We start from the raw sequence: 52,822 nt of genomic DNA on the forward strand, positions 1-52,822 counted from the left end.
CTGGTCGGCGTTGCAGCACTGGCGTTGGTGCTGTTGCCGGCGTCGTTGCCGGGGCAGGCGATACTCCTGGCGCTCTGGGGCTTGGCCTTTGGCGGTGTGCCGGTGGCGTGGTCGAACTGGGTTGCCAGTGCGGTACCTGATCAGGCGGAAAGCGCCGGAGGCATGGTGGTGGCCTCTGTGCAGTCCGCCATCGCAACAGGCGCCGCCGCTGGCGGTGCAGTGTTCAGCTTGGGTGGTAGCGCCGGCGTGTTCGTCGCAGCGGCCGTGGTGATGCTGCTGGCCGCGCTGTTGATTGCGCTGCGGGTTCGCGTCCCTTCTGGCCATGGCGTTCGCCAGTCCGAGGGGGCGTTGCACCTTTGAGAAACTCTCACCCAGTCGCGCAACCTATGCTTTGGGCTCGTCCCAGTCGCTACGCGTCGCAGCAGTCAGCGCATCCCAGTCATCAGGAGGGTTGCCGCGGCCCAGCATCTTCTCGAATACGGCGTAGGGATCGGATTTGCTGCCTGCGGACCGTAGGGTATTTTCGTCGTTGACCCATGCATAGACGATAACCTTTGACCTTGAGTCGTAGCGAAAGAACAGCCGAAAGCGCCTGCCGATTTTTGCGCGGCGCCAATGTCGGTACGCGGTGCCCAGCGTGTTGCCTTGGCGGAAATCATCACGGCCGGGGTCGGCAGGCACAGCCTCCATGATCAGATGGCTCAATGCCCGAAACAGTTTGACGTTGGCGTTGCTCTCAAAACCTTGAGGATCGTTCTGCTCGGCTCGGGCGGCGGCTTCTTGCAATTTGCTTAGCTGTAAAGTCACACCTTCATGGAACAGCAGTGTCCAGCCATGTCGCACCATCAGATCGCGACCTCACCGTCGATATCTTCGTCCAGGTTTACAGAGTGATTTGCGTTGGCGAGCAGGGTTTGCGCCAAGTCTTCCGGCAGGGTGGTGAGGTTGCGTCCGCCTCGGATATCAGCCTCTAGTAAACCCAGGAACGCACCGATGGCAGGGTCTTCATGGATGGTGTTTACGCTGCTGACCACAATTTCGCCCCCGCGGACGTCGAATGCGATCTTGCCACCGGTATCAACCCCCAGTAGCTGGCGAACTGATTTAGGGAGGGTGACTTGGCCTTTTGAGGTCAGCGTGGCGATTTCGTGGATGGCAGGCATGAGCATTCTCCCGGATGTTTTGACTGAATGGTAAGGAATAATCCTTACGCGGTCAATCTTGGCTTGCTGCTGATCAAACATCGGCGGGGAGGGCGCCAGTAGCACCGCAGGATGAGTTACACCACTTCTTGGGACACGATCACAAAAACGCAGCATGGGAAATCCACGGCTTTCTGTTGCCGCTCGCTGCGCAGTTGGACAGCGCGCCAGCCCTCATAGCGCTTTTGAATGAAATGGCCTTGTGCCATTATGGCAACTTGTAGTCTCCTCTCAAGGGGGCGCTGGCCGCCGGACCCAGTACAAGGACTGTCCTATGAATCAAGCCGTGAGTGAACGGTCGCTCGCCCCGCAATTGCCATTGGACGTTGAGGGCATCGCTGTCGCCTCCACGAGCCTCGACAACGTGTTCAACGGCAAGCGCATCCCCTCCAGCGACGGCGGGGTCATCTTCGGCCGGCTGCATCTGCCGGAGTATCAGCGGCCCTACCGCTGGAGCGAGGATCAACTAGGGCGGCTGCTCGACGACTTGCGCAGCTTCTTTAGCAGCGATGCACCGGCCCATGATTTCTACCTGGGCAGCATCATCTTGCACCAGGAGGGGGGCGACGGGCGCCAGCGTGGTCTGCTCAACATCATCGACGGACAGCAGCGAATTACCAGTCTGGCCTTGTTGCATTACCTCCAGCACGGCGAGAAAGGCGCGCCCGAACTGAAGTTCAACGCGCCGGAGAGCCATCGACGCATCCAGCTGAATCTTCGCTGGCTGGAGCAGCAACGGCTGCCGCGGATCGACTTCACCCGTATCAACGTGACCCTGGTCGTCACTCGGCGTGAAGACGACGCCTACCGTTTCTTCGAAACCCAGAACACCTCGGGCGTGCGCTTGAGCGGCGCCGACATCGTCAAGGCCTATCATCTGCGCAGTATTGCCGCCGCGGTGCAAGACGATTTCGCCCGAACCTGGGAGGGGCTCGGCGAGCTCAAACCGTTGGTCGCGGCCCTCATGAAGTCCCGGCACTGGCAAACTTTGCGCTGGCGCAACGTCGCCAGCGATCGGGATCCGCTGCAGGAGCGCAAGCAGATCGTCACGGAGCTCGCTGAGTGCACGCTTTCCGACACCGGCGACATCGCTTATCGGTCTCTGCAACTGCACCGCGATGCCTCGGGCGGGGAAACACAGATCATCCAGCCGGGTTACGCCATGCGCCAGCCGCTGGGTACCGGGGTCAATACCATGCGTGTAGTTGCCTACTTCCAAGGCTTGCGCAAGACCTTGCTTGAGGTCGACAAGACGGCCAAAGAACCCACGTTCGCCTTCTACTACAAGCGCTTGGCCCATGACGCATGCGGAAGCGTGTTTCTCAGCCGTGCTTTTGATTGCGCGTTGCTGATGTACGCCAGCCAGTTCGGTACTTCCCGTCTGCTTGAAGCCAGCCTGTGGATGTTCCGGATGATCTTCTCCTATCGCCTGATCAAGGATGTCAGCGTCCGGGAAGATGGCGTGCAGGCGCACCTCAAGGACAATTTGTTGCTGGACTGGATCGCAAATGCCCACACCCACCAAGAGCTGTTGAATTACTTGCGTGCCTACACCTACACGGCCAGTGCTGAGCATCTGGACAAGAACAGCATCAAGAAGCGCTTCGTGGAGTCGGTAGGTTTGACGCTGAACCTACATCTGCCCTGGCCTGAAACGCAGCGGGTGGCCGGTGAATATGACGCAGAGTTGCGCAGTGCCATCGAACGCATCAGCCGCGATGACCTCGTCTGCCAAGGAGGCAAATGATGAACGCCCAAGTCCAGTCCCATGTCCAGTCCGCCGCCACGCTGTGCGTCCAAGGCATATCGTTGACCATTCCCTGCTACCAGCGCCCCTACGTCTGGCCCGGCGATGCGGTGGAGGAACTCCTTGAGCAAATCATCCAGGCCAGCGAACCGGACGCGGACGGCCAACCGGTGCAAGCCCATTACTTCATCGGGACTGTGCTGAGCAGCGTGGTGCCATCCAGCGCCAATCCTGCCGCGAGCACGACCTACGAACTCATCGATGGTCAGCAGCGAATGACGACCCTTATGATCCTGGCGCTTGCCTTCTGCGCGTTGAAAACCGGCTCGCCGCTACGCTCGCTGGTGGTGCTGGGCAATGTTCCCCGCCTCACCTTCAATATCCGCGACGAAGTCCAGGCCCGGTTGAGTACCTGGGCGGGCTTGGCCGAAGAAAAGCCGCTGGACAAGGAGGATGCTGCCAATCCTTATCTGGTTCATCTGAGCGCCGCGCGCAAGGTCGCCTGCGATCGCCTCAAACGGTTGCGCGCCACGGGAGGTGAGCAGGCCCTGGAGCGGGTGGGCGACTACCTGTTTAACCAGGTCACGTGGGTCAACAATGTCATGCCGGCGGGCATGGACCTGAACAAGCTGTTCGCTACGCTCAACACCAGCGGCGTTCAGCTTGAGCAGACGGATATCCTCAAGGCTCGCTTGATGTCGCGGATCAAGCATCACCGCACGACGTATGAAGGGATCTGGCAGGCCTGCGAGGACATGGGCAACTACTTCGAAAGGAACCTGCGTGATGTTTTCGCCGGTGTCAGCTGGAACATGGTGGGCATCAATGACCTGCTGAGCCATTCCTTCGATCTCTTCTCCCTGGATCGTCCTGCTGCCGGTCACGCCCTAGGCCGGTCTATCGATCAAATCTCGTCGATGAGAATCCAGGGCGAGCAGGTGGGCGAAACCGAGAACAAGGATGAGGCTCGCTATCAATCGATCGTCAGTTTTGGCCTGTTGCTGATGCATGCCTACCGAATCTACCGCCATGCCCAGGGGGCTAAAGACATCGGTTTCCGTGTGAACGACGGTAACCTCAACGCCTGCTTCTCGAGTTTTGTTGAAACAGCCAGCGCAGCACAAGCCAAGGCATTCATGGAATGCCTGTGGAGCGTGCGCTTCCAGTTCGACCGCTGGGTAGTCAAGTGGGTCCGTCTGGGCGAGGACGATGAGCGGACCTTGCGCCTGAGTTCGCTCAGTCCCCGCAAGCGCATCATTTCGGAATGGCGCACGCATCTCGAGACTTCCGACCTGAGCCAGTTGCAAAGCGTGCGCTACCTCACCGGCGAGCGCAGCGCTCAGTACTGGCTGACCCCCTTTTTGGGCAAGCTGATCGAAACGCCCGGCATGGGCGAGCAGCAGGTATTGAAGCTGTTGGAAAGCATCGACAACCAGCTTTCCCTCACGGAAATGACTCAGAAGGAGGCGAGTTATCAACTGCTCTCCAGCGGCACAGCCGAATCCTTGCCGATCAAGGACAAGATCGCCTATCTGAAGGAGCACCACGGCACGAGCTTCGAGCACTACTGGTTCCAGAAGCTGGAATATATTCTTTGGCGGGAGCGACGCTCGTTCGGTTGGTTGCACTCGGCACGGCTGCAGTCGTACCGGATCACATCGAAGAACTCGGTCGAACACGTGCACCCTCAGAACGAAGAGTTTGGCAGCACACTCAGTGACCACCTGCTGCACGGCTTTGGCAATCTGGTACTGCTCAGCCCGGGAGAGAACTCGTCGTATAGCAACCTGGCGGTGATCAAGAAGCAGGCGGCCTTCCGCGCCAAGCCGAAGTACGACTCCTTGAAACTGGCGCACATGTTCCATGTGCTGGGCAATGGGGACGACTGGGGTCGCACCCAGATCGATAACCATGTTGACGAGATGCTGGCGCTTATCGAGGCGCATTACCGCCGCTGAGCCCGAAGTAGCCGATGCCGGTCACGAGGAAAGTTTTTAGAGGTTGCAAACGGATGGGCCGCAACGGATTTCTTGCGCAGATGGATTTACCGGGTTTTATTGCCCGGTTGCAAGCCGAGCTGCCAAGGCTTGATTTACATCCGTAGTGCTTGCCGAGCAGGCTCGTCGAGGGCGGATGGCACCGGCGGGTGGCGGGTATTGCGCACGTGCATGCGTCCTACCGTTGGGGTAACGCCTGGCATGACCGGGTTTGTCTTTGAATAGTTTTTCGGCGGTTTCAGGCACCTTCAAAGACTCTCAGGGTCGCCGAAGAACATCTGAATCCTGGACCGCAACCACCGCTCCGCCGGATCATTATCCTGCGCCCCACGCCACGCCATGTGCAGCTCGAAGCTACGCACTTCAATCGGCAGATCCTCGGCCCGGACCCCGCCACCCGCCGTCAGCACCTCGGCCGTGTAATCCGGCACCGTTGCGACGATATCCGTCCCCGTCAGCAAGCTGCTCAGCCCGTTGAACTGCGGCACCGCGAGCACCACGTGGCGCTTGCGGCCGATCTCGTCGAGGGCTTCATCGATAAACCCGGACAGGTCCCCGGCAAACGACACCAGCGCATGCGGCCGGGCGCAGAAATCATCCAGGGTGATGCTCCCCGGCATGCTGTCGGCGCGCAGCAGCTTGGGTTTGCTGCGCCGCAGTACCTTGCGCTTGGCGTTGGCCGGCAGGTCGCTGGTGTAGCTGACGCCCACCGAGATCTCGCCCGAGGCGAGCAGGGTGGGCATCAGCAGGTAATTGACCCGGCGCACCACCAGGACGATGCCCGGGGCCTCGGCGCGGATGCGCTTGAGCAACTGCGGCAGCAGGGCGAATTCGGCGTCGTCCGACAGGCCGATGCGAAACACCGAGGTGCTGGTGGCCGGGTCGAACTCGGCGGCGCGGCTGACCGCGGTGGAAATCGAGTCGAGCGCCGGCGAGAGCAGGGCGAAGATTTCGTTGGCCCGGGCCGAGGGCTCCATGCTGCGCCCGGTACGCACGAACAGGGGGTCATCGAACAGGTTGCGCAGGCGCGACAGCGCGGCGCTGATGGCCGGCTGGCCGAGGAACAGCTTCTCGGCGGCGCGGGTTACGCTGCGCTCGTGCATCAGGGTTTCGAACACGATCAGCAGGTTGAGGTCTACGCGACGCAGGTCGTTACGGTTCATCGATGCGCTTAGCCTATTCGCCAAAGGTGGGGCAGGGGTGAATCTTAAGGCCAAAGGCTGTTACCCTGCACCGATTTCCGGGTGCCAATGCGCGAATTTGCGCGGGGCCCAATCAATGGCAGACATGTCGACTATTAATAGCCACTGATGGTCTAACGGCCAAAGCCCGGATAAAGTTCGTGGTAATACAAGGTTCACACTGGCGAGGTTTGCGATGTCCCGCATGATCCGATTCCATACCTTCGGCGCCGCCGATGTGCTGCGCTGCGAGGAGCAGGGCGAGCGCTCGCCCGCCGCTGGCGAGCTGCAGATTCGCGTCGAGGCGATCGGCGTCAGCTGGTACGACGTGCTCTGGCGGCAGAACCTGGCGCCGTCCAAGGCGCGCCTGCCGTCGGGCATCGGCCATGAGATGGCCGGCACCGTGACGGCCGTCGGCGAAGGCGTCGAGGACATTGCCGTGGGTGACCGGGTGGCCAGCTTCCCGGCGACCAGCGCCAACGAGCATCCGGTGTACGGCGATGTCATCGTCCTGCCGCGCACGGCGATTACCCGCTACCCCGAGCTGCTCACGCCGATCGAGGCCAGCGTGCATTACACGCCGCTGCTGATCGCCTATTTCGCCTATGTCGACCTGGCGCGTGCCAAGGCCGGCCAGACCGCGCTGGTGACCGACGCCAGCCACTGCGCAGGGCCTGCCTTCGTGCAACTGGGCAAGGCGTTGGGGCTCAAGGTGTTCGCCGCCACCAAGGACGCCGAGCAGCGTGAGTACCTGCTCAGCCTGGGCGCCGACAAGGTGATCGTCACCGAAGAGCAGGACCTGCTCATGCAGATCGGCAAGTACACCGATGGGCGTGGCGTCGACATGGTCCTCGATGGCCTGGGCGGGCCGCAGATGTCGCTGCTCGGCGATGTCCTGGCGCCGCGCGGTAGCCTGGTGCTGTACGGCTTGCAGGGCGGCAACCAGACGCCGTTTCCGGCGTGTGCGGCGTTCCAGAAGAATATTCAGTTCTTCGTTCACTGTATCGGCAACTTCATCGGCAAGCCGGAGTTGGGTATCAGCCAGGACCAGGTCGCACTGCAGCGCGCGCTGCGCGATATCAACCAGTTTACGGCCGACAAGCTGCTGACCCCGCAGATCATCAAGGTGTATCCGTTCGATCAGGTGGTGGCCGCGCATCGCTACATGGACGAGTGCCCGTGCGGTGGCCGTGTGGTGCTGGACATGGGCTTGACCTAAGTTTTTTGCCTGTGCACTGAAGTATATGCTGTAACGACTTGGGGCCGCGCTGCGGCCCCAAGTCGTTCTGTGAGCGTAATGACTACCCTCCGCCAGAATTGCGTCAGAAACTTCCTACGCAGTTTAAATAACTTTCCTACAAGTTATGCTCTTCACGAAATATCCTTGTTCAAATTACGATTACCCCTCTTTCATTGTGGTGCTTGCCACTTGGCTATTTTCCGGATAAATCTTGGCTGAACGGTTTAGTTGGGAACTTGCAGAAAGCTCGGGAACAGTACTCAGGAACAGGGAGTGCCTTATGACTAATACCCATGAACAAGCGATGCACCATATCTACCGGCAAGTGCTCGAACGATTGCTCGAGCACATGACCCAAGGGCAGCGGGCCGCGCTGCAACTGTTGATCCAGCGGTTGGTGGTGTCGGCGGGTGGCATTGAGTATGTCGGCCAGTTCCAGTTGGTGGTGGTGCACGGCACTGATCGCGACAGCGCGTTGTTAATGGCCTGCCTGCGCGCCGCGCAATTAAGTATCGCCCAGCGTGCGCCGGCTACGTTTCGCTTGCGCGTGTTGGTCACCTCGCTACCGGCGAGCAGCGCCGACAGCCTGAAGTTTCATGAGCGCTGCTTCAGTACCTTGTTCCTGCAGGATGATCCGCGGGTCGAGCTGCTGATGATCGAAGGCCACGAAGTGGTGCCGTTCAACAGTAGGCCCGTGGTGTCGGTCCGAGCGTGGGCGCGCCCCCGCGAGTCGCTGTTGCTGTTCGGGCATCTCAACGGCGGCCGGCCGGACGCCTTGTTCGGCAGTCGCCTGCACCTGCAACTGGCTCAGGCGTTTGCCCACACGCTGGAGTGCCATGACGGCGCGCTGGCCCTGCTGACGCTGATCCCCGAGCGCCAACGCCGGCGCTACCTGGCTTGGTGCCGACGGTGCCTGCGGCTGGCGGGCGAGCCAGGGCTCAATGCCAGTGCGGTGGACATCGCCCGGTTGGCCGAGGCCATCGCCAGGCTGCAAGGCGTGGCAGGGGCACCGTTCGAGACGAGCAGCGGTGCAACGCGCCAAGCCAGTGGGCAAAGCGCTTTTAGGGTGATTGGGGTGGATGACCTGATCCGCCATGAAGGCCCGAGCGAACAGCTCGAGCGGATGCTGAACACCCGCTTCGCCGACGCGGTCAGCGAAGCCCCCCTGGCGGCGTATTTCGAGATCGATGCCTTGGCCCAGCTGCGGTACGTGCGAGCGCGCATGCTGCTGCGCCGCCGGCAGGGTAAAAGCCAGCCGCTGGGGCTCAACCGGCACGGTGCCGGGCCGCTGGCACTGATCAGCGATCACGGCCGGGCCCGCGTATTGCCCATCCTGCACCTGCATCAACAGCAGCTGATCTGCCTGTTGTACGCGCCCTTCGCCGATTACGGGCGACGGCTGCTGGGGTTCGTCGAGTGCTTTCATCCGCGGATGCTGGTGGCACTGCCCTATCTGCACCGGGCGTTGCGCGGTGACGCCTGCCCTGAAGGGGTGAAACAGTGGCTGCGCGAGGTCAGCGGGTTGAGCCTGGCGCAGTTGAAGGCGGTCTATGCCCGGAGGGTAGGGCAGCCGGCCATGCGCCTGCTGGCGAACCTGGCCAAGCGCGACCTGGCGCTGCGCTTGCTGGAGAAACCGGTGCAGCGCAGTGAAAAATCCCCTTAGGCAGCTCGTCCAGGGTTGCGTCAACACACAAGGACGCAGCCCCTGACCACTGATCTGGAGCACTTGCCAGACATCCCTGTCTGTATGTATAACCAGTGCTTGTCCCCTCTGCCTGACCCGTGCCGTGATTGCCCATTCCGTCGATGATCCGTTCTATTACCTGCACAACTTCCGCCAGGTGCTGAGCTGGGTAGCACAGCGCTACAGCGACCTGCTCGACGCGCCCGAGCAGGCCTTCGTCGATACGTTCGAGCGCCTGGAGCTGCCTGCGCAGGCCCTGTTGGTGCGCATGGTCATGCGCAAGGGCGAGCTGTTTCGCAGTGACAAGCTGGTGTACGCCGAGATCGGCGAGCCGCACGCCGCCTTGCAACCGTTGCTGGCGCTGGGCTGGATCTGTGATCGCGCGCCGCTGTCGCTGGAGCAGCTGTTCGGTCTGCTGCGCAAAGAAGAGTTGGCCCTGTGCTTCGCCGCCCAACTGAGCCGGCCGCGCGCGGCCAAGGCCGACCTGCTGGCCCAGTTGCAACCCCTGCAACTGGCGCCCCGGCCACTGGCCGAGTGGTTCGCTGACTGCCCGCTGCAGATCGTCCACTGGCGGCTGCAAACCGTGTGCGACCGCCTGCGGCTGTTGTTCTTCGGCAACCTGTACCAAGACTGGTCGGAGTTCGTGCTGGCCGACCTCGGCGTGCTGCGGTTCGAAACCGTGCCATTCAGCGATGATTCCCGCGCCCTGCGCCGGCGGGCCGAGGTCGACCTGGCCATGGCCTTGCACCAGTGTGCCGAGCGCCTCGAGCAAGGCGTGGCGCCGAGCCTGCTGCTGGCGGTGCTCGACGGCCTGCACAGTGACAACCCCTGGCTGGCGCGGCGCCGCTCACGGCTGCTGTTCAGCATCGGCCAGCACTGCGAACGGCTGGGCGAGTGGGACCTGGCGTTGACGGTGTATGAACAGAGCAGCCACCCCGAGGCGCGCATCCGCCAGGTCCGCGTGTTCGAGCGCAGCGAGCAGTGGGCACCTGCCCAGGCGCTGGCCGAGCAGATGGCCCGGGCGCCGGGCAACCCGCTCGAGGTGCAGGCGCTGGAGCGCATGCTGCCGCGCCTGGCGCGCAAGCTCGGCGGGCCACCAACGCCGCGTCGGCGGGCTGCGGTGGTCACCCCGATCGAGCTGGAGCTGCCGACGCAGCTGGCGGCGCTCGGCGTCGAGGAGGCGGTGCGGGTGCACCTGGAGCAGGACGGTGGGCAAGTGCACTACGTCGAGAACACGCTGTTCAACAGCCTGTTCGGCCTGTTGTGCTGGGACGCGATCTTCGCGCCCGTGCCAGGGGCGTTTTTCCACCCGTTCCAGGCGGCCCCGCAGGACCTGCACGACGCCGACTTCCGTCAGCGCCGCAGTGCGCTGTTCGACGCCTGCCTGGGGCGGCTCGACGACGGTACCCATGCCGCGGCCATTCGCGCCTGCTTCGAAGCCAAGCACGGCTTGCAGTCGCCGTTCGTGTTCTGGTCGATGCTTAGCACCGAGCTGCTCGACCTGGCGCTGGCCTGCCTGCCGCCGGCGCACCTCAAGCAGTGCTTCCTGCGCCTTATGCAGGACATCCGCAACAACCGTGCGGGCATGCCCGACCTGATCCAGTTCTGGCCGGAGCAGGGCACCTACCGCATGGTCGAGGTCAAGGGGCCTGGCGACCGGCTGCAGGACAACCAGGTACGCTGGCTCGAGTTCTGCCGCGAGCACGGCCTGCCGGTCGCGGTCTGCCATGTGCGCTGGCGTGAGCAGGCGGCATGAGTTACAGCGTGGCGGTGCGCGCCCTGTGTGAGTTCAGCGCCAAGGTCGGTGACCTGGACCTGCGCTTCACGCCTTCGCCCACCGCCCAGGAGGGCATCGCCGGCCATCGGCGGGTCACGGCCCGCCGCGATGCCGACTATGAGGCCGAGGTGGCGCTGCAGGGGCAGTATCAGAGCCTGCAGGTGCGCGGCCGTGCCGATGGCTACGACCCGGCGCGCAATCGCCTGGAAGAGATCAAGACCCACCGCGGCGACCTGGCCCGCCAGCCAGCCAACCACCGCCAGCTGCACTGGGCCCAGGCCAAGGTCTACGCCTGGCTGCTGTGCCAGGCGCGGCAACTGCCGACCATCGAGGTGGCGCTGGTGTACCTGGATGTCGACAGTGATCGGCAGACGCTGATCAGCGAGCAACACAGCGCCGACGACCTGCAACGCTTCTTCGAAACCCAGTGCCAGTGCTTTCTGGCCTGGGCGCAGGCCCAGGAGCAGCGGTTGGCCGAGCGTGACCGTGGCCTGCAGGCCATGGGCTTTCCTTACGGGCAGTTTCGCCAAGGCCAGCGGCAACTGGCGGAGACCCTGTACAAGGCGGTCAGCACCGGCCGCTGCCTGATGGCACAGGCCAGCACCGGCATCGGCAAGACACTCGGCACGCTGTTCCCGTTGCTCAAGGCGATGGTCCCGCAGCAGCTCGACAAATTGTATTTTCTCACCGCCAAGACCCCCGGCCGCGCACTGGCCCTCGATGCGCTCGCGCAGCTCACTGCGGCCGCTGCCCAACCGGCCTTGCGCAGCCTTGAGCTGATCGCCCGCGACAAGGCCTGCGAGTACCCCGGCAGTGCCTGCCATGGCGAGTCCTGTGTCTTGGCCAAGGGTTTCTACGACCGCCTGCCCGCCGCGCGCGAGGCGGCGGCAGCACTGCCGATGCTCAACCGCGAGGCGCTGCGCGAGGTGGCGCTGGCGCACCAGGTCTGCCCCTATTACCTGGGCCAGGAAATGGCCCGCTGGGTCGACGTGGTGGTGGCCGACTACAACTACTATTTCGACGCCCATGCCTTGCTGTTCGGCCTTGCCCAGGCCAACCAGTGGCGCGTCGCCGTGCTGGTGGACGAGGCGCATAACCTGGTCGATCGGGGGCGCGGCATGTACAGCGCCAGCCTCGACCAGGGCCAGCTGATGGCGCTGCGCCAGAGCAAGCCAGAGGGCCTGGGCAGCGCGCTCGAGCGGCTCAACCGGCAATGGAACGCGCTGTACAAGGACCAGCGTGCGCCATACCAGGCCGGCGAGCGTTTGCCAGACGCCTTCGCCCAGGCCCTGCAGCAGTGCATCGGGCTGATCCAGGAGCGCCTCAACCAGACGCCGGCCGGGATCGACCCGCAGGTCTTGCAGTTCTTCTATCAAGCCCTGCAGTTCAGCCGGGTGGCGGAGCTGTTCGACGAGCACTACCTGTTCGATGTCAGCGTGCGCGACGGCCCGCGCAAACGTCGCCTGGCCACCCTGTGCCTGCGCAATGTGGTGCCGGCACGCCTGCTCGGGCCACGCATGCGTGCGGCGCGCAGCGTCACCTTGTTTTCCGCCACCTTGAGCCCGCGGCAGTATTACGCCGACCTGCTGGGGATGCCCGCCGACACCGCCTGGCTGGACGTCGCGGCGCCGTTTCGGGCCGAGCAGCTGGACGTGCGCATCATCAGCCAGATCTCCACCCGGTATCAGCAGCGCCAGGCATCGCTGGCACCGATCGTCGAGCTGATCGCCGAGCAATACCAGCGTCAGCCGGGCAACTACCTGGCGTTTTTCAGCAGCTTCGAATACCTGCGACAGGTCGCCGGGCTGTTGGCCGAGCGCTATCCCGCGTTGCCGCGCTGGGAGCAGGCGGCGGGCATGGACGAAGCGGCGCGCCAGGGCTTTCTCCAGCGCTTCGTGCCCGACGGCCAGGGCATCGGCTTTGCCGTGCTGGGTGGCGCCTTCGGTGAAGGCGTCGATCTGCCGGGCACGCGCTTGATCGGGGCGTTCGTCGCGACCTTGGGCCTGCCCCAGGTCAACCCGGTCAATGAGCAGTTCAAGCAGCGCCTCGGCCGGCAGTTCGGCGCCGGCTTCGACTATGCCTACCTGTACCCCGGCGTGCGCAAGGTGATCCAGGCGGCAGGGCGGGTGATCCGCGGTGACCAGGACCGCGGCGTGCTGCTGCTGATCGACGAACGCTTCGCCGAACCGCGGGTGCAACAGATGTTCCCCAACTGGTGGCAGACGGCCTGCGAATAATCCCTGGGCGCCCCATCGCACGGCATTGCAACTCCCAGTACACTGCGCGTTCCAACACCTACATTCGTTGAACTCGAGGTTCTTGCATGACGCTCAGTCCTTTGGCAGGCAAGCCGGCTCCGGCCAGCGTGCTGGTCGATATCCCCCGCCTGCTGACCGCCTACTACACCGGCCGCCCCGATGCGTCCGTCGCAGCCCAGCGCGTGGCCTTTGGCACGTCGGGGCACCGGGGTACGTCCCTGGAGCTGAGTTTCAACCAAGACCATGTCCTGGCCATCACCCAGGCCATCTGCCTGTACCGCCAGGCCCAGGGCTACGATGGCCCGCTGTTCATCGGTGCCGACACCCACGCGCTGTCCGCGCCGGCGGCGGCCAGTGCGCTCGAGGTGCTGGCGGCCAACGGCGTGCAGGTGATGGTGTCCAAGGACGACGAGTACACCCCGACCCCGGCGGTGTCGCACGCGATTCTCTGCCATAACCGTGGCCGCCAGAACGGCCTGGCCGACGGCATCGTGATTACCCCGTCGCACAACCCGCCACAGAGCGGCGGCTTCAAGTACAACCCGCCCAACGGTGGCCCGGCCGACAGCGACGTGACCAAGTGGGTCGAGGCCAAGGCCAACGAACTGCTGGCCGCCGGCCTCGCTGGCGTCAAGCGTATGGATTACGCCGAGGCGCTCAAGGCGCCGACCACCCAGCGCCATGACTACATCGCGCACTATGTCGCCGACTTGGAAAACGTCATCGACTTCGACGTGATCCGCGCGGCCAACCTGCGCCTGGGCGTCGATCCGCTGGGCGGGGCAGGGGTGCGCTACTGGCAGGCGATCGCCGACCACTACCGCTTGAACCTGGAAGTGGTCAACAGCGAGGTCGACCCGACCTTCCGCTTCATGACCGTCGACTGGGATGGCCAGATCCGCATGGACCCGTCCTCGCCGTACGCCATGCAGGGCCTGATCGGCCTGCGCGATCGCTTCGATGTGGCCTTCGCCTGCGACCCGGACCATGACCGCCATGGCATTGTCACGGCAGATGGCCTGTTGGCGCCGAACAACTACCTGGCAGTGACCATCGACTACCTGTTCCGTAACCGCCCGCAATGGCGCAGCGACGCCGCGGTGGGCAAGACCGTGGTCAGCAGCGGCCTGATCGACCGGGTGACCGCGCGCCTGGGGCGTGAGCTGTTCGAGGTGCCGGTCGGCTTCAAGTACTTCGCCCAAGGGCTGTACGACGGCTCGCTGGGCTTTGGCGGCGAGGAGAGTGCCGGGGCGTCGTTCCTGCGGCGTGACGGCTCGGTCTGGGCGACCGACAAGGACGGGCTGATCCCGGCGTTGCTGGCGGCCGAGATGACCGCGCGTACCGGGCGTAATCCGAGCCAGGCCTATAACGACCTGACCGATGCCCTGGGCAAGCCGTTCGCCACCCGTGTCGAGGCCAAGGCGGATGTGCGCCAGAAGGCCTTGCTGAGCAAGCTGGCGCCAGAGCAGGTGAAGTCCACCGAGTTGGCCGGCGAGCCGATCGTGCAGGTGTTGAGCCATGCGCCGGGCAATGGCCAGGCGATTGGCGGGCTCAAGGTGATGACCGCCAACGGCTGGTTCGCCGCGCGGCCTTCCGGGACCGAAGACATCTACAAGATCTACGCCGAGAGCTTTATCGACGAGGCGCATTTGCAGCGCCTGGTGCAAGAGGCTCAGGCCTTGGTCGATGCGGCGATTGCCTGAAGCTGACAACACCTAGTTAGACATTTGGCGCTTGCGCCAATGCAACCGCGGGGCAAGCCCGCTCCCACGTCGGCTTTCGTGGGAGCGGGCTTGCCCCGCGATGGCTTTAGCCCAGTCAAAGACATTCCCTCCCCAAAAAACCACTATTTACATAGCCTGCTAATCAAGGCTTTGACATTCACTGCCTAGGCAGTAATATTTATACACATCTACCCGAGCCGCCCCGATGTCCCATTTCACTCCGGATAATTTCCAGACCTGCGCCATCGGCATGCTGCTGGGTCGCGCCGCGATCCTCAAGGACCGCATCCTCGACTGGCACCTGGAAAGCGAAGGCGTCACCGCCGCGCAGTTCAAGGTGCTGATCATCGTCACCCAGTACCAGGTCGACACCCCCGCTGAGCTGTGTCGCTACCTGGGCCTGGACAGCGGTTCGATGACCCGCATGCTCGACCGCCTCGAGCTCAAGGGTCTGATCCTGCGCACGCGCTGCCCAGAAGACCGGCGCCAGGTGCGCCTGGCGCTGACCGCCGACGGCCAGCGCCTGGCCGACCGCTTGCCGGAGATCGGCGCGGCGGCGATGAACGAACTGGTCGGCGTGCTCCAGGCCGAGGAGCTGAAAACCCTCGAAAGCCTGCTGGCCAAGGTGCTCCTGAACGCTGGCGACCCCCTGACGATCCGCCGCTTCGGCGATCGTTGATCCCTGTTACGACATTTTTCAAGGTACTGCCATGGCTACTCCCGCGGACACATCCCAACCCACGCCGGCGCCCGAGGCCTCGGCCAAGCGCAAGACCTGGCTGCTCGCCCTGCTGGTCCTGGTGATCCTCGGCGGTGCCGGCATCTGGGCCTGGCACAGCCTGGTCGGGCGCTGGCACGAGAGCACCGATGACGCCTACGTCAACGGCAACGTGGTGGAAATCACCCCGCTGGTGACCGGCACCGTCATCAGCATTGGCGCCGACGATGGCGACCTGGTGCATGCCGGCCAGGTGCTGCTGCAGTTCGACCCCGCCGACAGCGAAGTCGCGGTGCAGGCCGCCGAGGCCAAGCTGGCGCGCACCGTGCGTGAAACACGCGGTCTGTACAGCAATGTCGACGCGCTCAAGGCGCAACTGCAAAGCCGCGCGGCCGAACTCAAGAAGGCCCGTGACAACTACAACCGGCGCAAGGTGCTGGCCGACAGCGGGGCGATCGCCGCCGAAGAAATCTCCCACGCCCACGATGACCTGACCTCGGCCCAGAGCGCCCTGGACAACGCCCGTCAGCAGCTCAACACCAGCACCGCGCTGGTCGACGACACCGTTGTGGCGTCGCACCCTGAGGTCATGGCGGCCGCCGCCGACCTGCGCCAGGCCTACCTCGACCATGCCCGCACCACCCTGGTGGCACCGGTCACCGGTTACGTCGCCAAGCGCACCGTGCAGCTCGGTCAGCGCCTGCAGCCCGGCACCGCGACCATGGCGGTGATCCCGCTGGAGCAGGTGTGGATCGACGCCAACTTCAAGGAAACCCAGCTGCGCGACATGCGCATCGGCCAGCCGGTGGAAATCAGTGCCGACCTGTATGGCAGCGAGGTGAAGTACACCGGCACCATCGACAGCCTCGGCGCGGGCACCGGCAGCGCGTTTGCCTTGCTGCCGGCACAGAACGCCACCGGCAACTGGATCAAGATCGTCCAGCGGGTACCGGTACGCATCCACCTGAGCCCCGAGCAGCTCAAAAACCATCCATTGCGCATCGGCCTGTCGACCGTGGTCGAGGTCGACCTACATGACCAGAGCGGCCCGACCCTGGCCCAGCAACCGCCGCAGCAGGCCAGCTACACCACCCAGGTGTATGACCGGCAGCTGGTCGAGGCCGACCAGATGATCGCGCGGCTGATCCACGCCAACAGTGCCTCGGGCAAGACGGCGCTGCGATGAGCAACACCGCCGCCGCGCAGTTCACCCCGCCGAGCCTGCTGCTGACCACCATCGGCCTGTCGCTGGCGACGTTCATGCAGGTGCTCGACACCACCATTGCCAACGTCGCCTTGCCGACCATTTCCGGCAACCTGGGGGTCAGCTACGAGCAGGGCACCTGGGTCATCACCTCGTTTGCCGTGAGCAACGCCATCGCCTTGCCGCTGACCGGCTGGCTGAGCCGGCGCTTCGGCGAGGTCAAGCTGTTCATCTGGGCCACGCTGCTGTTCGTGATGGCGTCGTTTCTCTGCGGTATCGCCCAGTCGATGCCGGAGCTGGTGGGTTTTCGGGTCCTCCAGGGCGTGGTCGCCGGGCCCTTGTACCCGATGACCCAGACGTTGCTGATCGCGGTCTACCCGCCGGCCAAACGGGGGATGGCGCTGGCCTTGCTGGCGATGGTCACGGTGGTCGCACCGATTGCCGGGCCAATCCTGGGCGGCTGGATCACCGACAGTTACAGCTGGCCGTGGATCTTCTTCATCAACGTGCCGATCGGCCTGTTCGCCGCCGCCGTGGTCCGCCAGCAGATGCGCACGCGGCCGGTGGTGACCAGCCGCCAGCCGATGGACTATATCGGCCTGATCACCTTGATCATCGGCGTCGGCGCCTTGCAGGTAGTGCTCGACAAGGGCAACGACCTGGACTGGTTCGAGTCGTCGTTCATCATTGTCGGCAGCCTGATTTCAGTGGTGTTCCTGGCCATTTTCGTGATCTGGGAGCTGACCGATCGCCACCCGGTGGTCAACCTGCGGCTGTTCGCCCACCGCAATTTTCGCATCGGCACCATCGTGCTGGTGGGCGGGTATGCGGGCTTCTTCGGCATCAACCTGATCCTGCCCCAGTGGCTGCAGACGCAGATGGGCTACACCGCCACCTGGGCTGGCCTGGCCGTGGCGCCGATCGGCCTGTTGCCGGTGATCATGTCGCCGTTCGTGGGCAAGTACGCGCACCGCTTCGACCTGCGCGTGCTGGCGGGCCTGGCGTTCCTGGCGATTGGTGCCAGCTGCTACATGCGCGCCGGCTTCACCAGTGAGGTGGACTTCCAGCACATCGCCCTGGTGCAGCTGTTCATGGGCATCGGTGTGGCGCTGTTCTTCATGCCGACCCTGAGCATCCTGCTCTCCGACCTGCCGCCGCAGCAGATCGCCGATGGCTCGGGCCTGGCGACCTTCCTGCGGACCTTGGGCGGCAGCTTTGCCGCGTCGCTGACCACCTGGATCTGGATCCGCCGCGCCGACCAGCACCATGCCTACCTCAGCGAGCACATCAGCCAGTACGACCCGGCCACCCGGCACACCCTGGAGCAGCTCGGCGGGGCCGGCCCACAGAGCTACGCGCAGCTGGAGCAGATCCTCAACGGCCAGGCGTACATGATGTCGACGGTGGACTATTTCACCCTGATGACCTGGGTGTTTGCCGGGCTGATCCTGCTGGTGTGGTTCGCCAAGCCGCCGTTTACCGCCAAGGCCGGGCCTGCTTCGGCCGGGCATTGAAGTATAGGGTCACCGACGGTGGGCGTGGCGGCGGCAGTCATGCACTGTGCCGTTTGCCCCGACCATCGTCGGTGATGGCTGCCAGCCTTGAACGCCCCAACTCGGCGATTACTGGGATAGTTGCCGGGGGTGGGGCATTTCGATTGTTGGGCTTATCCGTTCGGTGTGGTGCGGCCACTGGCCCCTTCCGCCCTTACGGCGGGTCACTTTTTTTCTTGGAAAAAAGTAACCAAAAACCGCTTGCTCCTGCATCCGGCCCTTCGCTGCGCTACGGGTTCCCTCACTCCGGCCTTGCTCCCGTGAGGACCGCGCCGGACGGGCCTTCCTGGCCCGCGGCGCTTGCCGGCCATCCATGGCCGTCACCTCACTCCGCAAGACCTCCGTTCGGCCTCCTGAAGTCGCGGTAGATCAAGATCACAAGCCAGATCAAGGGCCAGATCAAGTGCCAGGGCAACGGCTGGCGAATCGCTGCGCTCTCGCTTGTTTATAAGGGCGGTACAGCGCGTCAGCGCCAGAATTTGTATTGGCAGTGCCGGCCTCTTCGCGGGTAAACCCGCTCCCACAGGTTATCTGCTGACTGTAAGGCCACTGCGGTCCCTGTGGGAGCGGGTTTACCCGCGAAGAGGCCAAGCTATCCGCCACCATTGCCACTGTCGAAGATAACGCCAGCCCAGGCGCCACCCCTAACTTGGCGACCTCAGAAGGCCGGAGTGAGGGAACCCGCGGTTTTGGTGGGCCTGTTCCGTGACAACGGACGCCAAGAAGCGTCACCAAATCAAATGGATAAGCCCCAAACATGATATTCGTGCGAGCAAACACATCAACAAACTGGCGTTCTTGCGCACGATTTCAATACTTTCGCCGGAAACCCTCAGAAGAACACTATGCGTGTGCCGATGCTGGGATCTTGTCAATCCTCGGAGCCAGGCGTTAGCCTTGTGCCATCAGTTTCCAAGGGGGAATGGATGGACAAGGTCATCATCATCACCGGTGCCAGCCGTGGCATCGGTGCAGCCACCGCGCGGCTTGCGGCGCAACAGGGCTACCGGATCTGCATCAACTACCATGCCGACGACCAGGCTGCCGAGCGCATCCTCGCCGAAGTGCGCGCGCTGGGGGCCGAGGCGATTGCCGTGCGCGCCGACGCCAGCGTCGAGGACGAGGTGGTGCAGCTGTTTCAGCGGGTCGATGCCGAGCTCGGGCCGGTCACCGCGCTGGTCAACAATGCCGGCACCATCGGCCAGCAGAGCCGGGTGGACGCGATGTCCGAGTTCCGCCTGCTCAAGGTGATGAAAAACAACGTGGTCGGGCCGATGCTCTGCGCCAAGCATGCCCTGCTGCGCATGTCGCGCCGCCATGGCGGGCAGGGCGGGGCGATCGTCAATGTCTCGTCGGTGGCCGCGCGCCTGGGGTCCCCCAACGAATACGTCGACTATGCGGCCTCCAAGGGCGCCCTGGACACCTTCACCGTGGGCCTGGCCAAGGAAGTGGCGGGCGAGGGCGTACGCGTCAATGGCGTGCGCCCGGGCTACATCCATACCGGTTTCCATGCCTTGAGCGGCGACCCGGACCGGGTCAGCAAGCTTGAACCCGGCTTGCCGATGGGCCGCGGCGGGCAGCCCGAAGAAGTCGCCGAAGCGATCCTCTGGCTGCTGTCGGACAAGGCCTCCTACTCCACCGGTACCTTCATCGACCTCAGCGGCGGGCGCTGAGGCCCCGCCCGTTCAGCCAGCGAGCATCTGGCCGACCCGCTCGGCCAGGGCTTCGAGGGTGAACGGCTTGGTCAGCACGCTCATGCCGGGTTCGAGTCGGCCATCGCTGAGCACGGCGGTTTCGTCGTAGCCGGTGACGAACAGCACTTTCAAGCCGGGGTGGCGTTCGCGCAGGGCGTCCGCCACCTGGCGGCCATTGAGCCCGCCGGGCAAGCCGACATCGCTGACCAGCAGGTCGGGGCGGGGGCTGTCGCGCAGGCCCTCCAGTGCCACCGGGCCGTCCTCGAACATCTGCACCTGGTGGCCCAGCTCCTCCAGCACCTCGCCGATCACCAGGCGCATGGCGGCTTCATCTTCGACCACCACTACCCGACAGCCTGCCGGCGTAAGCGGCGCGCTACTGGCGGGCGGCAGCCGCTCGGGCGCGGTCTGGTGGGCGGCCGGCCGATAACGCGGCAAGAACATACGCACCAGGGTGCCCTGATCCGGCTGTGATTCGATGGCCAACTGGCCGCCGGACTGGCGCACGAACCCGTACACCATCGACAGCCCCAAGCCGGTGCCGCGCCCCAGTGGCTTGGTGGTGAAGAACGGGTCGATAGCGCGCGCAACGATCTCCGCCGACATGCCTTTGCCGGTGTCCTGCACACTCAGGCAGAGGTAGTCACCGACGGGCAGGTCGAGCCGCTGGGCCAGGCCCGCATCGAGCTCGACATTGTCGCAGCGGATGCTGATCTCACCGCCCAGGGGCATCGCGTCGCGGGCATTGATGCACAGGTTGAGCAAGGCGCTTTCCAGTTGCGGAGGGTCGATGCGCACCGGCCACAGGTCAGGCGCACAGCGGCTGTCCAGGCGGATGTGCGGGCCCACGCTGCGGCCGATCAGCTCGTGCATGCCGGCCACCAGCCCGGCTGCCGAGGTCGGCTGCGGGAGCAGGGTCTGCCGGCGCGAAAACGCCAGCAGCCGGTGCACCAGCGCTGCGGCGCGTTGGGCGGCGGCATGGGCACTGCGCAGCAGTTCGGGCAACGCCGCGTGGCGCTGTTCGGCGAGCCGCGCCTCGGCCAGTTCGAGGGCGCCGAGGATGCCGCCCAGCAGGTTGTTGAAGTCATGCGCCACGCCGCCGGTCAACTGGCCCACGGCTTCCATCTTCTGTGCCTGGCGCAGGGCTTCCTCGGCCTTGCTGCGTTCGGCCAGGGCCTGCTCGACGCGCTGCTCCAACTGCTCGTTGAGCGCCTGCAGGGCGTTTTCCGCGCGTTTGCGGTCAGTCACGTCGCGGAAGATCACCGCCACCAGGTGCTGATCGGCAGGCTCGATGCGCTGTGCGCTCAGCCCCAGGCAGCGATCGGTCGCGTACAGCGGGTGCTCGAAGTACATCGGCGTGCCACTGCGGGCGACATCACCGAAGTGTTTCAGCCACACCTCGGCCTCGTCGGGGATGACCTGGCGCAGCGTGCGCCCGACCACGTCGGGCAGGCCGGCGTGGCGCAGATAGGCCGGGTTGGCCATCAGGTGCAGGTAGTCGCTCATCGGTCCGCCGGGGCCGTCGATGAACTGGATGATGCAGAACCCTTCTTCCATGCTTTCGAACAGGTAGCGGTAGCGGTCCAGCTCGAGCATGCGCCCGGTGGCCTGCGCCAGTTCCGCGGTGAGCCGCGCATTGTCGCCTTGCAGGGCTGCCAGTTGCTGGCGTAACTGCAGCAGTTCGGCGGGTGGGTGATTCGACATCCGTGTCTCCATTCAGGGTGGCACTGCCGGAGCGCGCCTTGATCAATCCGCTAGCATCAGGTCGACGCGTTCGACCAGGGTGGCGAGTTCAAAGGGCTTCAGCAGCAGCTGGGCCGCTTCAGGGAAGCAGCCCTCCATCAGTGTATTGGGGTCGTAGCCGGTGATGTAGAGGACCGACGCGTGCGGGGTCGTCTGCAGGCAGGCCTTGGCCACCTGGTAGCCGTCGAGGCCGCCCGGCAGGCCGATATCGCTGATCAGCAGGTCTGGGCGCAGCCCCGCGTGCAGGGCGGCGACCGCGGCAGTGCCGGTGTCGAAGGCGTGGACCCGGTGCCCGAGCTCTTCGAGGACCTCGCAGATCACCATGCACATGGTCGGCTGGTCTTCGACCAGCATGATGATCCGTTGCGTCTGGCGCGGCGCCTGCAACCGCTCAGCGCTGCTCGGCGGCAGCGGCGAGTCGAGCGCTTGCAGGTGCCGCGGCAGGTACAGGCGCACACGGGTGCCGAGCTCAGCTTCGCTGACGATGTGCAGTTGGCCGCCGGACTGGCGCACGAACCCATACACCATCGACAGCCCCAGCCCCGAGCCCTGACCCAGCGGTTTGGTGGTGAAGAACGGGTCGATGGCCCGCTGCGAGACCTCGGCCGACATGCCTTGGCCATTGTCGCCGACCGCCAGGCACATATAGTCGCCCGGCGAAAGGTCGAGCGCGCCGGCCTGGGCGTCATCGAGCACGATGTTGGCCCCGTCGATGCGGATCGTGCCGCCCCTGGGCATGGCATCCCGGGCATTGATGCACAGGTTGAGCAGGGCGCTTTCCAGCTGCGGCGGGTCGATGAAGGTCGGCCAGATGCCAGGCGAAAAATGGCTGTGCAACGCGATGGTCGGGCCGATACTGCGGCGGATCAGGTCTTCCATGCCGTTGATCAGCGCGCCGACCTGGGTCGGTTGCGGTTGCAAGGTCTGCTTGCGTGAGAACGCCAGCAGTCGATGGACCAGCGCCGAGGCGCGTTGCGCGGAACCGTTGGCGGTGTCCAGCAGGCGCCCGAGGTCTGCGTGGCGGCCCTGTTCCAGGCGTTGCTGCATCAGCTCATGGGCGCCGAGAATGCCGCCGAGCAAATTGTTGAAGTCGTGAGCGATACCGCCGCTGAGCTGGCCGACGGCTTCCATCTTCTGCGCCTGGCGCAACGCCTGTTCGGCCTCCAGCAGGCGCTGCTGGTGTTCAACCCGCTCGCTGATGTCGTAGGCGAACAGGTAGGCACCCTGAACGGTCCCCGCCGGGTCTAGCAGGGCATGGAAGCGCAACTCGAAGTGGCGCCGCTGTGGCGCGTCGCCGAATGCCTCGATGATGGTGAAGTGCTCTCCCGCCAGCGCCCGCTGCCACAGGGGCATGATCATGTCTCGGTCGAGGGGGTTGCGGGCCATCAACGCCGGCATGTAGTCGCCGACCTGAGGCAGCTGCCCGTACAGCTGGCAGAACTCATGCCTGGCCTGGCGGTTGATCGCCAACCAGCGCAAGTCGCTGTTGATCACATGCACGTTGGCGATGCTGTGGTCGACCAGTTCGGCAAACAGCCGGCGCTCGGCCAGGGCAGTGCTGGAGCGGTGCTCGAGCTGTTGATTGAGCGTCAGCAGCGCAAGATCGGCACGGCGGCGTTCGGTGACATCCTTGAACAGCACCGCGACCTGGCGTTTGTCGGCGGGCTCGATGCGAAAGCAGGTGACCGCCAGCACCCTGCCGGTGCTGAGCAGCTCCTGCTCGAACTGCAACGGCTCGCCGCTGCGCAGGACCGTGCTGTAACGCTCGATCCAGAAATCCGCCTCGTCGGGGACCAGCTCGCGGGCGGTATAACCGGTGGGGTCGGCAATACCCGCGTGCTGCAGGCAGGCGGCATTGGCCAGCACGTGCAGGTAGTCGCTCAGCGGGCCTGATGGGCCGTCGAAGAATTCGATGATGCAGCAGCCGACGTCCATGCTGTTGAAGACGAAACGGTACAGGCCGTCTTCAGGCAGCGCAGTGCGCAGCAATTGCACCTCGAGCTCGCGATTGCGCTGTTGCAGGGCAACCAGTTGCTGGCGCAGGGCGTGCATTTCGTCAGTGGGCATGCGTGCATCCAGCGAGGGCTCGAGGCGCAGACTCTAGCGTGCCCGGCGGCTGGCGGCTAGAACGATCGTACGATCCGCCCGAGGGTTTCCATGGCCTGCTCTGCGGCCTCGCTCCACGGGCTGCCGTAGTTCAGCCGAATACAGTTGCCGAACCGCCGGGTCGGCGAAAAGATCGGCCCCGGGGCGATGCTGATGCCTTGCGCCAGGGCCATGTGGAACAGCTTCAGCGCGTCCATCTGCTCGGGCAGCTCCAACCACAGGAAGTAACCGCCAGACGGCTGGCTGACCCGGGTTTGCGCCGGGAAGTAGCGGGCAATCGCCGCCAGCATGCTCGCCTGCTGACCCTCCAGTGCGTAGCGCAGCCTGCGCAGGTGGCGGTCGTAGCCGCCATGCTGGAGGTAATCGGCGATGGCCGCCTGCGCCGGCATCGACGCGCACAGCGAGGTCATCAGCTTGAGCCGTTCAACCTTTTGCGCGAAGCGCCCGGCCGCCACCCAGCCGATCCGGTAGCCCGGCGCGAGGCTTTTGGCGAACGAGCCGCAGTGCATCACCAGGCCCTCGGTGTCATAGGCCTTGGCCGGCTTGGGCGCCTGCTGGGCGTAGTACAGCTCGGCGTAGACATCGTCTTCGATCAAGGGCACCTGGTGGCCGCGCAGCAGCTCGACCAGCGCCTGCTTCTTGGCGTCGGGCATGCTCGCGCCGACCGGGTTCTGGAAGTTGGTCATGCACCACACGGCCTTGACCGGGTGCTTGTCCAGGGTTTGCGCCAACACCTCCAGGTCCATGCCTTCACGGGGGTGCACGGGAATTTCCACGGCCTTCAGCTTGAGGCGCTCGAGCACCTGCAGGCAGGCATAGAACGCCGGCGCTTCGATGGCCACCAGGTCGCCCGGCTCGGTCACCGCCTGCAGGCACAGGTTCAGTGCCTCGAGGGCGCCGTTGGTGATCAGCAGCTCTTCCATCGGCAGCATCAGCCCACCGACCATGTAGCGCAGGGCGATCTGCCGGCGCAGCTGCGGGTTGCCCGGTGACAGGTCGCTGACCACCATGCGCGGGTCCATCGCGCGGCTGGCGCTGGCCAGCGAGCGGGCCAGGCGCTGCAGGGGGAACAGCGTGGGGCTGGGGAAGGCCGAGCCGAACGGCACGGTGTTCGGGTCCTTGATCGAATCGAGAATGGAAAACACCAGCCCACTGACATCCACGTTGGTCGACTCGCTGACCGGCGCCAGCGCCTGCGGCTCGCAGAACTGCCGCGGTGCGTTGGCATTGACGAAGTACCCCGAGCGCGGCCGGGCGCGGATCAGGCCGCGCCGTTCCAGCAGGTAGTAGGCCTGGAACACCGTGGACGGGCTGACCCCGTGAGTCTGGCTGGCGTAGCGTACCGAGGGCACGCGCTGGCCTGGGCCGAGCACCCCGGAGCGGATCAGTTCGGCAATGTCATCGGCAAAGCGTTCGTAGCGTTTCATGGGCGCTCGGCAGGCAAGGTCAAGGGTCAGTGTAAGGGATCAGCGATTCAACGGCGCGACGAAACGGCTGCGCGCGCTGCTGGCAATGGCGGGGTCGTCGCTGTCGCGCACTTCGAAGGTGATCTCCTGGCTGCTGCTGGCCGGGCGCTCCGCGAGCAGGGCGACCGACACCGGCAGTTCGTTCATCTCGCCGGCCGGGATGGAGAGTTCGCGCCTGCCGTGCAGTTCGAAGCCCTCGGCATCCACCAGGCGCAGCTGGTAGCGCTGGGGCTGCTGGGTCTTGTTGATGACCTTGAGCAGGTAGATGTTCTCGATCTGCCCCTGGGCGTTCTCGCGGAACAGCCCGCGGTCCTTGATCACGTCCAGCGACACCATCGGCCGCGCTTGCAGGGCAAGCACCAGTGCACCGACCATCACCACCAGCGCCGTGGCGTAGCCGAGCAGGCGGGGGCGCAGCCAGTGGGTACTGCCGCCTTGCAGGCTGTGCTCGGACTTGTAGCCGACCAGGCCACGCGGGTAACCCATCTTGTCCATCACCCCGTCACAGGCATCGATGCAGGCGGCGCAGCCGATGCAGGCCATTTGCAGGCCGTCGCGGATATCGATGCCGGTCGGGCAGACCTGCACGCACAGGGTACAGTCGATGCAGTCGCCCAGCTTTTGCGCGCGCGGGTCGCTGCCTTTCTTGCGCGGCCCGCGCTGTTCGCCACGCCGGGGGTCGTAGGCCACGGCCAGGGTATCGGTGTCGAACATCACGGCCTGGAAGCGTGCGTACGGGCACATGTGCAGGCACACCGCCTCGCGCAGGAAGCCGGCATTGAGGTAGGTGGCGCCGGCGAAGAACACCACCCAGAACAGGGCGACCCCACCCAGCTGCAACGTCAGCAGTTCAGCCGCCAGCGGCCGGATCGGCGTGAAATAGCCGACGAAGGTCAGCCCGGTCAGCAGCGCAATGGCAAGCCACAGGGTGTGCTTGAGCGTACGCCGGGCCACCTTGTTCAGGCTCCATGGCCCGGCTGCGAGCTTGATCCGTTGGTTGCGGTCGCCTTCGCTGATCTTTTCGCACCACATGTACAACCAGGTCCAGGTGCTTTGCGGGCAGCTGTAGCCGCACCAGACCCGGCCGGCGAACACGGTGACGGCGAACAGGCCAAAGGCGCAGATGATCAGCAGTGCCGACAGCAGGATGAAGTCCTGCGGCCAGAAGGTGGTGGCGAACACGTGGAACTTGCTCTCGGACAAGTCCCAGAGCACGGCTTGGCGGCCGTTCCAGTTCAGCCAGGCGGTGCCGAAGAACAGCACGAACAACACGCCCACGAAGCCGATCCGCAGGTTGCGGTACAGGCCTTTGAAACTGCGGGTGTGCACCACGCCATCCCCCAGGCCTTTGTGGCTGGAGGCAGCGGGCGGGGCAATTTCGATCACTTGATACGGGATTCTATCGCTCATGTCGTGTGGCTCATCAGGCTCGATCAGACCCGGGGACTATGGCCCTGGATCTGTTTGTAGCACAGACTCAGCTACAGCGATAAAAACCGTATCAGATTTACCTCGACGGTGCGTCAGGCCTCTAGATTACTGAGCCTGGCTCACTGGTCTTCAGATGCCTGCGGCTATCCACCGCACCGATGACCGTCAGCGCATCGGCTTCGGCTTCGGTGATCGGAATGCGCTCGCCCGAGAGCACCGCCACGGACATGCGCAGTTGCTCGTCGGTGAAGATCTCGACTTCCGGGCCGGTGCCCTGGATGCGTACCTGGTCGCCGATCAGGGTGCAGTGGCGGGTGCTCTCGTCAATTTCAATGGGCATGGTGGGAGGCTCCTTGGGGCTCATTGACTGTGACCGCGCGCCGGGGAAGGTTGCTGCATTGGCGGTTCTGCCTTTATCGCGGCGCAGCACGGCACTCGCGCAGCCGATACGCGGTCAACCCTTTACTAGCCCAAGAGGAGCGGCCCGATGGACACCTGGTGGAATACCGTCTGGCGCACTGTGCAAGCCGAGTTTGCCGATGTCACCAATGAACAAGAAGTCACCCGGATCCTGGTGCGCCTGTTGATGGCCGCGGTGTTGGGTGCCGTGCTGGGCTTCGAGCGGGAACACAAGGGCAAGTCGGCGGGCGTGCGCACGCACATGCTGGTCTCGCTCGGCGCGGCGTTGTTCGTTCTCGCACCGAGCATGGCCGGTGCCGATGAGCAGGCGCTGAGCCGGGTCATCCAGGGCATCGTCGCCGGGATCGGGTTTCTCGGTGCGGGCACCATCCTCAAGGGGAACGGCAAGGACCCTAGCCACGTCAAGGGGCTGACCACTGCGGCTGGGCTGTGGATGACCGCGGCCATCGGCACGGCAGCCGGCATGGGACGCGAGGCGACGGCGCTGATCAGCACGGTGATGGCGCTGCTGGTGCTGGCCACGATGCCGATGCTGGTGGACAAGGTCGAAGGGGAGAATGAACAGAAGACGCGGGAGGAGGGGAGCGAGAAGCACTGAGGGGAGCCGAAGCTCCCCTCAAATCGTTGCTGCCTGCTCTTTTTTTATTATTGGAGACTGGCCTTTTGTTGTTTTTGTAGGCTTGCCTCAGGTGTCGCGAGCAACCCCCATCCGGGGTCAAGAGCAACCGTATTTTTTTGAGCGCTTACCTGCATTCATCATTGCTGATCCGACGCTGACTGTGGCTACCTGAAGGTAGTTTTGTTGTTCTGTGTCAGGCCGCGGGGGTAGTCCCCCAGGAAGGCATGTCTACTCCAAAAAAATCTGCTTGCTACGCCTCTGCCGTGTTGTTCTTGTTATGTCAGAGCCGCTATCTGTTGTTCTTATTGGGTATCACGTTTTTGTTCTTGTTATGCCAGAGATAAAGCAGATGCCGTGCCAACTTTTTAAAAGCCTTATAAATCAAGGCTTTGACGTTTTTGCAGGGAAATCCCAGACCGGAGAATCTGTCGAAATGTTTCCGTGTTACCCGATTTATCGCTGGTAACTGTGGGGGCGGTAACACCAGCCCCACACATTGATGACATTAGTGTGACTCATTGTGCGCTGCGTGCCCGGGCGACCCGCGAGCCATTGGCCCGGCCCAGCACCTGGCTGATGCGCTGGCCGGCGGCGATCAGCCGGTCGAGGTCGATGCCGGTCTCGATACCCAGGCCCTGCAGCAGGTAGAGCACGTCCTCGGTGGCGATATTGCCGGTCGCGCCCTTGGCGTACGGGCAGCCACCCAGGCCGGCCACCGAACTGTCGAACACCTGGATACCCTCGAGCAGGCTGGCGTAGACGTTGGCCAGGGCCTGGCCGTAGGTGTCATGGAAGTGCCCCGCCAACTGTGCGCGCGGCACCTGCTGCGCGACCACTTCGAACAGCCGGCGGGTGTCACCCGCGGTACCTGTGCCGATCGTGTCACCCAGTGACACCTCGTAGCAGCCCATGTCGTGCAGCGCCTTGGCCACGGGAGCCACCTGCTCGGCGCGGACTGCGCCCTCATACGGGCAGCCGAGCACGCAGGAGACGTAACCGCGTACCTGCACGCCCTGGCTGCGCGCGGCCTCCATGATCGGCTCGAAGCGCTTGAGGCTGTCGCTGACCGAGCAATTGATGTTGCGCTGGGAGAAGGCCTCGGTCGCCGCGGCGAACACCGCAACTTCCTTGACCCCGGCCGCCAGGGCGTCCTCGAAGCCGCGCAGGTTGGGCGCCAGGGCCGCATAGGTAACACCCGGGCGCTGGCCAATGGCGCTGAACACCTCGGCCGAGCCCGCCATCTGCGGGACCCATTTGGGTGAGACGAAGCTGCCCACTTCGATGTACGAAAGGCCGGCCTCGGTGAGGTCGTCGACCAGCCGCACCTTGTCGGCGACACTGATCGGCTGGGCTTCATTCTGCAGGCCGTCGCGCGGGCCGACTTCGACCAGGCGGACGTGGTGGGGTAGGGACATGGCGCGGTTCCTGTGGCGGATCAAGGGGTGGCGTTGGGCGAATCCTGGGTGGCGGCCAGGGCGTGCTCGCAGCGCTCCTGGGCGGTGTCCAGCTCCAGGTGCATCTGCTGGATGTCGAGCATCTGCTGTTCGAGCTGGGCGCGGCGCTCGGCGATCTTCGCGAGCATGCTGTTGAGCTGCTTGAAATTGCCCCCGCTGGGGTCGTACAGGCCGATCAGCTCGCGGCACTCGGCCAGCGAGAAGCCAATCCGCTTGCCGCGCAGGATGAGCTTGAGGGTCACCTTGTCGCGCGCCGTATAGATGCGCTCCAGGCCACGCCGCTCGGGGCTGAGCAAACCCTGCTCCTCATAGAAGCGGATGGCGCGGGTGGTGATGTCCAACTCGCGGGACAGGTCGGAGATGCTGTAGGTCTGGCTGCTCATGCTCGGGCTCGGGCTCGGGGACAGGAATAGCGCTAACCTAAAGCCGGCTTGACGTATACGTCAAGCAGTCTCTTGGTGCCGACGCTACTCCTCAGGGCTGCGCCGAGGAGCGCCGGTAGCCATTGGCGGTCTGCCCGGTCAGGCGCTTGAAGAACCTGGCGAAATACGTCGGGTCGCTGAAGCCCAGGCTGTCCGACAACTGGCTGATGCTCATGCGCGTGTAGATCAGGTTGCGCCGCGCCTCGAGCAGCAGGCGCTGGTGTACCACCTGTAACGCCGTCTGCCCGGCGAGTTCGCGGCACAGTTGATTGAGCTGCAGGCTGGAAATACCGAGGCGGCTGGCAAAGGTGTCGACTGACAGGTGCTCGCGGTAATGCGCCTCGACCAGCCGCAGGTACTGGCCGAGCAGTTGCCGGTCACGCTCGTCGCGGTTGCGTGGGGGCTGGCCCAGCTGCTGGCGGCTGATCCACACCATCAGGGCGGTGACCAGGGCCTGGAGCATGGCTGAGCGCGCCGGGGCGTGGCCCTGGTATTCCTGCTGCAGGGTATCGATCAGGCCGTGCAAGCGCTGGCGGTCCTTGCCCAGCGGGTAGCACGCGGCCGAGGCCAGCACCGCCAGTGGCGCACCGAGGCGCTGTTCGAGGTCGGCCACCAGGGCCGGGCCAAAGGTCAGCACATGGCCCTGGATGTCGGCGCTGAAGCGAAAGCCGTGCACCGTCAACGGCGGGACCACCTGCAGCGCGGCTTGGCCAATCTCCGTGCGCGTCCCCTCGATTTCCACCAGCGCCTGGCCGCGCTGCACATACAGCAACTGGAACAGGTCGGCATGCCGGTGCGGCTTGATTTCCCAATGGTGCAGGCGGCTGCGCGCAGGGATCGACTCGCAGTGCAGCAGATCGGTGCCGGGCCACGCCTGGTTTTCGCCGTAGAGCTGGAACAGCGGCACGCCGGAAAGCGTGGATTTCATCGGTGCGTCCCTGTTCGGTAATCGAACGAAATTTGCAAAAGTGCAGTTTATCTATTGGATATCACACTTTCTGCGCGGTTTTTGCCAGTAAAAATGCAAGGGCAAACCCTAATAGCAGATGCACGAGCGCTGCCAGTAGCGGCTCGGCATCGACATAAAGAGATAACAACAATGAACACTCAGGTTGCCATCATCGGCGCAGGTCCGTCTGGCCTGCTGCTCGGTCAGTTGCTGCACAACGCGGGTATCCAGACGCTGATCGTCGAGCGCCAGACCCCGGAATACGTACTCGGGCGCATCCGTGCCGGGGTCCTCGAGCAGGGCACCGTCGACCTGCTGCGCGAGGCCGGTGTCGGCGCGCGCATGGACCGCGAAGGCTTGGTCCACGAGGGCGTCGAGCTGGTGCTCGGCGGCCGCCGCCAGCGCCTCGACCTCAAGGCACTGACCGGTGGCAAAACGGTCATGGTCTACGGCCAGACCGAAGTCACCCGCGACCTCATGCAGGCGCGTGAGGCCGCCGGTGCGCCGATCATCTACTCGGCCAGCAACGTTCAGCCGCACGAACTCAAGGGCGAGCGCCCGTACCTCACGTTCGAGAAAGACGGCCAGCTGCACCGGGTCGACTGCGACTACATTGCCGGTTGCGATGGTTTTCACGGGGTCTCGCGCCAGAGCATTCCAGAGGGTGTGCTCAAGGAGTACGAGCGGGTCTATCCCTTCGGCTGGCTCGGCCTGCTGTCCGACACGCCGCCGGTCAACCATGAGCTGATCTACGCCAACCACGCGCGTGGCTTTGCCCTGTGCAGCCAGCGCTCCGAGACCCGCAGCCGCTACTACGTGCAAGTGCCGCTGGAAGATCGGGTCGAAGCCTGGAGTGACGAGCGTTTCTGGACGGAGCTGAAGGCGCGTCTGCCTGAAGCGGTGGCGCGCGACCTGGTCACCGGCCCGTCCCTGGAAAAAAGCATTGCGCCGCTGCGCAGCCTGGTCGTCGAACCGATGCAGTACGGCCACCTGTTCCTGGTCGGCGATGCCGCCCATATCGTCCCACCGACCGGCGCCAAAGGCCTCAACCTGGCAGCCTCGGACGTCAATTACCTGTACCGCATCCTGCTCAAGGTCTACCGCGAGGGGCGCACCGACCTGCTCGAGCAGTATTCGCCGCTGGCCTTGCGCAGGGTCTGGAAGGGCGAGCGCTTCAGCTGGTTCATGACCCAGCTGCTGCACGACTTCGGTGACCAGATGGACGACTGGGACCGCAAGATGCAAGAGGCCGATCGGGAGTACTTCCTGACCTCGCCAGCGGGCCTGTTGAACATTGCCGAAAACTACGTGGGCCTGCCGTACGAGGCCGTCGAGTAGTTTCGCCCTGGCTGCCACGCCGAGGTCGTGCTAGAAGGGACATTGGTTATTTAGAAGTTGAATATAACGATGTCCATCAGCGTTAAATCGAATAGGGCCCTGTTCGACCTTGATCTGTTGCGGGCCATCGTCGTGGTGGCCGATTGCGGCAGCTTCACCACGGCGGCGGCCCGCCTGCATTCGACCCAGTCGACCATCAGCCAGAAGGTCCGCCGGCTGGAAGACATGGTCGGCCACCGCCTGCTGGTGCGCGGCAACCGCGATGTGCTGCCGACCGACGCCGGGCAGACCCTGCTCGGCTATGCCCGGCACATGCTGGCCCTCAACGACCAGATGCTCGAAGCCCTCGCGGGTGCCATGGTCGGCACCACGGTGAGGCTCGGCGTGCCCGAGGATTTCGTCGGTGGGCGCACCACCAATGCCTTGTCGGACTTCAGTCGGCGGCACCCGCAGGTAAAGCTCGAAGTGACCAGCGGCCTGTGCCGTGACCTCAGCCAGGCCTACGACAATGGCGAGCTCGACCTGGTGTTGCTCAAGCAGCGGCGGAACAGCCGCGAAGGGGTCGCCTGCTGGCCTGAGCGCTTGCAGTGGATCGACAGCGCGCGGCTGCCGGCGTTCGAGCTCGACCCGATCCCGCTGGTGACCTTTCCGCCACGCGGCTTGTACCGCGACGACATGATCAGCGCCATCGAGGGCATGGGCCGGCGCTGGCGCATCAGCTTTACCAGCTCCAGCCTCAGCGGCATCCAGGCCGCCGTGGCCGATGGCATGGGCATCAGCCTGCTGCCGCCGCGCGCGGCCACCGGCGAGCACCGCGTGCTGGGCATTCAGCAAGGCCTGCCCGAGGTGGACAGCTACGAGATCGTGATCGTCCACCGGCCTACGGCGGATGTGATGGTCAAGTCGCTGGCCGAGGTGCTGACCGAGTTGCTGGTGGTGCACGCGATCTAAGACTCTTTTGAGAAATAACACCTAACTTATTGATTTATCGAAACTGCAAATCCTGTAGGAGCGGGTTTACCCGCGAACGAGGGCAAAGCCCTCGCCGTACAAGGGAGGTAGTGCTGCCGGCCTCTTCGCGGGTAAACCCGCTCCCACAAGGCTAGGCGGCGGTGCCAAGAACCTGTTTCAGACACCCCGGCGCAGGCCTCAGTGAATACTGGACGCCAACTCGAAGATCGGCATGTACATGAGGATCACGATCAAGCCGATCAACAGCCCGATAAACGTCATCAGCAACGGCTCGAACAAGCGCACAAACCACTCCACCCAGCGGCCGATCTCCTGGTCATGGAAGTCCGCGCAGCGCTCCAGCATCTCGCCCAGGTTGCCCGACTGCTCGCCAGCGCGGATCAAGCGCAGCGACACCGGCGTCACCAGTGCTCCAGCCTCCAGCGCATCGGACAACGGCAGCCCTTCACCCACCCGCCGGCTCGCCTGCTCCAGGCCTTGCGCTGCGGTGCTGCCGAGCAGCCCGCGGGCCATGCCCATGGCCGTGAGGATCGGAATGCCGCCTTGCAGCAAGATCCCCAGCGACCGGTAGAAGCGCGCCAGTTCATACATCAGCAGCCGCTGGTGCAGCGCGGGCCAGCGCCGGGTCTGGCGCCCGGCCCAGCGGTGCACGGCGGGGTGCTTGCGCAACAGCACCAGCGCGGTCACCGCGCCGACACTGCCCAGCCCCAGGGCCAACTGCTGCGCATGCAGGAACAGGCCGATCTGCATCAGCACCTGGGACAACCACGGCAGCTCCGTGCCCATGCCCTCGAACACCAGGCTGAACCGCGGCACCACATAGCCCAGCAGAAACAGCACCACGCCGCCGCCGACCAGCAACAGCAGCAGCGGGTACACCGACGCCCCCACCAGCTTCTGCCTGACCAGGTCGAGCCGCTGGCGGTAGCCGATGTAGCGGGCGAGGGCATCGCCGAGCGCGCCGGTGCGCTCGCTGGACTGCACCAGTGCCACGTACAGGGTCGGGAACACCCGCGGTTGCAGGGCCAGCGCCTGGGACAGCGAGCGGCCCTCATAAAGTTGCCTCACCAAATGCTCGAGGACCTTGCGCGAGGGGCCGCTGGGCGCTTTCTCGGCCAGGCTTTCGAGGGCATCGATCAGCGGCAGGCCGGCATTGAGCAGGGTGCCCAGCTCCTGGCTGAACAGCACCAGGTCGAACGTCGGCGCGCGGCGCCAGGGCAGGCCCGACAGGCGGCCGGCATGGGCGCGGATGCTGACCACGCGCAAGCCCTGCGCCTCGACCTGGCGGCGCGCCTGGTCGGTGTCCTGGGCATCCACCTGGAGTTGCACGATGCCTTGGCGGCCAAGCACCTTGAGGCTATAGCGCATCGCCGTTCTCCTCACTGCCAGCTGTTGATTTCAGCGTTTTCACCATCGCCACCGGGCTGGCCGTCCTTGCCCATCGACAGCAGGTCGTACTCGCCGCCGTTCTCGCCCGGTTGCCGGTAGATATAGGCCCGCCCCCAAGGGTCCTGGGGCACGGCTTTCTGCAGGTAGGGGCCGGTCCAGCGCTGCTCGCCGCTCGGCGCGCTGACCAGCGCCTGCAGGCCCTGCTCGCTGTTGGGGTAATGGCCGACCTCGAGTCGGTACAGGTCCAGGGCCTTGCCCAGGCCTTCGATCTGCGCCCGGGCGACCTTCGCCTCGGAGCGGCCGAGCTGGCTGAAGTACTTCGGCGCGACGATGCCGGCCAACAGGCCGAGCACCACCAGCACCACCAACAGTTCGAGCAGGGTAAAGCCACGTTGGCTGAAGGATCTGCGCTGCATGATAAAGCCCTCCGGTGCATGTGAGCAGGTCTGCAGCACTGCCATGCAACTGCCGTGCACGTCTGCCTCGGGGCCTTGCGCCATGCGGCATGGCAAGCGGCACAGTGCTTGCGTCATGAGGTAAAACCCGGGGTTTCCGGGGCATTTCCCCCATATCGGGGGGCGCGACGGGGAGGCAGCCGACATGCGTGGAATGATCCTGGGACTGATCGGATTGGTGGCGACCGCCGCCCAGGCCGATGTGTACATCTCCATCGATGCCAAGGGCGGCTACGTGCTCTCCAACGTGCACCGACCGGGTCGGCAGTACGAGCGGGTGATCAGCGAGGTGTCGGTGGCCGTGGGTCCGGTCAACGCGCAGTTGATCACCGGCCGCCCCTACGCCGACGAAGTGGCCCTGGCCGCCCGCCTGCATGGCGTGCCCCCGGCCTTGCTGCATGCGCTGATCAAGGCCGAGTCCGGCTACAACCCCAAGGCGCGTTCGCCCAAGGGCGCCATCGGCCTGATGCAACTGATGCCGGGCACAGCCAAGGAAATGGGGGTCAAGGATGCCCTCGACCCGTCCGCCAACGTGCAGGGTGGGGCGCGCTACCTCAAGCGCATGCTCAAGCTTTTCGACAACGACATCACCCTGGCGGTGGCCGCCTACAACGCCGGCCCCGATGCCGTGCGCAGTCGCGGGGGTGTGGTGCCGCCGTTCGCCGAAACCCGCCGCTATGTGCCGACCGTACTGCGCGATTACCGCAAGTTGCAGGGGCTGGCGGACGATTCGCCGCTGTGAGCTGAGGCTGGAAGCGAATTCTGGGGACTGTCACGCAGGTTTCCCCAACTCTGGGCTATAACCTCTAGAGGTGCCCAGTGGAGTCCGCCATGGACGTCGCCCCCCGTTCCGACACACCTGCAGTACCCAGCGTCGGTGATGCGGGCGCCGCGCGCCGGCCCTTCAACCTGTTGCGCTGGTACGCCTGGGTCAGCCTGGCGATCATCGTCTCGGTGGCCGTTGGCCTGGGGCTGATCTCCAGCCGCTTCATCATCGACGAGAGCGTCGAGCGCGATGCGCTGCTGACTGCCCAGTTCATCCAGTCGATCGCCGATGCCGAAGTGCGCCACGTGGCGATCCCCAACGTGCGCAGCATGGGCGAGCTGCTCGACCCACGCACCGACCAGGCCATGCCCGACGTCGACCCGGACGCCCGGCGCAAGGCGCGCGGCGAGTTTCTTGATCACATCGCCCATTTGCCAGACGTGCTGCTGGCCAATATCTATGCCCCGGACCGCACGGTGATCTGGTCGAGCAACCCCGCGCTGACCGGCAAGATGATCGAGTCGGACGACGACCTGGAGCGGGCCTTCGAGTACAAGATGCGCGTCTCGGCCAGTTACCACGACATCGACGATGCGCGCACCGAGCAGAAGTTCGTCACCCCGCCGCAGCAGCTGTTCATCGAAAACTACATCCCGTTGTTCGACGCCGATGCCGAGCGGGTCACCGCCATGGTCGAAATCTACAAGGAGCCGCACGACCTGATCGTGCGCATCGAACATGGCCTGATGCTGATCTGGATGGCCATCGCGGTCGGCGCCGGGCTGGTCTATGGCGGCCTGTACTGGATCATGCGGCGGGCCTCGAAGGTGATGGCGGTGCAGCAGAAGCGCCTGATCAGCAACGAGACCTACGTGGCCCTCGGCGAAATGTCCTCGGCGGTGGCGCACAGCCTGCGCAACCCGCTGGCCAGCATCCGTTCCAGCGCCGAGCTGGCCCAGGTGTTCGATGAGGGCCCGGCGCAGAAGAACATCAACGAAATCATCAGCCAGGTCGACCGCATGTCGCACTGGGTGCGCCAGCTGCTGCAATCGCTGCGCCCGCTGAACGATGACGCGGTGCCGGTGGACCTGCCACAGGCCCTGCAGGAGAGCTTGCAGGCGTTCGCCGCGCCGTTGCAGCGCGCCGGCGTGAGCCTGGAGCTCAAACCGCTGCCAGCGGTGAGGGTGCTGGGGCAGCCGGCGCTGCTCGGGCAGATCTTTCACAGCCTGATCGCCAACGCGCTGGAGTCGATGGAGCAGGGCGGGGAACTGCGCGTGGAGGTGGTACGCAAGGACCGTCGCAACCTGGTCTTGCGAGTGTCCGACACGGGCAAAGGCATGACCGAGCAACAGCAGCGCATGGCCTTCCAGCCTTTTTTCACCACCAAGCAAGGGGGCTTGGGCGTTGGCCTGGTGTTGGTCAAACGGATCATGGAGCGCTTTGGCGGCTCTGTGCGGTTGAGCAGTTACAAGGGCAGGGGCACACGCGTTTCGCTTAGTTTCCGGGTAGTCAGGGAGTGAGTAACAGCTTTAGGTACTTTACCTAAGCCCTTGTTATTAAATGATTTGGCTATTTTTGGGGAGTGTTACCCGCATGTGGGGACTAAACACAGAAACTACTTCATGTATGAATCTTAACCATATGAAAAATAAACGCTTATTGGCTTACGGTGGTGTTGGCTGAGTTCTTGCTGCGTACAGTCAACGATGACGGCCACAGCCACCGTTCACCAAGCCTGATATCACTTTGCTACTGGTGGTAACAGCTCGGACCTCCAGGCGGGAACCACGCCATGCAGACGCTGGAAAGCAATGCGCCAGACAAGCCTTCTGCGCCCACCAGCGAACTGGCGGTGCCGTTGCGCGAGTTCAACCTGCTGCGCTGGTTTTCGCTGATCAGCCTGCTGATCATCACCTCGGTGGCCGGCAGCCTGGGCTATGTGTCCACGCGCTTCGTGGTCCGTGACAGCGTCGAGCGCGACGCCATGCTCACCGCCCAGTTCATCCAGGCCATGGCCCAGGCCGAAGTGCGCCATTCGCAGTTGCCTCCGGGCACGACCCTCGGCGAGCTGCTCGACCCGCGCCTGGACGACCAGCACCTGCAGGTCTCTGCGGCGCTGGCCAAGTCGACCCGGGAAGAATTCCTCGACCACGTCGAGCATTTGCCCGACACCTTGCTGGCCAATGTCTATGCCCGTGACCGGACCATCGTCTGGTCAACCAACCCCAGCCTGATCGGCAAGCGCATCGCCGCCGACGGCGACCTGGACCGCGCCTTCCACTCGCGCAAGCCGGTGTCGGCCAGCTACCACAAGGCCGATGAGAACCGCGAGGAGCAGCAATTCCAGCGCGAGGCCAAGTACCTGTTCATCGAAAACTACATCCCGCTGTTCGACAGCCAGGGCGAACAGGTGCTGTCGATGGTCGAGATCTACAAGGAGCCGATCGACCTGATCCGCCGTATTCAGCGCGGCTACGTGCTGATCTGGGCTTCGACCCTGGTCGGCGGGGCGCTGATCTACTTCGGCCTGTTCTGGATCGTGCGCCGCGCCGCCGGGCTGTTGCAGCACCAGCAGGAGCGCCTGGTGGCCAGCGAGACCTACGTCGCCCTGGGCGAAATGTCCTCGGCGGTGGCCCACAGCCTGCGCAACCCGCTGGCGAACATCCGCTCCAGTGCCGAACTCGCCCAGGAGATCGCCAACGACCCGGCGCGCAAGAACATCGCCGACATCATCAGCCAGGTCGATCGCATGTCGCGCTGGGTGCGCGAGTTGCTGGTGTCGCTGCGCCCGACCAGCGACGAGGCCGAGTCGGTCGAGCTGGTGGCGGTGATCGAAGACACCCGGCTGGCCTTTGCCCAGCAGATCGAGCGCAATGGCGTGCAGTTCAGCTACGAGGGGCCGAGCCAGCTGTGGGTCGCCAGCCAGGCGCTGCAACTGACGCAGATCCTCAACAGCCTGTTTGCCAATGCCGTGGAGGCCATGCCCAAGGGCGGCCGGCTCTGCGCACAGGTCAGCGAACTGGAAGGGCTGCAGGTACGCCTGCTGCTCAGCGACACCGGTAAAGGCATGAGCCAGCAACAGGAGCGGATGGTCTTCAAGCCGTTCTTCACCACCAAGCAGGGCGGGCTGGGCGTGGGCCTGGTCCTGGTCAAGCGCATCATGGAACGATTTGGCGGCTCGGTCAGCCTGAGCAGCCGCGAAGAGGAAGGAACCCAGGTCAGCCTGATCTTCAATATTGCAGTGGGAGAGCACCATGGAGCACAGCATCCTGGTAGTCGAGGATGACGAGATCCTCGCCGACAATATCCGCACCTACCTTAACCTGAAGGGTTTCGAGGTGACGGTCTGCCACAGCGCCGAACAGGCCCTGGAGCAGATCGGCCGGGCCCAGCCGGACGCGGTGCTGACCGACAACTCGCTGCCGGGCATGAGCGGTCATGACCTGCTGCGCCGGTTGGTGGCGCAGGCCCCGGAACTCAAGGTGATCATGATGACCGGCTACGGCAACGTCGAAGACGCCGTGCTGGCCATGAAGGAGGGCGCGTTTCACTACCTGACCAAACCAGTGGTGCTGGCCGAGCTCAAGTTGATGCTGGAAAAGGCCCTGGCCACCGAGCGCATGGAACGCACGCTGTCGTTCTACCAGGAGCGCGAGGCGCAAAAGTCCGGGCTGCAGGCGTTGATCGGCGAATCGGCGGCGATGCACAACCTCAAGCACACCTTGCGTCAGTTGCTCGACGCCGAACGGCGAATGGCCAGCGATGACCTGCCGCCGGTGCTGGTGGAGGGCGAGACCGGCACCGGCAAGGAGCTGGTGGCGCGCGCCCTGCATTTCGACGGCTTGCGCAGCAAGGGGCCGTTCATCGAATTCAACTGCGCGTCGATCCCGGCCAACCTGCTCGAGGCGGAGCTGTTCGGGCATGAGAAGGGCGCCTTCACCGATGCCAAGGAGCGCCGCGTTGGCCTGGTCGAGGCAGCGGACGGCGGTACCTTGTTCCTCGACGAAATCGGCGAGATGGACCTGGTGCTCCAGGCCAAGCTGCTCAAGCTGCTGGAAGACCGCAGCATCCGCCGGATTGGCGCGGTGAAGGAGCGCAAGGTCGACTTGCGGGTGATCAGCGCGACCAACTGCAACCTCGAGCAGATGGTGCAACAGGGCAAGTTTCGCCGCGACCTGTTCTTCCGCCTGCGCATCATCGCCCTCAAGGTGCCCAGGCTGTATGCCCGCGGCCAGGACATCCTGCTGCTGGCGCGGCATTTTCTCGCCCATCATGGCCGCCGCTATGGCAAACCCCACCTGCGCTTTTCGGCCGAGGCCGAGTCATTGATGCTCGGTTACAGCTGGCCGGGTAACGTGCGCGAATTGCGCAACATGCTTGAGCAGACGGTGTTGCTGGCCCCTTCCGAGGTGATTGGCGCGCACCAGCTCAACCTGTGCCTGACGCTGGTCGACGAGCCGCAAACGTACCCCGTGCAGCCGCTGCCGAGCGCTTATGAGCCGCCGCGTCATCATGAACCCGAGGCCGGTACCAGCCTGCCGGACATGGAGCGCGACCTGGTCTGCAAGACGCTCGACCGCACCGACTGGAACGTGACCAAGTCGGCGCGGATGCTGGGGCTGTCGCGCGACATGCTGCGCTACAAGATCGAGAAACTCGGGCTGACCCGGCCTGACAAGCGTCAGTGGTAATCATCAAGGCTTGCTGGTGCTACCGTTGCCCTGGGTCGTAGAACCTTCCGAGCCAGAGCTGTCGAGGCCTGGCAGGTCACGGTTGTCGTTCTGCTCCGCCGGCGGGCTGTCCGGGTCATTGCCTTCGATACGCGGGTCGGTATCTCGCGGCACTGGCGTCTCGATAGGGTTGAGGGTGCTGTCGACGCCAGGTTGCGGCGCCGGGTTGTGCGGGTCATCGGGGTGGGTGGTGCCGGTCCCTACCGCCATCGCCAGGGGCGAGGCGAGCAGGGCGGCGAGCAGGAGGACGCGTTTCATGGGCAGGCTCCATTTGCTTTGAGGTGAAGGTTGCCTGGTCTGCCGCTATCGCGGGGCAAGCCCGTTCGAACCGCCGCCCCTACGTCTCGGGCTGCACACGGTTAACGTAGGAGCGGGCTTGCCCGCGATAGCGTACATAAGGCCATTACCTCAGTTGGGCCATGCCCCCTTGATCAAGGTGCCATCACCCCGATCAACGGTCACACCACCTGCGCCAACAGCATGATGAAGATGATCCCCACCACCGAGAGGATGGTTTCCATCATGCTCCAGGTCTTGAACGTCTCGGCCACGGTCATGTTGAAGTACTGCTTGACCAGCCAGAAACCGGCATCGTTGACGTGCGACAGGATCAACGAACCGGCGCCGGTGGCCAGCACCAGCAGTTCGCGGTTGACCCCCGGCACCATGTCGATCACCGGCGCGACGATGCCGGCGCCGGTGATCGTCGCCACCGTCGCCGAGCCCGTGGCGATACGGATCACCGCTGCCACCAGCCAGGCCAGCATGATCGGCGAGATCTCGGCCTGCACCGCCATCTGCCCGATCACGTTACCCACCCCGGTATCCACCAGCATCTGCTTGAAGCCGCCACCGGCGCCGACGATCAGCACGATCGCGGCGGTCGGTGCCAGGCTCTGGTCGAGCATCTTCATGATCTGCTGGCGGGTGAAGCCGCGGGCCGAGCCAAAGGTGTAGAAGGCCAGCAGCAGCGCGGCCAGCAGGGCGGTGATCGGGTGGCCGATCAGGTCCATCCACTGGCGCACGATGTGCTCGGCCGGCAGCACCACGTCGGCGAAGGTCTTCAGCAGCATCAGCACCACCGGCAGCAGCACGGTGATCAAGGTCACGCTGAAGCTCGGCAGGTTGCGCTGGTCGGACTCGCGGGCGATCTGGTCCATCAACTCCTGCGACGGGTTGCCGGGGATGTAGCGCGAGATGAAGTTACCGAACAGCGGGCCGGCGATCACCGCCGTGGGCAGGGCCACCAGCAGGCCGTAGAAGATGGTCTTGCCGATGTCGGCGTGGAAGATGCCGATTGCCAGCAGCGGCCCGGGGTGCGGCGGCACCAGGCCATGCACCACCGACAGCCCGGCCAGCAGCGGGATACCGATCTTCACCAGCGACACGCCGGTGCGCCGGGCGACGATGAACACCAGCGGGATCAGCAGCACGAAGCCGATTTCGAAGAACAGCGGAATGCCCACCAGGAAGGCGGCGAACATCATGGCCCAGTGCACTTTCTGTTTGCCGAAGGCGCGGATCAGGGTCTGGGCGATCTGGTCGGCACCGCCGGAGTCGGCCATCAGCTTGCCGAGCATGGTGCCCAGGGCGAGGACGATGCCGACAAAGCCGAGCACCCCGCCAAAGCCGTCCTGGAACGACTTCATGACCTTGGCCACCGGCATGCCGGAGGTCAGGCCAAGAAAGCCCGCGGCGAGGGTCAGGGCGACGAACGGGTGAACCTTGAAGTGGGTGATGAGCAGGATCAGCCCGATGATGGTCACCAGGGCATCGAGGAGCAGGAAAGTATCAGTTGCGAGTCCGAACATGGTGCTTGAGCCTCGGTCTTGTCTTTGTTTTTAGGCGGAGCTTTTTTGAACTTTGAACGTTTACAGGCGTCGGGGTAGCGCTGTCTTTGGTGAGCCGAAAAAACCGCCCGCTCAGGCGGTTTGCGCCAGGCTCCGCTCACCGCAAGGCTTTAGCCAGTCATTGACCGTTTCTGCCAGGGCCTTGACCGGGCGCGTGGCGTCCAGCGCCAAGGTCAGCGGTTCACCGTGCGGCGGTTCGAGGGCGGCAAACTGGCTTTCGATCAGGCTCGCCGGCATGAAGTGCCCAGGGCGGGCCAGCACGCGTTTTTCGGCTTCGGCGGGGGTGAGCTCGAGAAACACGAAGCCCAGGTCTGGCACGGCATGGCGCAAGGCGTCGCGGTAGCGGCGCTTGAGGGCCGAGCAGGTAAGGATCGGGCGTTCGCCGGACGTGAGCGTGGCCTGCAGCTCTTTGCCCAGGAGGATCAGCCAGCCGGCGCGATCATCATCGTCAAGGGGGATGCCAGCGCTCATCTTCTCGATGTTGGCGGCGGGGTGAAAGGCATCGCCTTCGATCAGCCGGCCGCCGCTTCGCGCAGCAATGGCGGCGCCGATGCTGCTCTTACCGCAGCCAGCCACGCCCATTACCACAATCGCGGACAGGGGAGAGTTCATCAGTACCTCCTGCGGGGTAAGGTAGCGCTGTCTTGGCGCTGGCAAAAAGCGCCGCTGGCGTTACCTTCCCGGGTGTTATTGGTTTTGTCTAACGCAGTATGGCCGCTAGGCACAGGCTTGCTACAAAGATTACGTTGCCTGTGTCCTGGGACAGCGCTACCTTAGTGGCCGTTCCCCTTTCTTGGCAAGTAGTAAAATTACAACATTCATGTCCCGCTCAGGCTCGCGCACCACTGGTCGTCCCACCCTGGCTGAAGTCGCCAGGCTCTCCGGCGTATCCCCCATCACCGCCTCGCGCGCCTTGCGCGGGGTCAGCACGGTTGCCCCCGAATTGGTCGAAAAGGTCCTCGCGGCCGCAGCGACCCTTGGCTACATCGCCAACCCGGCGGCACGCGCGCTGGCTTCGGGCGGCAGCCACTCGGTGGTGGTGTTGATCCCTTCGTTGTCCAACCAGTTGTTCATCGACACCCTGGAAGCCATCCATGAGGTGATGCGCCCGCGCGGCCTCGAGGTGCTGATCGGCAACTACCACTACGATGTCGCCGAAGAAGAAAACCTCATCCGCAACTACCTGGCCTACCAGCCGTGCGGGGTGTTGCTCACAGGGTTCGAGCGCAGCGAGGCGTCCCGCCAGTTGCTGACCGCCAGCCGGGTGCCGTGCGTGCACATGATGGAGCTGGGCGGTGACGCCGAGGCCGTGTCGGTGGGCTTCTCCCAGCACCAGGCCGGGCATGCCGCCGCGCGCCACCTGATCGACCGCGGCCGGCGTCGCCTGGCGTTCATTGCCGCGCAGCTCGACCCACGGGTCATGCAGCGCGCGCAAGGCTTCCGCCAGGCATTGGCCGAGGCGGGCCTGCAGGCGCCGGAGCTGGAAATCCTGGCGCCGCAGCCATCCTCCATCGGCCTCGGTGGCGAACTGTTCAGCCAGTTGATGGCGCAGTCGCCGCAGGTCGACGGGATCTTCTTCTGCAACGACGACCTGGCCCAGGGCGCGGTATTGCAGGCCTTGCGCCAAGGTATCGAGGTGCCGCGCCAGGTGGCAATGGTCGGCTTCAACGACCTGCCGGCCTCGGCGCACATGGTGCCGCCGCTTACGTCTATCCGCACCCCGCGTGCCGCCGTCGGTCGCGCCGCAGCGCAGGCGCTGCTGGCGATGCTCGATGGCAAGCGGGTCGCCGCCGGGCAACAGGACCTGGGGTTCGAGCTGGTGGTCCGGCAAAGTTCATGACGCCCACCCGGCCTGACGCGCCGGGTATAAGCCGTGCTGGCCTAATTCGAAAGTGATATCAGATGGCTTGCATGGCGTCAGCGGCCATCTATGCTCTGGGCATCCCGTGCATAAAGGAGCTCGGCGTCATGTTCGATTACCATCGCAAGTCCGACCTCGTCGAGATCCAGCGCTGCCGTCAGGCCCTGGCGGGCATGGAGGCGAAGTTGGCGGCGATCAGCCGCTCCATGGCGATGATCGAATTCGCCCCCGATGGCACCATCCTCGGTGCCAACGACAACTTCTGCAAGGCCATGGGTTACGCCACTGCGGACGAGATCCGCGGCAAGCACCATCGACTGTTCTGCGAGCCGGCCTACACCAAGACGCCCGAGTACCAACAACTGTGGCGAGAGCTGGGCCAGGGCAAGCCGATCAGCGGCACCTTCGAGCGGGTCGACAAGGCCGGTCGTGAGGTCTGGCTGGAGGCTAGCTACATGCCGGTGCTGAACGAGCAGCAGCAGGTCACCAGCGTGATCAAGGTCGCCTCGGACATCAGCCAGCGGGTCAAGGACGAACACGAAAGCGAAAGCCTGCTCAACGCCATCGGGCGTTCCATGGCGGTCGTCGAATTCACCCCGCAGGGCCGGGTGATCAAGGCCAACCAGAACTTCCTGGCGACCATGGGCTACCGGCTGGAGGAGGTGGTCGGGCGCCACCATGGCCTGTTCTGCGTGGCGCATGAGCGCGAGTCGGCCGAGTACCGGGAGTTCTGGGCCTCACTCAACCGTGGCGAGTACCACTCGCACCGCTTCGAGCGGATCAACAAACAGGGGCAGCTGGTGTACCTGGAGGCCTCCTACAACCCCATCTTCGACAGCAAGGGCCGGTTGTACAAGGTGGTCAAGTTCGCCAGTGACATCACCGCCCAGGTCAGCACCCAGCAAAGCGCCGCCGACGCCGCCCACGCCAGCTCGGTGCAGACCGACGCCTGTGCCCGCAAAGGCAGCGAGGTGGTGCAGCAGACCGTGCAGGTGATCGAGCAGATTTCCCAGGAGCTGAACGACGCCGCGCGCAACATCGATGCGGTGAGCAAGCAGTCGGAGATCATCGGCCAGATCGTCCTGACCATCCGTGGCATTGCCGACCAGACCAACCTGCTGGCCCTCAATGCGGCCATCGAAGCCGCGCGTGCCGGCGATCATGGCCGAGGTTTCGCGGTGGTTGCCGATGAGGTGCGCAACCTGGCCGCGCGCACCAGCAAGGCCACCCTGGAAATCGTCGATGTGGTTCGCCAGAACCATGACCTGTCGCTGACCGCAGTGGCCAGCATGCAGTCGAGCCTGTCGCACACTGGCCGTGGCGTCGAGCTGGCCAACGAGGCGGGCACGGTGATCATGGAAATCCAGCAGGGCTCGCGGCACGTGGTCAACGCGATCAGCCAGATTAGCTCGACCCTGCAATTGCACTGAGGCCAGCGCGCAGTTCGCGCTGCAGGGTCTGCAGGCTCGCCTCCAGGCCCTGAAGCGCGGCGACGCTGGAGCGCTGCTCGGCGAGCGCCTGCTCGACCGCCTCGCAGTCACGCACCACGCCCCTGACCTTGAGCATCTTGGCCCCGCCCTTGATCCGGTGGGCGAGGGCGCGCACGGCGTTGTCTTCGGGGCTGCGGCCCAGGGCGCGGAGGGCGTCGAGGTCTTCAGAGGCGCTTTGCGCCAGTTGTTCGAGCAGGCGCTTGATCAGCTTCTCGTCATCCTGGGTCAAGTGGCGCAGCTCGTTGAGGTCGAAACCACTCGGGGCAACGTCTGGCGGCGCATCGCTGAGCGCTGCCTGGGGCAGGTGCGCTTGCAGCGTGCGCAGGCCGATGGGCTTGAACAGGCAGTCGTCCATGCCGCTGGCCAGGCAACGCTCGCGTTCTTCCGCCTGTGCATTGGCGGTGACGCCGAGGATCCGGCAGCGCGCGCGTCCGCTGGCCTGCTCGATCGCGCGGATGCGCTGGCTGAGCTCGTGGCCGTCCATCAGCGGCATGCTGCAGTCGGTAATCAGCAGGTCGAACTGGCCGGCCTGCCAGAGGGTCAGGGCGACCTGGCCATTGGCAGCCAGGGTGACCCGGTGGCCGAGGGTGCCGAGCTGCTTTTCCAGCAGCAGCAGGTTGGCCGGATAGTCGTCGACGGCGAGGATGTTCAGTGGGCCGCCCGTGCCGAGCTGCACTGATGGCGCCGGCTCGCGGCGACTCGGCGGGGCGCTCGGCGGCAGTGCCAGGGTGATGGCGACCTTGGTGCCGACGCCTTCGACACTGTGCAGCTGCAACTCGCCGCCCATCAACTCGGCCAGGGTGCGGCTGATCACCAGCCCGAGCCCCGCGCCCTGGCGTGCGCGTGGGCCATCGACCTGGGCAAAGGCACTGAACAGCTGCGCCTGGTTGGCCGGGCTGATGCCAATGCCGGTGTCCTGCACGCACAGCCTGATTTCGACCGTACCCGCGGGCGGCTGCGGCGTCAGCGCCAGGCTGACGAGCACTTCGCCGCGCTCGGTGAACTTGAGCGCGTTGCTCAGCAGGTTGGACAGCACCTGCTTGAGCCGCAGCGGGTCGGCCATCGCCCACAACGACCCCTCGGGCAGCTCGGCGTGCAATTGCAGGCCCTTGATCCGGGCGTTGCCCTGGAACACCCGCACCGTCGCCCGCACCAGCTCGAGCAGGTCGGTGGGCACGGGTTGCAGGGTCATGTGGCCCGACTCGATGCGTGAGATGTCGAGGATGTCACCGATCAGCTCGAGCAGGCCGATGGCCGAGTCGTGCGCCGTCTGCAGGGTGCGGGGGTCGCTGAGGCCACGGCCGCCATCCTCGAGGGCCAGTTCGAGCAGGCCGATCACGGCGTTCATGGGCGTGCGGATCTCGTGGCTCATGGTCGCCAGGAAGGTGCTCTTGGCCTGGCTGGCGTATTCGGCGTCGTCCTTGGCCAGGCGCAGCTGCTCGAGCAGGCTGCGGCTCAACATCAGTTGTGCCTGCAGGGCGCGTTGCGCTTCGGTGCGCTGCTGGATCAACTTGCGCAGGTAGCTGTTCCAGAACACCACGCCGGCCAACAGCAGCCCGGCCAGGATCAACACCTGCAAGGCCAGGCTGCGGTAGTCACGCCAGGGGCTGGCACTGACCAGCGTGCTGCTGCGCCAGCGGTTGACCAACTGGTCCAACTCTTCGGGGGGGATGCTCAGCAACGCCTTGTCGAGGATGCTGCGCAGTTCGGGCTGGTCGGGCGCCGTGGCGAACGCGGCCATGGCCGGCTCCTCGCCATACAGGCCGGCGATGCGCAGCGTGTTGGGGAAGACATGATTGATGTAGTAGCTGGCATTGATATGGCTGCTCAAGGCGACGTCGGCCTCGCCGTTGGCCAAGGCTTCCATCAAGCCCAGCGGCGATGCCACTTCGACCAGCCTGGCCTGCGGGTGCTGGCGCAGCAGCGCGGCGCGCTGTGGCGAGCCGCGAATCACCGCCACCTTGCGGCCATCGAGCAGCGCCCCGCTGGGCGTGGGCGGGGCATCGGCGCGGGTCACCATGACCCGCGGGCTGACCAGGTAGGGGCGGCTGTAGTGCAAGCGCTCGGCACGTTCGGCGCCGTAGCCGATGGCGCCGATCATCTGCGCCTCACCGCGGCTCAGTTGCTCGACCATCGCCTGCACCGCCTCGACCTCGTGGACCTGGAACTCGAGCCCGGTGCGCAGGCTGATCTGCTTGAGCAGGTCGAGGGTCAGGCCCCTTGGGCGTTGCTGGGCATCGTTGAAGGTCAGCGGCGCGAGCGAGGGGGTGATCAGCACCCGGACCTTGGGGTGACGCTCGATCCACTGCTGCTCCGTCGGGGTCAGCGCGCTGACCCGGCGCTCCAGCAGCAGGCTGGTGTTGCCGCTGGTCCAGCGGCGCAGGATGTTCAGCCGTTCGCTGTCGCTGATGCGCGCCAGGGCCTGGTTCAGAAGGCGCAGCAGGGTCGGGTTGTCGCGTGCCAGGGCGAAGGTGAAGGTCCCGCTGGCCACCGATGAAAAATGATCGATCTTGACCATGCCCTGGTAGCTCTTGCCAATCAGGTAGTCGGTGCTGATCGCATCGCCCAGGTAGGCATCGGCTTCGCCCAGGGCGACGGCCGACAGCCCGCCGAGGGTGGAGCGATACAGGCGCAGTTGCGCCTTCGGGTAGTGGGCCCGGACCATGTCGCCGGGCAGGTAGTGATCGACCATGGCCAGGCGCAGGCCCGCCAGGTCGTCGTTCTGGCGCAGGCTTTGCCCCTGGCGGCTGACGATCACCGGCAGGTCATCGGCATAGGGTTGGCTGAGGGTCAGTTCGGCGTCGGCGGCCTCGAAGGCATTGGAGCTGCCGAGCAGGTCGATGCGCCCCTCATGCAGGGCAGCCAGCGCCTCTGCACGGCTGGCAAAACGCTGGACCTGAATCGGCACGCCGAGCTGTTCGGCAATCAGCCCGGCATAATCAGCGCTCAGGCCTTCGTAGTCGGCCTGGCTGATATTGATCTCGAACGGCGGGTAATCGGGGCGCGAACTGCCCAGGCGCAGGACCTTGCGCTGGTCAAGCCACTGCCGGTCGCTGTGGGCGAGGCGCAACGGCGCGGCGGCACTGGCCGAGCGCGCCAGCAGCTGGCGTGGCTCGCTGTCGGCGAGGATCGGCATGGGCGCGCCAAGCAGCGCCATCACCAGCAGGGTCGAGAGTGCGCCTTTCATGGCCGCCGGGCGCTCAATTGACGTTGTTGCGCTTGGCCAGGTCGACCATTTCCACCAGCGACTCGGATTTGAGTTTGTCCATGATCCGCCCGCGGTAGGTGCTGATGGTCTTGGCGCTGAGGTTCATCCGTTCGCCGATCAACTTGTTCGCCTCGCCCCGGGCCAGCCGGCGCAGCACTTCCATCTCGCGGTTGGACAAGCTGCCCAGGCGGACATTCTCGTGCTCCAGCGAGCTGCTGTTGACCGACATCTGCGGGAACGTCGAGTACCCCTTGACCAAGGCCTTGAGGGCGAACACCACGGCGTCGAGGTCTTCGTCCTTGTTGACGAATGCGGCGATCCCGGCGTCCAGGCAGCGGCGCACATAGAGGTCGGCGGGCTGCCCGGTGAGCACCATGATCTTCGGCGCCGGTTCCAGCAGTTGCAGGCGCTTGATCACTTCCATGCCGTCCAGGCCTGGCAGGCCGATGTCGAGGATGACCACCTGGGGGGACAGCTTGCGGGCCATCTGCACTGCTTCGATACCGTTGCCGGCTTCACCGATCACCTGAAAACGTTCACGTTCGAGCAGCATGCGTACGGCCATGCGCACGGTGGGGTGGTCGTCGACCATCAGCACGGTTGTCATTGGGTAACTCCTGTCGGAAATAGGGTCCGTTTCCTGAATCACCCAAGAACGCGTCTGTAGGGATTACCGGACAGCGCGCAAGATACGTCGATTCTCGACCTTTGGTAATGGCGAGTATAAACCTGTTGATTAAACGAGGCGGTTCTGTTGAAAAGTCCTACAAAAGAACCGGTCATCAAGTAGGACGCGGCAGGCCACGCGGCCTGCCGTGGCGCGGCTTCAGGCGCAGGCGGCGTGGTCTTTGACCTTGCGCTGGGTGGCGGCAGGGTTGTTGACCAAGGCCGTGCCGACGCGGGTCGGCCTGGGCTGCAATTGCCCGGCGCAATTCGGGCAGCGGCCCTGCAACCGCTGCTCGGCGCAGGCGCGACAGAAGGTGCATTCGAACGAGCAGATCACTGCGTCGGGGCTATCGGCGGGCAGGTCGGTGTCGCAGCATTCGCAATTGGGGCGTAGTTCCAGCATGGGTATGACTCCGGTTCGCGAGAAGGTGTCCGGAGTCTGCTCTGGGTTGGCTGAGCTGGCAATCCTCAGTCGGCTGGGCGATACAGGTGAGCATGGCCAGCGCGGTACAGCGCCGACTCGCTGAAGGGTGCGTCACCGAGTACATGGCCGACGAGAATCAACGCGGTACGCCGGAAGTCCTTGGCCGCGACCTGTTCGACGATGTCCTGCAGGGTGCCCTTGACCCACGCCTGGTCCGGCCAGGTGGCGCGATGGACCACGGCGATCGGGCAGTCGCCGCCGTAGTGCGGGAGCAACTCGGCGACGATCCGCGGCAGGTGCTTGACCCCCAGGTGGATGGCCAGCGTGCTGCCATGCCGGGCAAGGTCGGCCAGTTGTTCGCCGGCCGGCATCGGCGAGCTGTCGCCGTAACGCGTGAGGATCACCGTCTGGGCGATCCCGGGCAGGGTCAGCTCGCAACCGAGCAGCGCCGCACTGGCGGCGGTGGCGGTTACCCCGGGGATGATCTGGTAGTCGATACCCAGTGCGCGCAGGTGGCGGATCTGCTCGCCGATGGCGCCGTACAGGCTGGGGTCGCCGCTGTGCACCCGGGCCACGTCCTGGCCTTTGTCATGCGCGCTGCGGATGGCCGCGATGATCTGTTCCAGGTGCAGTTCGGCGCTGTTGATCACGGTCTCGGCGCTGTGCCCTTCGAGCACGGCGGCGGGCACCAGGGAGCCGGCATAGATGATCACTGGGCACTGGCGGATCAGGCGCTGGCCCTTGACTGTGATCAGTTCCGGGTCGCCGGGGCCGGCACCGATGAAGTAGACCGTCATGGGGGAATCCTTGCAAAAAATATAGAGGTGATTATCGGCTACAGGCCAGCGCGAGTGTAGCCGGGCCGAGCGTCAGGCGCGGGAGCAGCAGCAGCGCCGTGCCCTGCGCCTGGTAGGCCAGGGCCAGCGCCGTGCTCTCGGCCACGCCCCAGCACCCGCTGTGGGCAAAGGCGGTGGCAGAGCGGTGGCTGAGCAGGGGCTCGAAGGGCTGCAACTGGGCGGGGCTGAACAGCTGTAGAGGCCGCGCGAGTCGGTCGGCCAGCTCATGCAGGCCCGCCTCGTCGGCTTTCAGTTCGATGCTGGCGATGCCGGCAATGGCGCTCAGCGGCAGGCCGAGGGTATCCAGGGCTTGGCGCAGCAGCGCCTCCAGGGTGTCGGCGGGACAACCCCGGCGGCAGCCAAAGCCGGCATACAGCGCCGGCAGGGCAGCTCCTGGCTGCATCAGGCCTGGCGCGAGCGGCGGAACAGCCAGGCGCTGAGCAGGCCGAGGGCCACCCAGAACGCCGCGTTGGTCAGCCACGAGGCGATCTTGAACTGGGTTTCCAGCGCCTCGGGAGCCAGGCTTTCATGGACCTGCGGTTGCGGCGCGCCGATCACGTGGGGCAGTACCAGCAGCGCCACGCCGAGCACTTTGAGCAGCCAGTGCTGGGCGAACACCAGCAGTGCCAGGCCGGTGGCGGTGGCGGCAGCGGTGCCGATCCACCAGGTCTGGCGCTGGCCGAGGTCGGCCGCGGCCGTCCCTGGCAACTCAGGTGGCAGGCCCAGCGTGGGTGCCAGGCAGAACACCGCGAAACCGCCGAGGCCCCACAGTGCGCCGGTGCTGACCCGGCTCGGCTCACGCAGGCTGTACAGTGCGGCGAGGATCAGGGCGAAGCCGACCGCCACCACCAGGTTGCCGCCGGTGGTCGACAGCACACGCTGCCAGCCGTCTTCCGGGGCCCAGGCTTCGGCGCTGTGCTCATGGGCGACGCCTGCGGCGTGTTCATGCTGCTCGGCCGGGGCTGCGCTTTCGAAGGTTTCTGCCTGGAGGATCAACGGGCTGATCCAGAAGCTTTGCAGCAGGGTCAGCAGAAGAGCGGCCAGCAGGCCGCTGAAGCCCGCGGTGCGGGCAATGCGCTTGATCATGCGGGCGTACTCAGTGGCAGGGGAAGGCGGCGCTGTGGCGGGTATCGTGGGCGGCGTTGTGCACGGCCTCGATGTGCGAGAAACCGGCGAAGTAGATCAGGCACAGGCCGAGCAGGCTGGCGCCGGCGGCGATGACCAGGCGCTGACTGAGGGTGGCCGGGGTGGCGATGCTGTGCTTGGCGCTGGTGATAGGCATGACGCTTTCCTCTGCTTGTTGTAGGCAACGGGCAAGCGCGGCAGCCCCGGGCAGCTTGGGCCCAGGGGAATGCGACAGCGCCCGCCCACCGCGGGGTGTTGATCAGGCGTCAGGCCGGTCTCCGGGCTTACGAGGAGGAGCAGGGCTCCTTGTTAAAGCATCACCTTCCCATGCCATACGACGCGGCACAGTGGTCTAGACGCTTCGCTCGCTTACCGTTGCGGGGGCAGCACCGGGATTGTCGGGCCTTTATAGGAAGGCCTGCGACGCACCGGTTTCCCGTTTCACCCCGTGTGGGGCACCTGAACGCAGGGCGCTAGCAAATCACGGGGGGGATTTCCAGTCAATGACAGGCGAGATGTTTGCTGGTTGCGTCGGGTTTGTGCGGTGCTGCAGGGTGCTAGCCACAGGCTTCTCGGGCGCCTTCAAGAACGAGCGCCGCCCGCGCGGCGCATCGCGGGTGCATGTCACAGCTTCTCTAGCGCCCTCACTATCGAGCGCCGCCCGCGCGGCGCTTCGCGGGGCAAGCCCGCTCCCACATTTGTTGCAACGCGCCATGGCCTGTGAGAGAGAGGTTGCCAGCCTTGGTGCTAGGCGAAAGGCTGGTGGTGGGCCATTTGAGGCGACCCAAGATTTTCGCCGGACAAACAAGGGCTAAGAATCCAATCTTTCAGGCCATGGCACGATGCAACAAATGTGGGAGCGGGCTTGCCCCGCGAAGCGCCGCGCGGGCGGCGCTCGATCTTGAGGGCGCTAGAGAAGCCTGTGGCTAGCACTTCGCGATGCGCCGCGCGGGTCTCGCTCAATCCGAGGGGCGCCAGAAAAGCTGCACTAGCACCTGCAAGCACCCCATAGATCCCGAGTGTGCCTCAACATCCCACGCCACAGTTGACCACCCGCCAAGCACTGCGTAGCCTTGCCGATTCGAGGTTCTCCGGCGTTGGCCGGAGCTAAGACGGGAACGCG

Annotated in this window: 43 protein-coding genes, 2 pseudogenes and 1 riboswitch (1 of these 46 running past the window's edge); of the genes and pseudogenes, 22 read left to right on the top strand and 23 right to left on the bottom strand. The window is 64.9% G+C overall.

Going from position 1 to position 52,822, the window contains the following annotated elements:
• A protein-coding gene (locus CCOS865_RS14545) for an MFS transporter (RefSeq protein ID WP_119141968.1) crosses the window boundary here: on the top strand, nt 1-360 show its 3' portion. Its footprint begins 891 nt before the window's first position; only the last 360 of its 1,251 coding nucleotides appear in the window; the start codon falls outside the window, past its left edge; the stop codon is at nt 358-360.
• A 24-nt stretch (nt 361-384) separates the two neighbouring features.
• Here the strand turns inward: CCOS865_RS14545 and CCOS865_RS14550 are convergent, their stop codons facing one another.
• On the bottom strand, nt 385-846 hold the full coding sequence (locus tag CCOS865_RS14550) for a type II toxin-antitoxin system YhaV family toxin (protein ID WP_119141970.1): 462 nt from the start codon (nt 844-846) through the stop codon (nt 385-387).
• Entirely contained in the window at nt 846-1,163 is a 318-nt protein-coding gene (locus CCOS865_RS14555; RefSeq protein ID WP_119142063.1) for a type II toxin-antitoxin system PrlF family antitoxin, read from the bottom strand. Before CCOS865_RS14555 ends, CCOS865_RS14550 begins: the two co-directional genes overlap by 1 nt.
• 313 nt (nt 1,164-1,476) lie before the next feature.
• Between CCOS865_RS14555 and CCOS865_RS14560 the strand changes: the two genes are divergently transcribed.
• Complete coding sequence (locus tag CCOS865_RS14560; protein ID WP_119141972.1) at nt 1,477-2,949, top strand: DUF262 domain-containing protein; 1,473 nt, start codon at nt 1,477-1,479, stop codon at nt 2,947-2,949.
• On the top strand, nt 2,949-4,907 hold the full coding sequence (locus CCOS865_RS14565; RefSeq protein WP_167469062.1) for a DUF262 domain-containing protein: 1,959 nt from the start codon (nt 2,949-2,951) through the stop codon (nt 4,905-4,907). The genes CCOS865_RS14560 and CCOS865_RS14565 overlap by 1 nt, the downstream gene beginning before the upstream one ends.
• Before the next feature lie 287 nt (nt 4,908-5,194).
• Here CCOS865_RS14565 and CCOS865_RS14570 read toward each other — a convergent pair whose 3' ends face one another.
• On the bottom strand, nt 5,195-6,109 hold the full coding sequence (locus tag CCOS865_RS14570; protein WP_119141976.1) for a LysR family transcriptional regulator: 915 nt from the start codon (nt 6,107-6,109) through the stop codon (nt 5,195-5,197).
• A 214-nt stretch (nt 6,110-6,323) separates the two neighbouring features.
• Here CCOS865_RS14570 and CCOS865_RS14575 point away from each other — a divergent pair, with 214 nt between their 5' ends.
• From CCOS865_RS14575 to CCOS865_RS14625, 9 genes are all read left to right on the top strand, one after another.
• The gene (locus tag CCOS865_RS14575; RefSeq protein ID WP_119141978.1) at nt 6,324-7,346 is read left to right on the top strand and encodes a zinc-dependent alcohol dehydrogenase family protein; all 1,023 of its coding nucleotides are present in this window, start codon (nt 6,324-6,326) and stop codon (nt 7,344-7,346) included.
• A 301-nt stretch (nt 7,347-7,647) separates the two neighbouring features.
• Entirely contained in the window at nt 7,648-9,030 is a 1,383-nt protein-coding gene (locus CCOS865_RS14580) for a hypothetical protein (protein ID WP_119141980.1), read from the top strand.
• A gap of 124 nt (nt 9,031-9,154) precedes the next feature.
• On the top strand, nt 9,155-10,807 hold the full coding sequence (locus tag CCOS865_RS14585) for a VRR-NUC domain-containing protein (protein ID WP_119141982.1): 1,653 nt from the start codon (nt 9,155-9,157) through the stop codon (nt 10,805-10,807).
• A complete protein-coding gene (locus CCOS865_RS14590) occupies nt 10,804-13,065 on the top strand; it encodes an ATP-dependent DNA helicase (protein WP_119141984.1) in 2,262 nt (753 codons plus the stop codon). The genes CCOS865_RS14585 and CCOS865_RS14590 overlap by 4 nt, the downstream gene beginning before the upstream one ends.
• Before the next feature lie 86 nt (nt 13,066-13,151).
• Nucleotides 13,152-14,789, top strand: coding sequence for a phosphoglucomutase (alpha-D-glucose-1,6-bisphosphate-dependent) (gene pgm / locus CCOS865_RS14595; RefSeq protein ID WP_119141986.1), 1,638 nt, complete (start codon nt 13,152-13,154; stop codon nt 14,787-14,789).
• 226 nt (nt 14,790-15,015) lie between these two features.
• Complete coding sequence (locus CCOS865_RS14600) at nt 15,016-15,489, top strand: MarR family winged helix-turn-helix transcriptional regulator (RefSeq protein ID WP_119141988.1); 474 nt, start codon at nt 15,016-15,018, stop codon at nt 15,487-15,489.
• A 31-nt stretch (nt 15,490-15,520) separates the two neighbouring features.
• Complete coding sequence (locus CCOS865_RS14605; RefSeq protein ID WP_119141990.1) at nt 15,521-16,714, top strand: HlyD/EmrA/EmrK family protein; 1,194 nt, start codon at nt 15,521-15,523, stop codon at nt 16,712-16,714.
• Nucleotides 16,711-18,246 carry a DHA2 family efflux MFS transporter permease subunit gene (locus CCOS865_RS14610; RefSeq protein WP_119141992.1) on the top strand — a complete coding sequence of 512 codons (1,536 nt, stop codon included), beginning with the start codon at nt 16,711-16,713 and terminating at the stop codon, nt 18,244-18,246. The genes CCOS865_RS14605 and CCOS865_RS14610 overlap by 4 nt, the downstream gene beginning before the upstream one ends.
• Before the next feature lie 965 nt (nt 18,247-19,211).
• Complete coding sequence (locus tag CCOS865_RS14625; protein ID WP_119141993.1) at nt 19,212-19,958, top strand: SDR family oxidoreductase; 747 nt, start codon at nt 19,212-19,214, stop codon at nt 19,956-19,958.
• Between the two features lie 12 nt (nt 19,959-19,970).
• Here the strand turns inward: CCOS865_RS14625 and CCOS865_RS14630 are convergent, their stop codons facing one another.
• The 5 genes from CCOS865_RS14630 to CCOS865_RS14650 form a co-directional block, all read right to left on the bottom strand.
• Entirely contained in the window at nt 19,971-21,683 is a 1,713-nt protein-coding gene (locus CCOS865_RS14630) for an ATP-binding protein (protein WP_119141995.1), read from the bottom strand.
• Nucleotides 21,684-21,725: 42 nt separating this feature from the next.
• Nucleotides 21,726-23,789 carry a PAS domain-containing sensor histidine kinase gene (locus CCOS865_RS14635; RefSeq protein WP_119141997.1) on the bottom strand — a complete coding sequence of 688 codons (2,064 nt, stop codon included), beginning with the start codon at nt 23,787-23,789 and terminating at the stop codon, nt 21,726-21,728.
• A 56-nt stretch (nt 23,790-23,845) separates the two neighbouring features.
• Nucleotides 23,846-25,255 (bottom strand): GntR family transcriptional regulator MpaR, encoded by a 1,410-nt coding sequence (gene mapR / locus CCOS865_RS14640; RefSeq protein WP_119141999.1) that lies wholly within the window; start codon nt 25,253-25,255, stop codon nt 23,846-23,848.
• Nucleotides 25,256-25,294: 39 nt separating this feature from the next.
• Nucleotides 25,295-26,704, bottom strand: coding sequence for a cytochrome c oxidase accessory protein CcoG (gene ccoG, locus CCOS865_RS14645; RefSeq protein WP_119142001.1), 1,410 nt, complete (start codon nt 26,702-26,704; stop codon nt 25,295-25,297).
• A gap of 121 nt (nt 26,705-26,825) precedes the next feature.
• Nucleotides 26,826-27,065 (bottom strand): DUF3203 family protein, encoded by a 240-nt coding sequence (locus tag CCOS865_RS14650; protein WP_119142003.1) that lies wholly within the window; start codon nt 27,063-27,065, stop codon nt 26,826-26,828.
• A 147-nt stretch (nt 27,066-27,212) separates the two neighbouring features.
• Here CCOS865_RS14650 and CCOS865_RS14655 point away from each other — a divergent pair, with 147 nt between their 5' ends.
• Nucleotides 27,213-27,743 (top strand): MgtC/SapB family protein, encoded by a 531-nt coding sequence (locus tag CCOS865_RS14655; RefSeq protein WP_119142005.1) that lies wholly within the window; start codon nt 27,213-27,215, stop codon nt 27,741-27,743.
• Nucleotides 27,744-28,279: 536 nt separating this feature from the next.
• On the opposite strand, the gene CCOS865_RS14660 is transcribed toward CCOS865_RS14655, so the two are convergent.
• From CCOS865_RS14660 to CCOS865_RS14675, 3 genes are all read right to left on the bottom strand, one after another.
• Entirely contained in the window at nt 28,280-29,179 is a 900-nt protein-coding gene (locus CCOS865_RS14660) for a hydroxymethylglutaryl-CoA lyase (protein WP_119142007.1), read from the bottom strand.
• A gap of 20 nt (nt 29,180-29,199) precedes the next feature.
• Complete coding sequence (locus tag CCOS865_RS14670) at nt 29,200-29,601, bottom strand: MerR family transcriptional regulator (RefSeq protein WP_119142009.1); 402 nt, start codon at nt 29,599-29,601, stop codon at nt 29,200-29,202.
• A 91-nt stretch (nt 29,602-29,692) separates the two neighbouring features.
• On the bottom strand, nt 29,693-30,568 hold the full coding sequence (locus CCOS865_RS14675; protein ID WP_119142011.1) for a helix-turn-helix domain-containing protein: 876 nt from the start codon (nt 30,566-30,568) through the stop codon (nt 29,693-29,695).
• Nucleotides 30,569-30,739: 171 nt separating this feature from the next.
• On the opposite strand from CCOS865_RS14675, the gene pobA reads away from it, so the two are divergent.
• Nucleotides 30,740-31,927, top strand: coding sequence for a 4-hydroxybenzoate 3-monooxygenase (gene pobA / locus CCOS865_RS14680; RefSeq protein ID WP_119142013.1), 1,188 nt, complete (start codon nt 30,740-30,742; stop codon nt 31,925-31,927).
• A 69-nt stretch (nt 31,928-31,996) separates the two neighbouring features.
• The gene (locus CCOS865_RS14685; RefSeq protein ID WP_119142015.1) at nt 31,997-32,878 is read left to right on the top strand and encodes a LysR substrate-binding domain-containing protein; all 882 of its coding nucleotides are present in this window, start codon (nt 31,997-31,999) and stop codon (nt 32,876-32,878) included.
• 198 nt (nt 32,879-33,076) lie between these two features.
• On the opposite strand, the gene CCOS865_RS14690 is transcribed toward CCOS865_RS14685, so the two are convergent.
• The gene (locus CCOS865_RS14690) at nt 33,077-34,267 is read right to left on the bottom strand and encodes a type II secretion system F family protein (RefSeq protein WP_119142017.1); all 1,191 of its coding nucleotides are present in this window, start codon (nt 34,265-34,267) and stop codon (nt 33,077-33,079) included.
• Nucleotides 34,268-34,278: 11 nt separating this feature from the next.
• Nucleotides 34,279-34,704: a type II secretion system major pseudopilin GspG gene (gspG, locus tag CCOS865_RS14695; RefSeq protein WP_119142065.1), complete on the bottom strand. Its 426-nt coding sequence runs from the start codon at nt 34,702-34,704 to the stop codon at nt 34,279-34,281.
• A gap of 184 nt (nt 34,705-34,888) precedes the next feature.
• On the opposite strand from gspG, the gene CCOS865_RS14700 reads away from it, so the two are divergent.
• The 4 genes from CCOS865_RS14700 (at nt 34,889) to CCOS865_RS14715 (ending at nt 40,200) form a co-directional block, all read left to right on the top strand.
• Entirely contained in the window at nt 34,889-35,485 is a 597-nt protein-coding gene (locus tag CCOS865_RS14700; RefSeq protein ID WP_119142018.1) for a lytic transglycosylase domain-containing protein, read from the top strand.
• A gap of 89 nt (nt 35,486-35,574) precedes the next feature.
• Nucleotides 35,575-37,029, top strand: a complete 1,455-nt coding sequence (locus tag CCOS865_RS14705; protein WP_119142020.1) for an ATP-binding protein — start codon at nt 35,575-35,577, stop codon at nt 37,027-37,029.
• 272 nt (nt 37,030-37,301) lie between these two features.
• Complete coding sequence (locus CCOS865_RS14710) at nt 37,302-38,795, top strand: sensor histidine kinase (protein WP_119142022.1); 1,494 nt, start codon at nt 37,302-37,304, stop codon at nt 38,793-38,795.
• Nucleotides 38,764-40,200: a sigma-54-dependent transcriptional regulator gene (locus tag CCOS865_RS14715; RefSeq protein WP_119142024.1), complete on the top strand. Its 1,437-nt coding sequence runs from the start codon at nt 38,764-38,766 to the stop codon at nt 40,198-40,200. The genes CCOS865_RS14710 and CCOS865_RS14715 overlap by 32 nt, the downstream gene beginning before the upstream one ends.
• Nucleotides 40,201-40,203: 3 nt before the next feature.
• On the opposite strand, the gene CCOS865_RS14720 is transcribed toward CCOS865_RS14715, so the two are convergent.
• The 3 genes from CCOS865_RS14720 to CCOS865_RS14730 form a co-directional block, all read right to left on the bottom strand.
• Nucleotides 40,204-40,497, bottom strand: coding sequence for a hypothetical protein (locus CCOS865_RS14720; RefSeq protein WP_415842664.1), 294 nt, complete (start codon nt 40,495-40,497; stop codon nt 40,204-40,206).
• 200 nt (nt 40,498-40,697) lie between these two features.
• The gene (locus tag CCOS865_RS14725) at nt 40,698-42,050 is read right to left on the bottom strand and encodes a GntP family permease (RefSeq protein WP_119142028.1); all 1,353 of its coding nucleotides are present in this window, start codon (nt 42,048-42,050) and stop codon (nt 40,698-40,700) included.
• Between the two features lie 111 nt (nt 42,051-42,161).
• On the bottom strand, nt 42,162-42,701 hold the full coding sequence (locus CCOS865_RS14730) for a gluconokinase (protein WP_119142030.1): 540 nt from the start codon (nt 42,699-42,701) through the stop codon (nt 42,162-42,164).
• Between the two features lie 208 nt (nt 42,702-42,909).
• Here CCOS865_RS14730 and gntR point away from each other — a divergent pair, with 208 nt between their 5' ends.
• The 3 genes and pseudogenes from gntR to CCOS865_RS28755 all read left to right on the top strand — a co-directional run.
• Complete coding sequence (gntR, locus tag CCOS865_RS14735) at nt 42,910-43,929, top strand: HTH-type transcriptional regulator GntR (RefSeq protein WP_119142032.1); 1,020 nt, start codon at nt 42,910-42,912, stop codon at nt 43,927-43,929.
• Nucleotides 43,930-44,123: 194 nt separating this feature from the next.
• A pseudogene (locus tag CCOS865_RS28750) lies at nt 44,124-44,843 on the top strand (PAS domain-containing protein); the annotation flags it as partial.
• Between the two features lie 105 nt (nt 44,844-44,948).
• A pseudogene (locus CCOS865_RS28755) lies at nt 44,949-45,380 on the top strand (methyl-accepting chemotaxis protein); the annotation flags it as partial.
• Here the strand turns inward: CCOS865_RS28755 and CCOS865_RS14745 are convergent.
• The 7 genes from CCOS865_RS14745 to CCOS865_RS14775 all read right to left on the bottom strand — a co-directional run bounded on the left by CCOS865_RS14745 (nt 45,355) and on the right by CCOS865_RS14775 (nt 51,856).
• Entirely contained in the window at nt 45,355-48,627 is a 3,273-nt protein-coding gene (locus CCOS865_RS14745; protein ID WP_119142036.1) for a transporter substrate-binding domain-containing protein, read from the bottom strand. The pseudogene CCOS865_RS28755 and the gene CCOS865_RS14745 sit on opposite strands and share 26 nt — an antisense overlap.
• A gap of 13 nt (nt 48,628-48,640) precedes the next feature.
• Nucleotides 48,641-49,255 carry a response regulator transcription factor gene (locus CCOS865_RS14750; protein ID WP_119142038.1) on the bottom strand — a complete coding sequence of 205 codons (615 nt, stop codon included), beginning with the start codon at nt 49,253-49,255 and terminating at the stop codon, nt 48,641-48,643.
• 219 nt (nt 49,256-49,474) lie between these two features.
• Nucleotides 49,475-49,717, bottom strand: a complete 243-nt coding sequence (locus tag CCOS865_RS14755; RefSeq protein ID WP_119142040.1) for a DUF1272 domain-containing protein — start codon at nt 49,715-49,717, stop codon at nt 49,475-49,477.
• Nucleotides 49,718-49,782: 65 nt separating this feature from the next.
• Nucleotides 49,783-50,535, bottom strand: a complete 753-nt coding sequence (gene cobM, locus CCOS865_RS14760; RefSeq protein WP_119142041.1) for a precorrin-4 C(11)-methyltransferase — start codon at nt 50,533-50,535, stop codon at nt 49,783-49,785.
• A 31-nt stretch (nt 50,536-50,566) separates the two neighbouring features.
• On the bottom strand, nt 50,567-50,959 hold the full coding sequence (locus tag CCOS865_RS14765) for a cobalamin biosynthesis protein (RefSeq protein WP_119142067.1): 393 nt from the start codon (nt 50,957-50,959) through the stop codon (nt 50,567-50,569).
• Between the two features lie 17 nt (nt 50,960-50,976).
• Complete coding sequence (locus tag CCOS865_RS14770; protein WP_119142043.1) at nt 50,977-51,660, bottom strand: CbtA family protein; 684 nt, start codon at nt 51,658-51,660, stop codon at nt 50,977-50,979.
• 10 nt (nt 51,661-51,670) lie between these two features.
• Entirely contained in the window at nt 51,671-51,856 is a 186-nt protein-coding gene (locus CCOS865_RS14775) for a CbtB domain-containing protein (protein ID WP_119142045.1), read from the bottom strand.
• Nucleotides 51,857-51,951: 95 nt separating this feature from the next.
• Nucleotides 51,952-52,177: riboswitch (cobalamin riboswitch) on the bottom strand.
• Nucleotides 52,178-52,822 lie beyond the last annotated feature (645 nt).

It is taken from the genome of Pseudomonas reidholzensis, assembly GCF_900536025.1.
Lineage (GTDB): Bacteria > Pseudomonadota > Gammaproteobacteria > Pseudomonadales > Pseudomonadaceae > Aquipseudomonas > Aquipseudomonas reidholzensis.

Excerpts from the sequence above, each read along its gene's own strand:
- CCOS865_RS14550 (WP_119141970.1), bottom strand. The coding sequence starts at position 846 with ATGGTGCGACATGGCTGGACACTGCTGTTCCATGAAGGTGTGACTTTA.
- CCOS865_RS14555 (WP_119142063.1), bottom strand. The coding sequence starts at position 1,163 with ATGCCTGCCATCCACGAAATCGCCACGCTGACCTCAAAAGGCCAAGTC.
- CCOS865_RS14560 (WP_119141972.1), top strand. The coding sequence starts at position 1,477 with ATGAATCAAGCCGTGAGTGAACGGTCGCTCGCCCCGCAATTGCCATTG.
- CCOS865_RS14565 (WP_167469062.1), top strand. The coding sequence starts at position 2,949 with ATGAACGCCCAAGTCCAGTCCCATGTCCAGTCCGCCGCCACGCTGTGC.
- CCOS865_RS14570 (WP_119141976.1), bottom strand. The coding sequence starts at position 6,109 with ATGAACCGTAACGACCTGCGTCGCGTAGACCTCAACCTGCTGATCGTG.
- CCOS865_RS14575 (WP_119141978.1), top strand. The coding sequence starts at position 6,324 with ATGTCCCGCATGATCCGATTCCATACCTTCGGCGCCGCCGATGTGCTG.
- CCOS865_RS14580 (WP_119141980.1), top strand. The coding sequence starts at position 7,648 with ATGACTAATACCCATGAACAAGCGATGCACCATATCTACCGGCAAGTG.
- CCOS865_RS14590 (WP_119141984.1), top strand. The coding sequence starts at position 10,804 with ATGAGTTACAGCGTGGCGGTGCGCGCCCTGTGTGAGTTCAGCGCCAAG.
- pgm (WP_119141986.1), top strand. The coding sequence starts at position 13,152 with ATGACGCTCAGTCCTTTGGCAGGCAAGCCGGCTCCGGCCAGCGTGCTG.
- CCOS865_RS14600 (WP_119141988.1), top strand. The coding sequence starts at position 15,016 with ATGTCCCATTTCACTCCGGATAATTTCCAGACCTGCGCCATCGGCATG.
- CCOS865_RS14605 (WP_119141990.1), top strand. The coding sequence starts at position 15,521 with ATGGCTACTCCCGCGGACACATCCCAACCCACGCCGGCGCCCGAGGCC.
- CCOS865_RS14610 (WP_119141992.1), top strand. The coding sequence starts at position 16,711 with ATGAGCAACACCGCCGCCGCGCAGTTCACCCCGCCGAGCCTGCTGCTG.
- CCOS865_RS14625 (WP_119141993.1), top strand. The coding sequence starts at position 19,212 with ATGGACAAGGTCATCATCATCACCGGTGCCAGCCGTGGCATCGGTGCA.
- CCOS865_RS14630 (WP_119141995.1), bottom strand. The coding sequence starts at position 21,683 with ATGTCGAATCACCCACCCGCCGAACTGCTGCAGTTACGCCAGCAACTG.
- CCOS865_RS14635 (WP_119141997.1), bottom strand. The coding sequence starts at position 23,789 with ATGCCCACTGACGAAATGCACGCCCTGCGCCAGCAACTGGTTGCCCTG.
- mapR (WP_119141999.1), bottom strand. The coding sequence starts at position 25,255 with ATGAAACGCTACGAACGCTTTGCCGATGACATTGCCGAACTGATCCGC.
- ccoG (WP_119142001.1), bottom strand. The coding sequence starts at position 26,704 with ATGAGCGATAGAATCCCGTATCAAGTGATCGAAATTGCCCCGCCCGCT.
- CCOS865_RS14650 (WP_119142003.1), bottom strand. The coding sequence starts at position 27,065 with ATGCCCATTGAAATTGACGAGAGCACCCGCCACTGCACCCTGATCGGC.
- CCOS865_RS14655 (WP_119142005.1), top strand. The coding sequence starts at position 27,213 with ATGGACACCTGGTGGAATACCGTCTGGCGCACTGTGCAAGCCGAGTTT.
- CCOS865_RS14660 (WP_119142007.1), bottom strand. The coding sequence starts at position 29,179 with ATGTCCCTACCCCACCACGTCCGCCTGGTCGAAGTCGGCCCGCGCGAC.
- CCOS865_RS14670 (WP_119142009.1), bottom strand. The coding sequence starts at position 29,601 with ATGAGCAGCCAGACCTACAGCATCTCCGACCTGTCCCGCGAGTTGGAC.
- CCOS865_RS14675 (WP_119142011.1), bottom strand. The coding sequence starts at position 30,568 with ATGAAATCCACGCTTTCCGGCGTGCCGCTGTTCCAGCTCTACGGCGAA.
- pobA (WP_119142013.1), top strand. The coding sequence starts at position 30,740 with ATGAACACTCAGGTTGCCATCATCGGCGCAGGTCCGTCTGGCCTGCTG.
- CCOS865_RS14685 (WP_119142015.1), top strand. The coding sequence starts at position 31,997 with ATGTCCATCAGCGTTAAATCGAATAGGGCCCTGTTCGACCTTGATCTG.
- CCOS865_RS14690 (WP_119142017.1), bottom strand. The coding sequence starts at position 34,267 with ATGCGCTATAGCCTCAAGGTGCTTGGCCGCCAAGGCATCGTGCAACTC.
- gspG (WP_119142065.1), bottom strand. The coding sequence starts at position 34,704 with ATGCAGCGCAGATCCTTCAGCCAACGTGGCTTTACCCTGCTCGAACTG.
- CCOS865_RS14700 (WP_119142018.1), top strand. The coding sequence starts at position 34,889 with ATGCGTGGAATGATCCTGGGACTGATCGGATTGGTGGCGACCGCCGCC.
- CCOS865_RS14705 (WP_119142020.1), top strand. The coding sequence starts at position 35,575 with ATGGACGTCGCCCCCCGTTCCGACACACCTGCAGTACCCAGCGTCGGT.
- CCOS865_RS14710 (WP_119142022.1), top strand. The coding sequence starts at position 37,302 with ATGCAGACGCTGGAAAGCAATGCGCCAGACAAGCCTTCTGCGCCCACC.
- CCOS865_RS14715 (WP_119142024.1), top strand. The coding sequence starts at position 38,764 with ATGGAGCACAGCATCCTGGTAGTCGAGGATGACGAGATCCTCGCCGAC.
- CCOS865_RS14720 (WP_415842664.1), bottom strand. The coding sequence starts at position 40,497 with ATGAAACGCGTCCTCCTGCTCGCCGCCCTGCTCGCCTCGCCCCTGGCG.
- CCOS865_RS14725 (WP_119142028.1), bottom strand. The coding sequence starts at position 42,050 with ATGTTCGGACTCGCAACTGATACTTTCCTGCTCCTCGATGCCCTGGTG.
- CCOS865_RS14730 (WP_119142030.1), bottom strand. The coding sequence starts at position 42,701 with ATGAACTCTCCCCTGTCCGCGATTGTGGTAATGGGCGTGGCTGGCTGC.
- gntR (WP_119142032.1), top strand. The coding sequence starts at position 42,910 with ATGTCCCGCTCAGGCTCGCGCACCACTGGTCGTCCCACCCTGGCTGAA.
- CCOS865_RS14745 (WP_119142036.1), bottom strand. The coding sequence starts at position 48,627 with ATGAAAGGCGCACTCTCGACCCTGCTGGTGATGGCGCTGCTTGGCGCG.
- CCOS865_RS14750 (WP_119142038.1), bottom strand. The coding sequence starts at position 49,255 with ATGACAACCGTGCTGATGGTCGACGACCACCCCACCGTGCGCATGGCC.
- CCOS865_RS14755 (WP_119142040.1), bottom strand. The coding sequence starts at position 49,717 with ATGCTGGAACTACGCCCCAATTGCGAATGCTGCGACACCGACCTGCCC.
- cobM (WP_119142041.1), bottom strand. The coding sequence starts at position 50,535 with ATGACGGTCTACTTCATCGGTGCCGGCCCCGGCGACCCGGAACTGATC.
- CCOS865_RS14770 (WP_119142043.1), bottom strand. The coding sequence starts at position 51,660 with ATGATCAAGCGCATTGCCCGCACCGCGGGCTTCAGCGGCCTGCTGGCC.
- CCOS865_RS14775 (WP_119142045.1), bottom strand. The coding sequence starts at position 51,856 with ATGCCTATCACCAGCGCCAAGCACAGCATCGCCACCCCGGCCACCCTC.